Here is a 48,840-nt window from a genome sequence, read left to right on the forward strand (position 1 = left end):
CTAGAGGCCCTTGATCAGCTCGTCGGCGGCGGCGTACGGGTCGAGCCCGCCCGCGGCCACCCGGGCGGCGAGGTCGCTCAGCGCCGTACCGTCGCGCAGCGAGCCCAGCCGCGCCCGCAGCGTGCCGAGCGCGATCGCCTCGACCTCCGCCGCGGCCCGCGCCTCGCGCCGGGCCTGCAGCCGGCCGTCGGACTCCAGCCAGGCGCGGTGCTTCTCGATGGCCGCGACCACCTCGTCCAGGCCCTCGCCCCGGACCGCCACCGCCCGCACGACCTGCGGCCGCCACTCGCCGGGGCCGCGCTCGCCCAGCGAGAGCATGCCCTGGATGTCGCGGTAGGTGGCGTCCGCGCCGGGCCGGTCCGCCTTGTTGACCACGAAGACGTCGGCGATCTCCAGGATGCCGGCCTTGACCGCCTGGATCGCGTCGCCCATCCCGGGCGCGAGCAGCACCAGGGTGGTGTCCGCCAGCGAGGCGATCTCCACCTCGGCCTGCCCGACGCCGACGGTCTCCACCAGCACGACGTCGCAGCCCGCGCCCTCCAGCACGCGCACCGCCTGGGGCGTGGCCGCGGCCAGCCCGCCGAGCTGCCCGCGGCTGGACATCGAGCGGATGTAGACCCCGGGGTCGGTGGTGTGGTCCTGCATCCGGATCCGGTCGCCGAGGATGGCCCCGCCGGTGAACGGGCTGGACGGGTCCACCGCCAGCACGCCGACCCGGTGCCCGGCCGCCCGCAGCGCGCGGACCAGCTCGTTGGTGGTGGTCGACTTGCCCACCCCGGGCGAGCCGGTCAGGCCGACCACCTGGGCCCGGCCCGCGTACGGGGCCAGCGCGGCCGCCACCTCGGGCAGCCGCGGATCGCCGTTCTCCACGAGGCTGATCAGGCGGGCGACCGAGCGGGCGTCCCCCTCGCGGGCGCGGGCCACCAGCGTGGGCACGTCTCTGATCACCCTGCCATGGTGCCCCACGATCAGGCGGCGGGCACCGTGAGGAGCAGCGCGTCGCCCTGGCCGCCGCCACCGCACAGGGCGGCCGCGCCCAGCCCGCCGCCGCGCCGCTTCAGCTCCATGGCCAGGGTCAGCACCAGCCGGGCCCCGGACATGCCGATCGGGTGGCCCAGCGCGATGGCGCCGCCGTTGACGTTGACGATCTCCTCGTTGACCTTGAGCTCGCGCATCGAGTGGAGCACGACCTGGGCGAACGCCTCGTTCATCTCGATCAGGTCGAGGTCGGCGACGGTCCGGCCGGCCTTGCCGAGCGCGTGCCGGATGGCGTTCGCGGGCTGGGCCTGCAGGGAGCTGTCGGGGCCGGCCACGTTGCCGTGCGCGCCGATCTCGGCCAGCCAGGTCAGGCCCAGCTCCTCGGCCTTGGCCCGGCTCATCACCAGGACCGCGGCGGCGCCGTCGGAGATCGGCGAGGCGCTGCCGGCGGTGATCGTGCCGTCCTTGGCGAACGCCGGCCGCAGGGCGGCCAGGGACTCGGCCGTCGCGTCGGGGCGGACGCCCTCGTCGGTGTCGATCAGCTTGTCGACGCCGCGCAGGCCGGCCTTGACCGGCACGATCTCCTCGGCGAAGCGGCCCTCGCGCTGGGCGGCGGCCGCCCGCTGGTGGCTGAGCGCGGCGAAGGCGTCCTGCTCGGCGCGGGTGATGCCGAGATCGGCGCCGCTGCGCTCGGTGGACTCGCCCATCGAGATGCCGTCCCAGGGGTCCATCAGGCCGTCGAAGGCGGTGTGGTCGCGGACCAGGATGTCGCCGTACTTCTTGCCCTGGCGCTGGCCCAGCAGCAGGTGCGGGGCGTTGGTCATCGACTCCATGCCGCCGGCCACCACGATGTCGAACTCGCCGGCCCGGATGAGCTGGTCGGCCAGGGCGATCGCGTCGAGGCCGGACAGGCACACCTTGTTGACCGTCACCGCCGGCGTGGTCATCGGGATGCCCGCGGCCACGGCGGCCTGCCGGGCGGTGATCTGGCCGGCGCCGGCCTGCAGCACCTGACCCATGATCACGTACTGCACCTGGTCCGGCGCCACGCCGCCGCGCTCGAGGGCGGCCGCGATGGCGTATCCGCCCAGCGCGGTGGCCGGGAGGTTCTTGAGGTTGCCGAGGAGGCGGCCCATGGGCGTACGGGCGCCGCTGACGATCACCGAGCTGGTCACGGGAGCTTCGCTTTCTACAGGCCTGAACGATGGTTAAGCACAGCCTAGTACACTCTCCAGCATGGATTCTCTGCCCACCGTCGGCCTGCTGCGAGTCGATCACGTCGGGATCGCCGTGGCCGACCTGGACGAGGCGCTCGCCTTCTACGACCGGGCCTTCGGGATGCGGTGCGTGCACCAGGAGGTGAACGAGGAGCAGGGGGTCCGCGAGGCCATGCTGGCCGCCGGCGACGACGGCGCCGGCGCCCGCATCCAGTTGCTCGCGCCGCTGCGCCCCGACTCGGCGATCGCGAAGTTCCTCGATCGCAGCGGCCCCGGGCTCCAGCAGCTCGCCTACACGGTGGCCGACGTCGAGGCGGCCGCCGCCGCCCTGCGCGCCCGCGGGCTGCGGCTGCTCTACGACGAGCCGCGCCGCGGCACGGCCGGGTCCCGGATCAACTTCGTGCACCCCAAGGACGCCGGGGGCGTTCTGGTGGAGTTGGTGCAACCCGCCTGATTCGTCAGCCTTGCGGGTGAAACATCCTGACGACGCGGCGATGGCCTGGCAGGATCGTCGGCATCGAACGCCGGCGCCGGGCGCCCCTGTGAGACGATCTTCTGCTCCGAATGCCACAGCAGGTAGCGGCGCGGCAACGCTGCGCGGGCAAAGGGCGCGTCGATGCCACCCGAACGGCCGACCTCGCCCCTCGGCGGGCGGGACCGAGCTGATCTCAGGGCGGAATACCCGGCCCGTACGGTCTTGCGTGGCCCCCTGGGGGGTCTGCCAGTATGTCCCAATGCCCCAGCAGCAGGATGCCAATCTCGCGTTCTTCGAGACCGCAAATTCGCAGCACGACTTCACTGTTGTCCTGCGCGGATACGACCGCGGACAGGTGGACGCCCACCTCGGCCGGCTCATCGCCGCCCTGAACCAGTCGGAGCAGGCCCGCGGCGAGGCCGAACAGCGGATGAACGACGCGCAGCGCCGGCTGCGCCAGGCGGAACAGCGCCTCAACGCCCTCGAGCAGAAGCTGGCCGACAGCAACAAGCTGCTCGAGGAGAACAACCGGCCGACCCTCTCCGGGCTGGGCACCCGGGTCGAGCAGATCCTGCGGCTGGCCGAGGAACAGGCCAACGACCACCGCAACGAGGCCAAGCGGGAGTCCGAGGGCATCCTCTCCGCCGCGCGTCTCGAGGCTCGCGAGATCACCGACAAGGCCCGGGCCGAGGCCGCCGCGATGAAGGCGACCGCCGAGCGTGAGGCGGGGCAGCTCCGCACGCAGGCCGAGCGTGAGGCGGCGGAAAACCGGGTGCAGGCCCGGCGCGAGGCCGACACGCTGCGCTCGGACGCCGACCGCGAGACCAAGCAGCTGCGCACGGTCACCGCCCACGAGGTCGCCGAGCTCAAGTCGACCGTCGAGCGGGAGGTCGCCTCGCTGCGCGCCACCGCCGAGCGGGAGATCACCCAGCTGCGCGCGAAGGCGGCCCGCGAGGCCGAGGAGAAGCGCGCCGAGGCCACCAAGATGCTCACCGACGCCCGCGACAAGCGCGACAAGGACCTCCAGGCCCTCGCGCTGGAGACCGCCGAGCGCCGCGAGAAGAGCGAGCGCGAGGAGTCGCAGCGGCACGCCGCCCAGGTCAGCGCCACCCAGAAGATGGTGGCCGAGGCCGAGGAGCGGGCCCGCGCCGCCGAGGACCGGGCCAAGGAGATCGAGCAGCGCGCCGAGAGCCGCCGCGTCGAGTCCGAGCGCAGCGCGGTCGAGACCGTCGAGAAGGCCCGCGCCCTGGCGGAGAAGACCGTCACCGAGGCCCGCGCCGAGTCGCAGCGGCTGCTCAGCGAGGCGCGCACCGAGGCGGAGCTCACCACGCAGGCCGCCAAGCGCGAGGTCGAGGACCTCACCCGGCAGAAGGACGCCGTCACCAACCAGCTCGGCCAGATGCTCTCCGGCCTTTCCGGCCTGGTGCCGACGGTCGGTGCGGCGGCCAAGGCGGCCGAGACCGTCAAGCAGGCCGAGGCCAAGGCGGACGCCCCGGCGCAGCGACCGGCCGAGGCCGGCGAGGCGGGCAAGCCCGAGGTGGCCAAGACGAACTGAGTCGTTCGCCACTTGGTCCCCGGTTGCGCCACCCCGAGCGGTGCGCAACGGTTGAAAGGGCCGGGTCGGCTGTGCAAAGCGTCTGCGGGCCGTACCGGAGTCCTCCGGTACGGCCCGTTTGTTTCCGCCAGTAGCCTGAGTACCGACAAATCACTACCAGACACATAGTCCTGCCAGGCCGTGTGTATCCACACGTCACGGGACGATGCGTATGTGAGGATGGCAAGCATGTCGCACGGCGGGGAAATCTTCGGTCTCGGTGGGGACGTAGCCTCCGAGCCCAGCTTCGAGATCGCCATGCGGGGTTACGACAAGAAGCAGGTGCAGCGCTACGTCGCCCGGGCCGAGAACGAGATTGCCGCCCTGGCCGCGGAGCGCGAGCAGGCCTACTCGCAGCTGCAGGCGATGGCCGGGCAGATCGACCGGCTCCAGCAGGAGGCCGCCCAGGCCCGCCGCCAGCCCGGCCTGGCCGAGGTCTCGTTCCGGCACCTCGGCCCCAAGGTGGAGGAGATCCTCGCCAAGGCCGAGGAGGTCGCGGCCGACATCAAGAGCTCCGCGACCGACGACATCGCCGCCCGGCTCGCCGAGGCGGAGCGGATCCGCGCCGAGGCCGAGGCGCACGCCCACGACGGCATCCGGGACTTCGAGATCGCCCTGGCCGCCCGCCGGGCCGAGGAGGAGAAGGCCGACGTCGCCCGCCGCGCCGCGGCCGAGAAGGCCGTCGCCAGCACCCGCCAGGCCGCCGAGCAGCTGCGCGCCGAGGCCGAGTCGGCCCTCACCCGCGCCCGCGCCGAGGCCGAGCAGCTCACCCAGCGGGCCGCGCAGGAGGTGCAGCGCCAGCGCGCCGAGATCGACGGCTACGTCAAGTCCACCCGGGTCCAGGCCGACCAGGAGCTCAAGGCCCTGCGCGACAAGACCCAGCAGGACGTGGCCAAGCTGCGCGCGGACGCCGAGCGGGAACGCGCCGAGCTGAAGACCGCCACCGACCGTGAGCTGGCCCAGCGCCGCCAGGAGCTGACCCAGGAGCTCACCCAGATGCGCTCGGCCGTCGAGAAGCAGTGCGCCGACCTGCGCAGCGAGGCCGACAAGTACGCCGAGGAGGTGCTGCGGCGCTCCGACGAGCAGGCCACCGCGATCCGCAACGAGATCGCCGGTCAGCAGCAGAAGATCGTCGCGGCCGGCCGGGACCTGACGGCCGCGCAGGCCAAGGCGGCCGAGGCCGAGGCCAAGGCCGCCGAGGCCAACGAGCAGGCCCGGCAGGCTGAGCGGGAGGCCCAGCGGGCCCAGCAGCGCCTGGCCGAGGTCAAGAACGAGCTCGAGCGCGAGCTCGAGCACGTGGAGGAGGCCAAGCGCGCCGGCGAGGCCGCCGAGCGGCGGGCCACCGAGGTACGCCGCCAGGTGCAGAAGGAAGCCAAGCGCGTCGCCGAGCTGGCCGCCGCCGCCGTGCTCGCGGCCGCGGCCTCCCCGAACGACGAGGACGAGGACGACGAGCCGGCAGCGGCGCCCGGCGCGACCGCCCACGGCTCGGCCCCGGTCGTCACCGGGCAGGCCACGGTCGCCCCGCGGACCGCGTCCCCGGTCACGTCGGCCGGCCAGCACGCCGCGCCGGAGAAGCCGGCCGGACCGGCCGCCCAGCCCGCCACGGCGGAGAAGCCGGCCGGAGCAGCCGCCCAGCACGCGGCGCCGGAGAAGCCGGCGGGGGCCGAGAAGGCCACCCCCGACCAGACCGGCGCGGTGTCCGCCACCCCGGCCAAGGTCTCCGCCTCGGCCAAGGTGACGCCCCGCCCGGCCGGCAGCCGCGTCGGCGTCGACGCCGACTGACCGTCCGCACCGGCCCGGCGGGTGGCGGGCGCTTGGCGCCGGCCGATACATTCCCCGCCGGGAAGTCCGGTCGCCGCACCGGTCGCCGACCGCTGCCCGGGCGTCCCGATGGTCTTGTGTGGAGGTTCCGGTGACGGCCGACGAGTCCCGCCCGGCTGAGCCCGGCGCAGACCCACCGGTGGCCCCGCCGCCCCCGGAGGCCGGCCCGCCGGAGGCCGACGCGCCGCGCGAGGGCGACGACAGGTTCGGCCCGCCGGGCCCGCCGCTCAACCGCCGCAACCCGTTCATGATGGGCCTGCTCGGCGGCCTGGGCGTGCTGGTCGCGTACGGGATCTTCCTCGGCCTGCGCAACGCCGCGTCGATCCTGGTGCTCGTCTTCATCGCGCTGTTCCTGGCCATCGGCCTCAACCCGGCCGTCGACCGGCTGCGCGGCTGGGGCCTGCCCCGCGGCCTGGCCGTGACGGTCATCGCGCTGAGCGTGGTGCTGCTGCTCTGCGGTGGCCTGTTCGCGCTGGTGCCGCCCCTGGTCACGCAGACCGGCCAGCTCGTCGGCAACGTGCCGCACTACATCGAGAGCCTCCAGCGCAACGAGGCCGTCCGCGACCTGGTCCAGCGCTACGACATCCTCGACAAGGTGCAGGGCGCGCTGGACGCCGGCACGGTCACCAACGCCCTCGGCGGCGTGGTCGGCGGCGCGAAACTGCTCTTCGGCACGATCTTCAACGTGCTGACCGTGATCGTGCTGGTCATCTACTTCCTGGCCGCCTTCGAGCGGATCAAGGAGGCCGGCTACGCCTTCGTCCCCCGCTCGCGGCGGCAACGGGTGCGGCTGCTCACCGACGAGATCCTCGGCAAGGTCGGCGCGTACATGGTCGGCGCGATCGCGATCGCGGTGCTGGCCGGCGTCTGCACCTGGGTGTTCGCGATGGTGGTGGGGCTGGCCTACCCGTTCGCGCTGGCGGTCGTGGTCGCCGTCTGCGACCTCATCCCGCAGATCGGCGCCACCCTCGGCGCGATCATCGTGAGCCTGGTCGGCCTGGCCGACTCGCTGGGCGCCGGCATCGCCTGCATCGTCTTCTTCGTCGTCTACCAGCAGGTCGAGAACTACCTGATCTACCCGAACGTGATGCGCCGCTCGGTGAAGGTCAGCGACGTGGCGGCGGTGACGGCGGCGCTGCTGGGGGTGGGGCTGTTCGGGGTGATCGGCGCGCTGATCGCCATCCCGATGGTGGCGGCGATCCAGCTCGTCGTCCGGGAGGTGGTTTATCCGAGTATGGAGGAGAAGTAGGCTTTTTACGGTACGGGGACACTCGGATGGTTGCGTGACACTCCACCCGGCCGGAGTGCGGTGCCGGGCCGTTGCGGGAGCGCCGGGCTGAAGACGGCGCAAGACCCGAGCCAGCAGCGGATCATCGCCGGCTCCGGCTCATCTCTGGGTGGCCCGGCAGTGAGCTTCTCGTTCCGGGCGATCTCGTATTCGTGGGGCTGAGATAGCCCAACTCCTTCTGGATGCGGCGGGTGTCGTACCAGCCGTCGCTGTAGTTGATCAAGTTGCCGTCGCGGACGGCGGCCAGCCAGAACACGCCTTCACCACCGGATGCGGGTGGCGTCAGCGACCCGGAGCCGGTTCGGGCCGGCCGCGGTGAAGTGGCGGTCGACCAGATTCAGTTTCAGCGCCGGCGTGGGCCGCGGGTCCGGCCGCGTCGACCCGCTGCGCCAGCCGCGATGCAGGAACGCGCCCTGCCAGCCTTTGCTCACCCGCGTCGGCCTCGGCCGGCCGAATCCAGTTCCGCAGCGCTTCGTGACGCACGTTCAACGGAATATGGCACGTATGTCCCTGCCCACCCCCACGCTGCCCTCCGGTCGCCTTCGACTGCGGCCCTTCGACGACGCGGACGCCGACGCTCACTACGCGTTGCACAGCAGCGACTAGTTGCGCTACTGGGACGCGCCGCCGTGGAGCGAACGCGGGCGCGCCGAGCGATTCATCGCGGCTTGTCGGCAGCTGGCAGAGGACGGCACCGGGGCTCGGCTTGCCGTGGATCGGGTCTCCGACGGGGCATTCGTCGGCTGGTGCAGCCTGACCCGGTGGAATCCGGGCGACGGCGTCAGTCCTTCAGGGGCTTGGGCACCGGGACGTCCGCGAAGGCGGCCACCGTGCGGTCCGCGTACGCCGCGGTGTCGCCCGCCTCCATCGGCCCGTCCCAGGCGCGGGGCAGCGGGACCGGCACCTCCGGGGCGACCCGCCGCACGATCTCGTCCAGCACCTTCTCGGCGTCGCCGACCCACAGGTGCTTGGCCCCCGGGACGCCGACGACCTCGGCCTGCGGGATCGCCGCGAAGCGGGTGCGGGCCTCCGCGGGCCGCAGGTAGTCGTCGAACTCCGGCACCAGCGCGGTCAGCGGCTTCCCGCCGGCCGCCCAGGCGGCCAGGTGCTCGGCGTCCGAGAAGCGCAGCGGCGGGGACAGCAGGATCGCCCCCGCGACGGCCGGGTCGAGGCCGTGCATGAGGGTCAGGTCGGTGCCGAAGGACCAGCCCACCAGCCAGATGTTCGGCAGGTCGTGGAACTCCGCGTACTCGATCGCGGCCGCGACGTCGTAGCGCTCGTCGACGCCCGCGGAGAACTCGCCCTCGCTGGCGCCGCGCACGCTGGACGTGCCGCGGGTGTTGAAACGCAGCACCGCCACCCCGGCCAGGGCGGGCAGCCGCCAGGCCGCCTTGCGGAAGACGTGGCTGTCCATCATCCCGCCGTGGGTGGGCAGCGGGTGCAGGCAGACCAGCGTCGCGACCGGATCCCGGTCGAGCGGGCGGGCCAGCTCGCCCACCAGGGTGAGGCCGTCGGCGGTGTGCAGCTCGATGTCCTCGCGCCGGGCGGGCAGGACGGAGTTCGCGCGGATCTCGTTTGTCACGTCTTCATAGTCACCCATAGCGCGGGGCGCTGCGCGAGCGCTCCACCCCCGGGCCGCGCCGGTCCCGCGCGCGCCAGCAGCCGGTGTGCCAGTGCCGCCGGTCGCTCTCGTCGCCGCGTTCGTCGGCCGGCCAGGCGACGATGTGCGCCACGCCGGGACGGATCTCCTGCATGCAGCCGGGGCAGCGGTAGGTCTTGGTGGCCGCCCCGCCGAAGATCGACCGGACCGTCCACTCGCCGTCCTGGTACTGCTGGACGCCCTCGATGCCCTTGCGGGCGCGCTCGTCACCCAGCGGGGTGGGTGCGGCGTCGCGGCGGGGGCGATTACGGCGAGGACTCACGATAATCAAGCGTACGTGTGAGGTGCGGCACGCCGAATGCGACTTAGACTCGCGTTCATGACGGCTACCCGTACTCCCGGCATGCCCGTGGTCGAGGACGGATTCCTCGTCTCGACCAGCCCTGCGACCGGCGCCGAGGCGGGCCGCGTCCCGATCAGCGACGAGAAGGCGGTCCAGGCCGCCGTGGACCGCGCCCGCACCGCCGGCGCCTGGTGGGCCGGGCTGGGCTTCGACGCCCGTCGGACCCGGCTCCTGCAGTGGCGGGCGCTGCTCGCCCAGCGCATCGAGGAGCTCGCCGCGCTCACCCACGCCGAGACGGGCAAGCCGCCCGCCGACGCCATCGTCGAGGCCACCGCGGCCATCGAACACATTGACTGGGCCGCCCGCAACGCCAAGCGCGTGCTGGGCCCGCGCCGGATGCGGACCCGGCTGCTGGTCGCCGAGCACTCCGGCCACCTGGAGTACCAGCCGTACGGCGTGATCGGGGTGATCGGCCCGTGGAACTACCCGATCCTGACCCCGCTGGGCCCGATCAGCGGCGCGCTGGCCGCCGGGAACGCGGTCGTGCTCAAGCCCAGCGAGTACACCCCCGCGGTCGGCCAGTGGCTGGCCGACACGTTCGCCGAGATCGTGCCCGAGCAGCCCGTCCTGCAGGCCGTGCACGGCCTCGGCGACGTCGGCGCCGCCCTGTGCCGCGCCGGGGTCGGCAAGATCGCGTTCACCGGCTCGACCGCCACCGCGAAGAAGGTCATGGCCACCTGCGCGGAGACGCTCACCCCGGTGCTGCTGGAGGCCGGCGGCAAGGACGCCCTCATCGTCGACGCCGACGCGGACGTGGACGCCGCCGCCGAGGCCGCCGTCTGGGGTTCCATGACCAACGCCGGCCAGACCTGCATCGGCATCGAGCGGGTGTACGCGGTGGCGCCGGTCTACGACGCGTTCGTGGCGGCCGTGGTCGAGAAGGCCGGCAAGCTGCGCATCGGCGAGGAGATCGGCCCGATCACCATGCCCAGCCAGATCGACATCATCCGCCGGCACATCGACGACGCGCTCGCCGGCGGCGGCCGCGCCCTGCTCGGCGGGGCCGACGCGGTGCAGCCGCCGCACGTCTCGCCCACCGTGCTGGTCGACGTGCCGGAGGACTCGGCCGCGATCCGCGAGGAGACCTTCGGCCCCACGGTCACCATCACCAAGGTGGCCGACACGGACGAGGCGGTCACCCGGGCCAACGCGCTGCCGTACGGGCTGGGCGGGGCGGTCTTCGGCAAGGCGAACGGCATCCGGATCGCCCGGCGGCTGCACACCGGCATGGTCGCGGTGAACTCCACGCTGAGCTTCGTCGGGATGGCCACGCTGCCGTTCGGCGGGGTCGGCGACTCCGGCTTCGGGCGCATCCACGGCGAGGACGGGCTGCGCGAGTTCGGCCGGGCCAAGTCGATCACCGTACGCCGGGCCCCGTCGCTGCTGCCGGCGATGACCTTCGAGCGCACCCCGGCCCAGGTGCAGCGGATCGTGAAGGCCGTCAAGCTGCTGTACGGCCGCCGCCCGTGACCACCTTTGCTAGCGTCACCCGGTGGATCAATCCGCGATCGAGGTCCGCGACCTGTCGGTGAGCTACGGCTCCACCCCCGTGCTGGTCGGCGTCCGGCTCAGCGTGCCGGTCGGCGCCGGCGTCTGCGTGACCGGCGAGAACGGCATCGGCAAGTCGACGCTGCTGCGCTGCATCACCAGCCTGCAGCGCGCCGACGCCGGTGAGATCGAGGTGTTCGGCGGCCCGCCCGGCTCCACCCCGGAGTTCTGGCGGGCCGTCGTGACCACCGTGGAGCCGCCGACCTGGTATCCCGGGCTGACCGCGCGCGAGCACGCCGAGCTGGTCTGCCGCGCGCACGGCCTGGACCCGGCCGCGGCCGGGGTCGACGAGGCGCTGGAGCGCTTCGGCATCGCCGGGCACGCCGACGCCATCCCGCCGTCGCTGTCGTCGGGGCAGAAGCAGCGGCTGACCCTGGCGCTGGCCCTGCTGCGGCCGAGCCGCCTGCTCATCCTCGACGAGCCCGAGCAGCGCCTCGACCCGGAGGGCCGGGCCATGGTGGCCGGCCTGCTGGGCGACTACCTCGCCGACGGCGGCACGGTGCTGATGGCCAGCCACGACGACGCGTTCGCGGCCGCGGCCGGCACCGGCACGGTGAGCATGGCGGAGCTGCACGCCGCCGACGCGCAGTGACCGCCCCGGTCACCGTCGGCGAGCTGCGCCGCTGGGTGCGCCGCACGCAGTCGACCCACCGGGAGCGCGGCGAGCGGCTCGGCAACGTCTACTTCGCCGTGTTGTTCGTGCTGATCGTCGGGGGCATGGTGCACCGGCAGATCGCGGCGGTGGTGTGGCCCGCCGGGCCGAACGCCTCCGAGCTGGCCGGCGACTCCCTGCTGGTGGTCCTGGCCGGCGGGCTCTACCTGGCCCTGCGCCGCCTCGGCCCGCTCGCGCTGAGCCGGCCCGCGGCGTCCTGGCTGCTCACTGCCCCGGTCAGCCGGCGCCGGCTGCTGCTGCCGTCGCTGTGGGTGGCGCTGACCGGCGCCGCCGTCGCCGGCGCCGTGGGCGGGCTGGCCGTCCTGGGCCACGTCGCGGCCCGGCCGGTGTCCGGCGCCGACGGCCTGCTGCCGCTGGTCGGCGCGTTGCTCGGCGGCGTGCTGCTGCTGGTCGCGCTGGGCGCGCAGGCCGGGCGCCGGTGGGCGGCGTGGTCCGACCACGCGGCGTACCTGCTGGTGGGGGTGGGGCTGGCCGGGCTGGTGGCCGACTCGGCCGTGGGCGCGCCCCGGGCGGACGCCGGGTGGCCGGCGGCGCCGGTGGTCACCGCGCTGGCCGGTGCGCTCGCGGTGGTCGTGACCGTGCTCCTGCTGCTGGCGGTACGGCGGCTCGCCACGACCCCGAACGAGCGGATCCTCGAGGCGGCCAAGACGGCCGGCACGCTCTTCGACTCGGCGTACGGCCTGGAACCGTCGTTCGTCACCGAGATGGTGGAGCGGCGCTACTGGGCCCACCGCAAGCTGCGGTCCCGGCGGTTGTGGCGCCGCGTGCCGGTGCTGGTCGCGCAGGATCTGCTGCTGCTGCGGCGCCGCCCGCGCCGGGTGCTGTGGGTGGTCGGCTCCACCGCCCTGCCCGCGCTGCTGGCCAACGCCCCGGGCTGGCTGGTCGGCCTGGCCGTGCTGCTCGGCGGGCTGACGGCCGGCGGGGTGACCGCCGGGACCATCCGCATCGACGCCGGCAACCCGGTCCTGCTGCGCCTGCTCGGCCTCAGCTCGCGGCAGGCGATCGGCCAGCGGCTCTGGGTGCCCGGCGTGCTCAGCGGCCTGTGGTACGCCGCCGCGCTGACCGTGCTGACGCTGATCGGCGACGGGCCGGCCGGGCCGTGGTGGGCGCTGGGGCTGGCCCTGGGCCCGGTCGGCGCGGCGGCCACGATGCGCCGGGCCCGGGTGGGCTTCGTCGACAACGGACTGATGCCGCTGGACACGCCGATGGGCTCCGTCTCGACCGGCCCGCTGCTCAACGCCGTCGCCGGGCTCGACGTGCTGCTGCTCGGGCTGCCGACGGTCGTGCAGCTCACCCAGGGCGGCCCGCTGAGCTGGACCGGGGTGGCGGTGCAGGCGGCGGTGGCGGTGATCGGCGCGCGGGCGTACCTGAACGCGACCACCGAGGCCGACCGGGTGGAGCTGAGCGGGCGCTAGAAGAGGGTCAGCTCGTTGCGTTCCATGCCGCGCAGCTTGTCGTAGTCGACCACCACGCAGCGGATGCCGCGGTCGGTGGCGAGCACCCGGGCCTGCGGCTTGATCTCCTGCGCGGCGAAGACGCCCTGCACGGGCGCGAGCAGTGGATCCCGGTTCATCAGCTCGAGGTAGCGGGTCAGCTGCTCCACGCCGTCGATCTCACCGCGACGCTTGACCTCGACCGCCACCGCGCCGCCGGCCGCGTCCCGGCAGAGCAGGTCGACCGGGCCGATCGCGGTCATGTACTCCCGGCGGACCAGGCTCCAGCCCTCGCCGAAGGTCGCCGGGTGGGCCGCCAGCAGCTCCTGCAGGTGCGCCTCGACGCCGTCCTTGACCAGGCCCGGGTCGACGCCCAGCTCGTACGAGGTGTCCTGGAAGATCTCCTCCAGGGTGATCCGCAGCTCCTCGCCGGCCTTGTTGACGACCTTCCACACCCCGGGCGCCTCCTGCAGCTTGCAGGGCGGGCTCATCCAGTTCAGCGGCTTGTAGGCGCGGTCGTCGGCGTGGATGGACACCGAGCCGTCGGCCTTGACCATCAGCAGGCGGGTCGCGGGTGGCAGGTGGGCGGAGAGACGGCCGACGTAGTCCACGGAACATCTCGCAATGACCAGGCGCACCCGACGAGGGTAGCCTCCGGGTCCGGCGGGGCGAGCGTGGCGGTGCCATGCTGAGGACGTGCTCGAAGCGCTCACCGGTACCGGCCTGGCGGCATCCGCCGGTCTGAATGCCTACATCCCCCTGCTCACCATGGGTCTGCTGGCCCGATACACCGACACCATCGACCTGCCGGGCGGCTGGCAGTGGCTGTCCAACGGCTGGGTCATCGCCATCCTGGCGGTGCTGCTCGCCGTCGAGGTGGTGGCCGACAAGATCCCGGTCGTGGACCACGTGAACGACGTCGTGCAGACGGTGGTGCGGCCCACCGCGGGCGGGCTCGCGTTCGGGGCGGGCTCGTCGTCCGAGACGGTCACCGTGTCCGACCCGGGCGCGTTCTTCGGCTCCCACCAGTGGGTGCCGGTGGCCGCGGGCGTCGTCATCGCCCTCTGCGTGCACGGGGTGAAGGCCGCCTCCCGGCCGGTGGTGAACGCCACCACGGCCGGGGTCGGCGCGCCGGTGGCCAGCACCGCCGAGGACTTCGGCAGCGTCGTGCTCTCCCTGCTGGCGATCCTGTTGCCGGTGCTGGTCCTGCTCGGACTCGTGCTGCTGGTGCTCGGCGGCTGGTGGGTGATGAGGCGACGCCGGCAGCGCAAGCGGGAACGGCGGGCGCCAGAGGGTGTCGGGACCCAGCGTCTGTTTGGTTGACTGCTGCGGTGCCCGCGATCGCCGTACCCGCCTTCGCCCTGACCTGGTGGCTCGGTTGCTATCTGGTGGGGCGCGATCCCACCCGGGCGGTGCTGTGGCGCGCGGGCGGGGCGCTGGTCGCGTACGCGGTGGCGGTGGCCGCCTGGACGCTGGCTCCGGGCTCCGCGGCGGCGCAGGTGCTGCTCTGCGTGCCGGCCCTGTGCTGGGCCGGGGTGGTCGTGGGTCTGCTGCCGCCCGGCGCGCCGGAGCACGCGCAGGTCAACCGCGGCTGGCCGGCCGCCGCGCTGGTCTTCCTGCTGCTGGCCGCCGCGCTGCCGGACGTGGGCAAGCTGGTCGCCCTGGCGCCGCTGGCCGGCGGCATGGTGCTGCTGCTGCGCTACCGCGAACGGGTACGCCCCACCGCGCTGCCGTCCGCGCTGGCCGCCGCGGCCCTGCTCTACGCGCTGGGCCTGGTCGTGGTGCTGGGCCCGATGGACCTCGGCCCGCCGGTGCTGGTGCTCGCCGCGCTCGGGCTGGACCTGCTGCTGATGGGCTACCTGGTGGCGGTGGCCGACGCGCTCGACTCGGGGGAACGGCTGCTGCCCGATCTGCGCCGGTCCCTGCTGGCCGGGGTGCTCGCGACCCTGGTGTGCGGGGGTCCGGCCGCGCTGACCATGCTGGCCGTCCCCGGCCGGTCGGCGGTCGTCGTGCTGCAGTTCGTGCTGGTGGCGGCGGTGCTGAGCGCGGTGGGCCTGGCCGCGCCGTTGCGCGCCGGCCTGGACCGGCTGGCCTTCCTGGAGGACGACCGGCTGCGGCACAGCCGTACCGTCCTCCACCTCGCCGCCGAGGCCCTGCCCCGGCGGCGCGAGCGGCACCGGATGCCCGCGCTGGACGCCGACGAGTTCCGCCGGCTGACCCGCCGCGCGCTCGAGGACTTCGGCGACGTGGGCCGGCTGCTCCGCAACCCGCTGATCGACCTGCCCGCCGTGGACCGCCGGCTCGCCGCGCGCGGTCCCGCGGTGGCCGACCAGCCGCTGGCCCGGGCGGCCGAGCTGCGGGCGGTGCTGGGCGAGCACGTGGCCCGGCTCAAGCCGGCCGGGGCGTTCGGCACCACGGAGGAGTGGCGGTATTTCAACGCGCTGCACTACTGCAGCGTCCGGGGGCTGCGGCCGTACAGGCGTGGCCCGCAGCCCGAGGGCCTGGACCGCGACGCCCGGCGGGCGGTCGACTGGTTCCGCCGGTACGTGCCCCGGCGTTCGCTGCACCGGTGGCAGGCCGAGGGCGCCGCGCTGGTGGCCGCGCAGCTCTGGCGGGAGCTGGTGAGCACCGATCCGCGCTGGCTGACCGGGGCGGGAGCGGCGCCGCGGCGGCAACCCGTGCGGTGACGGTTCGACAGCGACACGCGCCACATCAGGGCAGGAAGCCCCCCAAAATGGTTAAAATCCCCCAACGTGGATTCCGGGGGGTGCAGTGGGTAGCCACCGCAACGCACTGGTCGCCGTCGTCCGGCAGGAGCTGGCCGAAGCGCGCGGCACCGCCCGGGCCGTGCTGGCCGCCGCCGAGTCGGCCCGCAACGAGGCCCAGCGCCGCAAGCAGCTGATCCGCGAGGCGTACTCGACCTGCCTGGCCCAGCTGGCCGAGGCGCGGGAGACGGCCCGGGCGGACATCCTGCGCCGGACCCGGACCGAGGCCGGCACGCTGACCCGCAACGTCGAGTCGCTGGCCGCGCTGTACGCCTCCGGCGCGGCCGGCACGGCCTGGCGCTACTGGACTCCCACCGAGCCCGGCCGGGTCACCCGTCCCGGGCTGCTGCGGATCGGCACCATCGGCTACGACCCCGGCGACGGCGAACGCCGCCTGCCCGCGCTGGTCCCGCTGCTCGACCACGCCCACGTCCACCTGGCCGGCGACCGGGCCGCCGCGGACGGGGTCATCGCCGGCCTGCTGCTGCGCGCCCTCGGCACCACCCGGCCCGGCGACGTCCGGCTCACCGTCTACGACCCCGAGCAGCTCGGCGGGACGCTGGCCGCCTTCGCCCCGCTGGGCCACGCCGGCCTGCTCTCCTTCGTCGGCCCGGGCGGGCTGGGCCCGGTCCTCGACGACCTGGTGGAACAGATCTGCCGGGTCAACGAGACCGTCCTGGCCGGCGAGTACGCGTCCCTGGCCGAGCTCACCGAGGCGACCGCCGGCCCGCGCCGGGAGCCGTGGCGGATCATCGTGCTGCTCGCGGACGCCGACCTGCCGGCCGGCCAGCGGGCCCAGCTCGACCGGATCGCCCGTACCGGGGTGGCCTGCGGCGTCCACCTGCTGGTCCGGGGCCTGGACCTGGCGCCGCACCCGACCGTGGAGCGCATCGAGGTGCACCCCGGGACCGCGACCTGCGACTCCATCGGCGACCTGACGGTCCGGCTCGACGCGCCGCCGCCGGCCGACCGGATCGCCGGCTTCTGCCGGGCGACGGCCGAACGGCTGCGCCAGGGCCCGCCGCCCGCCCGCTTCGCCGACCTCGAGCCGGAGAAGCTCTGGCTCGAGTCGTCCGCGCACGGCCTGAGCGCGCCCATCGGCGACAGCCCCGACGGGTCGCTGAGCTGGGTGCCGCTCGGCGACGACCCACCGCACGCGCTGATCGGCGGTCCGTCCGGCTCCGGCAAGACGAACCTGATCTACGCCTGGATCGGCTCGCTGGCCGCCCGCTACGACCCCGGCGAGCTGGCCTTCTACCTGCTCGATTTCAAGGAGGGGGTGTCGTTCGCCCGGTTCGCGCCGGGCCCGCGCGACCCGAGCTGGCTGCCGCAGGTGCGCCTGGCCGGCATCAACGTCAACGGCGACCGGGAGTTCGGCCTGGCCATGCTGCGCCATCTCGGCGAGGAGCTGCGGGCCCGGGCCCAGGCGGCCAAGCGGTACGAGGCCTCGAAGCTGGCCGAGCTGCGCGCCGAGGACCCGGCCGGGCACTGGCCCCGGATCGTCGCGGTCATCGACGAGTTCCAGGTGCTGCTGGCCGGGCGGGACGCGCTGGCCGACGAGGCGGTGACCCTGCTGGAGGATCTCGCCCGGCGCGGCCGCTCGCAGGGCATCCACCTCGTGCTGGCCAGCCAGGACGTCTCCGGCATCGAGGCGCTGTGGGGCCGCTCCGGCCTGGTCGGACAGTTCACCCTGCGCATCGCCCTGCCCAAGGCCCGGCGGATCCTGGCCGACACCAACCTGGCCGCGGCGGTCATCCCCCGCTTCCACGCGGTGGTCAACGCCGATTCCGGCGCCGACGGGGCCAACCACATCGTGCGGCTGCCCGACGCGAGCGACCGCCAGGCGTGGCGCACGCTGCAGCGCAAGCTGTGGCACCGCCGGCCCGACACCTGCGGGCCGCCCCGGCTGTTCGACGGCGACGCCGTGCCCCGGTTGCCGCAGGCGTACCGGCCGTCCGGGCGGGTGCCGCAGGCCGGCGCCGACATCGGCTCGTCACCCGGCGCGGTGCTGGGCGAGCGCATCGACGTGGCCGCCCGGCCGGCCCGGCTGCGGCTCGGCCGGATGCCCGGGCGCAACCTGGCGGTGCTCGGCACCCGGACCGACGAGGCCTGCGACGTGCTCGCCGCCGCCGCGCTGTCGCTGGCCGCGCAGGGGCCGGCCCGGTTCAGCCTCGTCTGCCTCGACCCCGGCGCGGAACGCCCGGCGGCCCGGCTCGTCGCCGAGCTGCCCGACGCCGACTGGTACGGCCCCCACGACCTGGACCAGTTCTTCGCGAGCCTGGCGGCGGACGGCATCCCGCACTACGTCCTCGGCTACGCCCTGGACGCCGCCGGGGCCTCCTGGCGCGACCGCTGGCGCGCGCTGCTGACCGACGGGCCGGAGCAGCGCATCCACGTCCTCGGCTGGTGGCGGTCGGTGCCACGGCTGCGCGACGCCCTCGGCGGTCCGGGAGCCCGGCTGGACACCATCGGCGCGTGGGTGGCGCTGGACGTGCAGGGCCCGGAGCTCAGCCCGCTCTCGCCGCAGCCCGGCGGCCCGGCCTGGTATCCGCGGGCCCGGCGGGCACTGTTCTTCGACCGTTCGGTGCACCGCCATCCGGAAGTGATCATCCCTTACGAGGTGAACAGTGACCACTCGTGACCGCGACTACCAGCTCATGATGACCGCGCTCGCCGATGTCGCCCGGCGGCGGGACGCCGCGCTGGCCGACGCCGAGCAGGCGTACCAGACCAGCGCCGCGCAGGCCGCCGGGGAGCTCGCCCGGGCCGAGGGCGACGCGCTGTCCGCCGACCGCTGGGCGGGCGCGGCGGCGGCGCAGGTGCTCGACGTGGACCGGGAGGCGGCCCGGCTCTGGGACCAGCTGCGCCGGGCCCGCGGCATGCGCGTCCGGGCCCTCGGCGAGCTGCCCGAGCCGTTGTCCATCGAGGCGCTGCCCCGGACCGCGTTGGAGAGCGGCCCGGGCTCCGGCGGCGCGTTGCCGGCGCCGCGGCAGTCCGCGCGGACGCTGCTCTCCCGGGCCGCCGGGCGCATCGACGTGACCGTGCGCCCGCAGCTGCGCCACCCGCTGCCGCGCTGGGCGCTGCCCCTGCTGCCGCTGCTGGGCGCCCTGGTGGCCGGGCTCTGCGGCCTGATCGCGGCCGGGCTCGTGACCTTCGGCGGTACGGGCCTGCCGGGCGGCGCCGCGATCCGCGGGCTCGGCTGGCTGGCGTTCCTGCTGGCCCCGTCCGCGGGCGTGCCGGTGGCGGCGGCCCTGGCCCACCGCAAGCTGCACGCGCGTCTGGACATCGGCGGGATCGGGCTGACGCTCATCGGCGGGATGCTCGCGGCGACCGTACTGTCGGTCACCTTCGCCTCCTCGCGCTGACCCGCCGGGGCGACCTCGTATGGTCATGCACCATGAGCGATTCCGCGATCGAGGTCGATGGCCTGCGCAAGCTCTACGGTGACACCGTCGCCGTGGACGGCCTCGACCTGACCGTGCGGCGGGGCGAGATCTTCGCGCTGCTCGGCCCGAACGGCGCCGGCAAGACCACCACCGTGGAGATCCTGGAGGGCTACCGCAGGCGGGACGGCGGCCGGGTCAGCGTGCTGGGCATCGACCCCGCCGTGGTGCACGGCAAGCGGGGCACCAGCACGGATCCGACGGCTCGCCGCTGGCGGGAGCGGGTCGGGATCGTGTTGCAGGGCACCGGCGAGTTCGACGAGCTGACGGTCGGCGAGGTCGTCACCCACTTCGCCCGGTTCTACCCCGGCGCCGACGACCCGGCGCGGGTCATCGACCGGGTCGGGCTGAGCGCCAAGACCCGCGCCCGCACCCACACCCTGTCCGGCGGGCAGAAACGCCGGCTCGACGTCGCGCTGGGCATCGTCGGACGCCCCGAGCTGCTCTTCCTGGACGAGCCCACGACCGGCTTCGACCCGGAGGCGCGGCGCGAGTTCTGGGCGCTGATCCGCGACCTGGCCCGCGGCGGGACCACGGTCGTGCTGACCACGCACTACCTGCAGGAGGCGGAGGCGCTCGCCGACCGGGTCGGGGTCATCACGGCGGGCCGGCTCATCGCGGTCGACACGCCCCAGCGGCTCGGCGACCGGGATTCGGCGCTGGCCACCGTCTCCTGGCGTACCCCCGAAGGGTCCTGGGAGAGCGCGCAGAGCGCGACGCCGACGGCGCTGGTGGCCGAGCTGGCCGCGCGCTTCGGCGGCGAGGTCCCCGGCCTGACCGTCTCCCGGCCGACCCTGGAGGACATCTACCTCTCGATGATCACGACATGAGCGACTGCACCGGAGCGAAGCGGAGGACCAGGAGAGCATGTCCCATCGGAGCAGCGGCATGAGGCTGGGCCTGTGGCAGGGATTGCTGGAGATCAAGCAGTTCCTGCGCAGTCGCGAGCAGGTGATGTTCACGCTGGCCTTCCCGGCCATCCTGATCCTGGTCTTCGGCTCGATCTTCACCGGCGAGATCGGCAACGGCGTCAAGTTCACCCAGTACTTCGTCACCGGCATGATCGCCACCGGGCTGATGACCGCCGGCTTCCAGTCGTTGGCCATCCAGATCCCGCAGGAACGCGACCGGGGGGTGCTCAAGCGGCTGCTCGGCACGCCGATGCCGCGCTGGGTCTACTTCGCCGGCAAGGTGCTGATGGTGGCGTTCATCGCGGTGCTGGAGACCGTCATCCTGCTGACCGTGGCCACGCTGCTGTTCGGTCTGGACCTGCCGGACACCGGGGCGAAGTGGCTGACCTTCCTGTGGGTGTCGGCGCTGGGCATCACCGCCTGCACGCTGTGCGGGGTGGCGTTCTCGTCGCTGGCCCGTACCGGTCGCAGCGCGCCGGCCGTGGTCACCCCGGTCGCGCTGATCCTGCAGTTCATCTCCGGGGTCTTCTTCGTCTTCACCAGCCTGCCGGGCTGGATGCAGAACGTCGCGTCGATCTTCCCGCTGAAGTGGATGTGCCAGGGCCTGCGCGCGGTCTTCCTGCCGGAGTCGTTCGGCCCGCGCGAGCCCGGCGGCTCCTACGATCTGCCGAAGGTCGCCCTGGTGCTGGGGGTGTGGTGCCTGGTGGCCCTCGTCCTGTGCCTGACCACGTTCCGATGGACCACCAAGCGCGACGGCTGACCGGCCCGGCGGCCGGTCAGCAGGTGCAGAAGCCTCAGTAGGTGTAGAAGCCCTTGCCGGTCTTGCGGCCCAGGTCGCCCGCGGTGACCATGCGCTGCAGCAGCTCCGGCGGGAAGAACTTCTCGTCCGCGGTGTCGTGGTAGATGTTGGACGCCGCGTTCAGCATGACGTCCAGCCCGGTGAGGTCGACGGTGGCCAGCGGGCCCATGGCGTGCCCGAAGCCCAGCTTCATCACCGTGTCCAGGTCGGCGGCGGACACCACGCCGGTCTCGACCAGCTTGATCGCCTCGACCAGCAGGGCGGAGAACAGCCGGTTGGAGACGAAGCCGGCGACGTCCCGCTTCACCTCGACGCAGGTCTTGCCGACCTCCTCGGCGAAGTTGCGCGCGGTCGCCAGGGTCTCGTCCGAGGTCTGGTAGCCGCGGACCAGCTCGACCAGCTTCATCATCGGCACCGGCGAGAAGAAGTGGATGCCGACGACCGACTCCGGGCGGGCGGTGACCGCCGCGATCTGGGTGATCGGGATGGCGGAGGTGTTGGTGCCGAGCACGGCGCCGGGCTTGCAGATCTTGTCGAGCGCCCGGAAGACGTCGTGCTTGGCCTCCAGCTTCTCGAAGATCGCCTCGACCACCACGTCCGCGTCGGCCATCGCCTCCAGCTCCGTGGTCGTGGTGATCCGTCCGACCGCCGCCTCCGCGTCCTCCGCGGAGATCTTGCCCTTGGTGGCGAAGCGGCCGAGGGACTCCCGGATCGCCGCCACACCCCGGCTCAGCGAGGCCTCGTCCAGGTCCCGCATCGTGACCTGCCAGCCGGCCTGGGCCGCCACCTGGGCGATGCCCGAACCCATCAGACCGGAGCCGATGACCGCGAGTCGACCCGCCATGTGTGCTCTCCTTCTCCACGTTGAGGTAACGCCGACAGCCTAGCCGCCGTGCTTAACGAACGCTCAGGGCCTCGATCGGGGCAAATCCGAGGAAAACTCCCGTTGGCGATGCCAGACTGTGCCCATGCCACCAAGCGACGGCTGGTACCTCATCGGGCCGTTCATCGCCGTCGCCCTCGTCGGATTCCTCGGCGCCGTCTTCTGGCGCATGGGCCTGCAGTGGACCCGGACCCGGGAGGACCCGCTCCGCGAGCTGTACGCCGGCCTGGCCATCTTCGGCGAGACCGACGACTACGGCCTGCTCTGCCCGGCCGCGGCCACCGACGACCCGGACATCGCCGAGGAGATCCGCACCCTGCTGGCCGCCGCGGGCATCCGCTCGACCTCGGCCCTCCGCCCGGACGGGCGGCTGCTGGTGCTGGTCTTCGGCGAAGAGGTGGACGAGGCCCGGCGGCTGGTGGGCGGCTCGCCGGCCCTCTGAGGCTAGAAGTCGAACGTCGGCTCGGCGACCACCGCGCGCTCCACGTCCACGCCCAGGTTGGCCAGGTCGGCCACGAAGTCCGGATAGCCCCGGTCGATGTGGTGCACCTCGCCGACCTCGGTGACGCCGTCCGCGCACAGCCCGGCGATGACCAGCCCGGCCCCGGCGCGGATGTCCGTGGCCCGCACCGGCGCGCCGGAGAGCCGCTCGCGGCCGTTCACCACCGCGTGATGGCCGTCGGTGCGGATGTCCGCGCCCAGCCGGACCATCTCGTTCACGAACATGAACCGGCCGTCGAAGATGTTCTCCGTGATCAGCGACGAGCCGGCGCTGACCGCGGCCAGCCCGATCGCCATCGGCAGCAGGTCGGTGGCGAAGCCCGGGTACGGCAGCGTCACGATGTCGATCGCCTTGGGACGGTCCTCCATGCGGACCCGGAAGAGGTTGTCGCCCGGCTCGACCACCGCGCCGGCCGAGACCAGCTTGTCCAGCGCGATCTCCAGGTAGGCCGGCTGGACGCCGTGCACGGTGACGTCGCCGCGGGTCATCGCCGCGCCGAAGGCCCAGGTGCCGCCGACGATCCGGTCGCCCACCGTGGTGTGCCGCACCGGCTTGAGGGCCTCGACCCCCTCGACGGTCAGCGTCGACGTGCCGGCGCCGGTGATCTGCGCGCCCATCGCGGTCAGCATGTCGCAGATGTCGACGATCTCCGGCTCGCGGGCGGCGTTGTCGATCTCCGTGACGCCCTTGGCCAGGACGGCGGCCATCAGCAGGTTCTCGGTGGCGCCGACGCTCGGGAAGTCCAGCCAGATCTTGCCGCCGCGCAGCCCGCCGGGGGCCGAGGCGATGACGAAGCCGTGCTCGCCGGAGATCTCGGCGCCCATCCGGGCCAGCCCGGCCACGTGCATGTCGAGCCCGCGCGAGCCGATCGCGTCGCCACCCGGGTGGGCCACCCGGACGTAGCCGCGGCGGGCCAGCAGCGGGCCCAGCACGCAGATCGAGGCGCGCAGCCGGCGGACCAGGTCGTAGTCGGTCTCGCTGCCCGGCTCGGCGGGCACGTCGATGGTCGCCTCGCCGCCGGCCAGCGACACCTCACAGCCCAGCCGGCGCAGCACCTCGGCCATGATCGCCACGTCGGTGATGCGGGGGACGTTGGCCACCACGCTGCGGCCCTCGGCGAGCAGCGCGACGGCCATGAGCTTGAGCGCGGAGTTCTTCGCGCCGCCCACCGAGACATCACCGGACAGGCGGGCGCCGCCCTTGACTCTGATCACATCCACGCGGGCCATCGTATGGGTCGCGCTCACCGGCATCCGTAGGGTGGGGGGCATGGCCGTGCATCTCACCCGCATTTACACCCGCACCGGCGACGCCGGTTCGACCCGCCTGGGCAACAACGAGGTGGCCGCGAAGACCGATCCCCGGGTCGTGGCCTACGCCGACGCCGACGAGTGCAACGCGGCGATCGGGGTGGCGCTCGCGATGGGCGCGCTGGCCCCGGACGTCAAGAGCGTCCTGACCGCGGTGCAGAACGACCTGTTCGACGTGGGCGCCGACCTGTGCAACCCGCTGGCCGAGGACCCGCCGTACCCGCCGCTGCGGATCACTGAGGCGTACGTGACCCGGCTCGAGGGCTGGTGCGACGAGTACAACGAACAGCTGCCCGAGCTCGACTCCTTCGTGCTGCCGGGCGGGACGCCGGGGGCGGCGCTGCTGCACGTGGCCCGGACGGTCGCGCGGCGCGCGGAACGCTCGGCGTGGGCGCTGTACGAGCTCGAGCCGGACCGGACGTCGCTGCTGCCGGCGAAGTACCTGAACCGGCTCTCCGACCTGCTGTTCATCCTGGGCCGCACGGCCAACCCCGGTGGCGACGTGAAGTGGGTGCCGGGCGGGGTGTCCTGAGCCCTAACCGGCGAACGACGACCGCAACGCCGCCTGGCCCTGCGCCGTGCCGATGCTCTCCCGCCGCTCGGGGTGCTCGGCGTAGTACCGGATCGTATGGGCCAGGTACGCCGAGTCCACCTGCAGCCGTCCCGCGGGCAGCCGGACCGGCGCGGTGACCCCGACGGTCAGGCGGTAGAGGTCGAGGTGTTCCGGGTCGCGCCTGGCCGGGAGCGGCGGCCCGCCGGGCAGCAGGTCGTCCCAGGGCACGCGGGATCGGCTCAGGTAGCGCCGCAGGGTCACCGCCTCCCGGTCGAGGGTGAGCCGGGGCCGGTCGCTGACCACCAGCACCGCCACCAGCAGCACCACGGCACCCACCGCGACGACGCTGATCGGGAGCGCGCGGTCGAAGGTCGCGAACCGCATCCGGTCGCCGCCCGGCACCCGCTCGGTGACCAGTCCCGCACCGGCCAGCCAGCCCATCACCACCGCCCACGGCCCCGTCCAGCGCGGGGCTGGCGGCGCCGCGAAGCATGCCGGGCCGCCCGGGCCGCCGGGCTCGATCCGCCAGGTCGCCCCCCGCCGCCGGGCGCGCCGGGTCACCAGGAGGTAGCCGCCCAGGGGCAGGCCCACACTGGCCGCCAGGGTGACCACCCAGGCCGCCAGAGCCGGCGGCCAGGCGCCGATCCGCCAGGTCAGCGGGGTGACCCAGAAGGTGTCCAGCACCCGCAGCCCGAACGCCGCCAACGCGAACGGCAGCGCGACGAGCCGGGCGGCGGTGGTGGACACCGCCGGAGCATAGATCAGCGCTCGACCGGCCGAGGAGTGATGGTCGGACGGGGGGCCACGGAGCCGGGCTGCCCCGGCGGGCCCGCCTCCAGCCAGGAGAGGAAGCCGGTCACGGTGGACTCGGCCATGGCGATCTCGAGCTCGTTACGGCCCGTCGTGCAGAGCAGGATGACCCAGTGGCCGGGCATGGTCAGGCGTTCCGGGCCGGCCGGCAGGCGGCGGCACCCGACGGCGAGGGTGCGGCGGTTCAGCACCCGCTTGGGACGGACGCCGAAGCTGAACATGCGGTGGAAACGCAGCTCGTCGCCGACGAACTGGCCGATGCCCGAGGACCAGCCGCGGCCCGGCACCATCGTGCTGACCCGCACCTGGAGCCGGATGGTGCCGCCGCCGGCCATGAGCAGCCGGCGGCGGAGGAAGATCGCGAGAAGGACGACGAGCAGCGCGACGACGCAGATTCCGATGATCTCCAGAACCCGCATCGCCGGCGTCAGTGCGCGTCGGGGGTGGCGGCGGTGGCGCTCTCGGCGAGCACGGTCACGCCGTTCGCGTCGACCGAGAGGAAGCCGCCCGCCACGTCGTAGGTGAGCTGCTCGCCGCCGGCGAGCTTGACCCGCACCTGGGACGGCTCCTTGAGCAGGCCCAGCAGCGGGGAGTGGCCGGGCAGGACACCGAGTTCGCCCTCGGTGGTGCGGGCCACGACCATCTCGGCCTCGCCGGACCAGACCTTCTCCTCGACGGCGACGACCTGGACGTGCAGCTGCTTGGCCACGCTGTCTCCTTACGACTTTGTCGGGGTTTCCGCCGCGGGCCGGCTCCGCAAGCCCGCGGAGCCGATTGGGATGAAGTCTAAACGGCCGGGTGACCTGCCGGTGCCTGGGGTGGCGACCACCACTGCCGGGGCATCAGAGTTTCTGCAGGAAGTCGGGGTGGTCGATGAGGAACGACGAGATCGTGTCGTTCTGCACGGCGGCGAAGAAGTCCTCGGCGCTCGGGTCGAGCGCCTCGCCGAGATACCGGCCGTTGGTGATCAGGCTCTTGCCGGGCAGCTTGACCAGGGTCATGTCGTCGGAGCGCAGGCTCTTGAGGGCCAGGCCCCAGTCCACGACCGAGTGGCCGTTGCCGTCGAAGATCAGCGCGTCGCCGGCGGCCTTGAGCACCTTGTCGAGCTTGACCGGGTTGGTCACCACGTTCTTGCTCAGCGCCTGCTCGGCCATCGCCTTGATGAACTGCTGCTGGTGCCGCTGCCGGTCGTAGTCGCTGCGCGGGAGGCCGTAGCGCTGCCGGACGTAGTCCAGCGCCTGCCACCCCTCCAGGTGGTACGTGCCCTTCTTGTACTGCGCCTGCGGCCCGATGTACGGGTGCTCGCACTTGTTGTCGGCGCACTCCGGCCGCCGGTCGCGGGGCTTGCCGTTCGGCTTCAGGTGCTCCGACTTCACGTTCTGGTCGATGGTCATCGTGACGCCGCCCATCGCGTCGACGATGTCCTTGAAGCCGTTGAAGTTGATGATCGCGCCGGCGTCGAACTTCTTGATGCCGGTCAGCTTGCCGACCGTCTTGGCCAGCAGGTCGAAGCCCTGGGCCACGTCGTGCTTGCCGCCGCCGATCGAGCTGCCGTACGACATCGCGGCGTTGATCTTCGAGGTGCCGCCCTTGAAGCCGGTTTTCTCGAACGGCGGGATCTCGACCCGCAGGTCCCGCGGGATCGAGTAGAGGTACGCCTGCTTCAGCCCGCGGGGGATGTGCACGACGATGATCGAGTCGGACAGCGGCGCCGTGGTGTCGTTGCGCGGGTCGATGCCGACCAGCAGGATGTTCAGCGGGCCCTTGATGTCGCTGACCTGCTGCTTGGTGGCGCCGGAGGCGGCGTTGCCGAAGAGGTCCTTGGTCTGCACCGCGTTGGCGTAGCGCGCCACGAGCACCTGGCTCGTGACGAGCGCGCCGCCGCTGATGACCATCAGGGCGCAACCGAAGATCGCGCACAGCCGCGCCCACAGGGGCGCACGCCGGCCGTTCCTGGGTCTGCTGCTCTTCGCCACTCGTTCCCCAACCATGCCGGTCGATACCTGACGCGATCAACGGGCGTGATCGCGGGGCCGCGCCACAAGCAGTGCCAAGAGTATCCGAACAACAAAAGAAAACTTCGCGTCCGCGTACCCGCACACCGCGTGGTCAAACGGGCAAAACGGGCATTTGGACACGGATGGGCCGCGCCGGCAATCGCCGACGCGGCCCCAGGGAATCCGGAAGGATCAGCCCTTCATCAGCTCGTGTGCGTTCTTCTCGAGGTCCTCGAGGCCACCGCACATGAAGAAGGCCTGCTCGGGGTAGTTGTCGTACTCACCCTCGCTGATCTTCTTGAACGCCTCGATGGTCTCCTTGAGCGGGACCGTCGAGCCGGGAACGCCGGTGAACTGCTCGGCGGCGTACGTGTTCTGGGACAGGAAGCGCTCGATGCGGCGGGCCCGCTGCACCGTGACCTTGTCCTCCTCGGAGAGCTCGTCCATGCCGAGGATGGCGATGATGTCCTGCAGGTCCTTGTACTTCTGCAGGATCCGCTGCACCTCGCGGGCGACCGCGTAGTGCTCGGCCCCGACGAACTCGGGCGCCAGGATCCGCGAGCTGGAGGCCAGCGGGTCCACGGCGGGGTAGATGCCCTTGTCGGAGATCGACCGCTCGAGGTTGGTGGTCGCGTCCAGGTGGGCGAAGGTGGTCGCCGGCGCCGGGTCGGTGTAGTCGTCGGCGGGCACGTAGATCGCCTGCAGCGAGGTGATCGCCTTGCCCCGGACCGACGTGATCCGCTCCTGCAGCTCGCCCATCTCGTCGGCCAGCGTGGGCTGGTAACCCACGGCGGACGGCATGCGGCCGAGCAGCGTCGACACCTCGGAACCGGCCTGGGTGAACCGGAAGATGTTGTCGATGAAGAGCAGCACCTCCTGGTTCTGGACGTCCCGGAAGTACTCCGCCATGGTCAGCGCGGTCAGGGCGACCCGCAGGCGGGTGCCCGGCGGCTCGTCCATCTGGCCGAAGACGAGCGCGGTCTTGTCCAGCACGCCGCCCTCTTCCATCTCCAGGATGAGGTCGTTGCCCTCGCGGGTGCGCTCGCCGACGCCGGCGAACACCGAGGTGCCGCCGAAGTTACGGGCCACGCGGATGATCATCTCCTGGATGAGCACCGTCTTGCCCACGCCCGCGCCGCCGAACAGGCCGATCTTGCCACCGCGCACGTACGGCGCCAGCAGGTCGAGCACCTTGATGCCGGTCTCCAGCATCTCGGTCTTGGGCTCGAGGTCGGCGAACGCCGGCGGCTTGCGGTGGATGCTCCACCGCTCCTGGATGTCCAGGCTGGCCGGGTCGGCGTTGAGCACCTCGCCGAGGGCGTTGAACACGTGGCCCTTGGTCACGTCGCCGACCGGCACCGAGATGCCCGAGCCGGTGTCGCGCACCTCGGAGCCGCGGACCAGGCCGTCGGTCGGCTGCATCGAGATGGCCCGGACGATGTTGTCGCCCAGGTGCTGCGCGACCTCGAGGGTCAGCGTCTTGGTGCCCTCGGAGAGGGTCACGTCGACGTGCAGCGCGTTGTAGATCTCGGGCATCGCGTCGCGGGGGAACTCGGCGTCGACGACCGGGCCGATGACCCGGACTACGCGACCAACACCGGCCTGCGTCTTGGTGGGCTCAGCTAGAGCAGTCATCATCCATCACTTCCCGCCGCGGCCAGCGCGTTGGCGCCGCCGACGATCTCACTGATTTCCTGGGTGATCGCAGCCTGCCGCGCGGAGTTCATCTCGCGCGTGTACCGCTTGAGCAGGTCGTCCGCGTTGTCCGACGCGCTCTTCATCGCCCGGCGCCGGGACGCCGACTCGCTGGCCGCCGAGTCCAGCAACGCCGCGTAGATCCGCGTGTTGAGGTACTTCGGCAGCAGCGCGTTCAGCAGCTCCTCGGCCTCCGGCTCGAACTCGTAGGCCGGACGCAGCCCGGGCTCGCGCTCGCGCTCCTCGACCTGCATCGGCGCCAGGAAGCGCGCCTCCGCGGCCTGGGTCATGAGCGACTTGAACCGCGTGCTGACGATGTGCAGCTCGTCGACGCCCTGGATGCTGTCCGGGCCGTAGTGGCCGTTCTCGTCGTCCGCGCCCGCGACGAACGCCTCGAGCAGCGCGTCGCCGATGGCGCGGGCGTCGGAGAACGACGGCCGCTCGGAGAAGCCCGTCCAGCTCGTCTCGATCGGACGGTTGCGGAAGCGGTAGTACCCGACGCCCTTGCGGCCGACGACGTACAGCGCCACTTCCTTGCCGTCTGCCCGCAGGCGGGCCATGAGCTGCTCCGCGGTGCGGATCGCGTTGGCGTTGTAGGCGCCGGCCAGGCCTCGGTCGCTGGTGATCAGCAGGACACCCGCCCGCCGCACCCGCTCACGCGGCTGCAGCAGCGGGTTGTCGACCGACGCGTTGGACGCCAGCGCCGTGAGCACCTCGGTGATCGCCTCCGCGTACGGCTTGGAGGCGGTCACCCGCTCCTGCGCCTTGGCGATGCGGCTGGTGGCCACCAGCTCCTGCGCCTTGGCGATCTTCTTCGTGGACTTGACGGTGCGGATGCGCCGTCGAAGTGCCTGTACCTGACCGGCCATGGCTTAACGCTCGTCCGAGTCCGACGCGGAACGGACCTCGCGGGTCACCGTCTCGCGGGTCTCGCTGCCCTCGGCGAGGGGCTCGGCCGGCGCCTCGTTGAGGCTGATGCCGGTCTCGCCCTGCTTGAACAGCACCTTGAACTCGTCGACACCGCTCTGCAGGATCTCGACCTGCTCGTCGGTGAGCTGACCGGTCGACTCGATCGCCGTGAAGGTCTCGCTGCGGTTCCGCTTGATCCAGTCGAGCAGCTCAGCCTCGAAGCGCTTGACGTCGCCGACCGGGATGTCGTCGAGCTGGCCCGTGGTGCCGGCCCAGATGACGACGGTCTGCTCGGCCACCGACAGCGGCGAGTACTGCGGCTGCTTGAGCAGCTCGACCAGCCGGACGCCCTTCTCGAGCTGGGCCCGCGACGCCTTGTCCAGGTCCGAGGCGAAGGCCGAGAAGGCCTCCAGCTCGCGGTACTGGGCCAGGTCGAGGCGGAGCCGGCCGGAGACCCGGCGCATGCCCTTGACCTGCGCCGAACCGCCCACGCGGGACACCGAGGTGCCGACGTTGATGGCCGGGCGCACACCCGAGGCGAACAGGTCCGACTCGAGGAAGATCTGGCCGTCGGTGATCGAGATGACGTTGGTCGGGATGTAGGCCGAGATGTCGTTGGCCTTGGTCTCGATCAGCGGCAGACCGGTCATCGAGCCGCCACCGAGCTCGTCGGAGAGCTTGGCGCAGCGCTCGAGCAGGCGGCTGTGCAGGTAGAAGACGTCGCCCGGGTACGCCTCGCGGCCCGGCGGGCGGCGCAGCAGCAGCGACACCGCGCGGTACGCCTCGGCCTGCTTGGTCAGGTCGTCGAAGACGATCAGGACGTGCTTGCCGTTGTACATCCAGTGCTGCCCGATGGACGAGCCGGTGTACGGGGCGATGTACTTGAAGCCGGCCGGGTCGGACGCCGGCGACGCGACGATCGTCGTGTACTGCAGCGCGCCCTGGGCCTCGAGCGTGCCCCGGATGCTGGCGATCGTCGTGGCCTTCTGGCCGATGGCGACGTAGATGCAGCGGACCTGCTTGTCCGGGTCCCCGGACTCCCAGTTGGCCCGCTGGTTGATGATCGTGTCGAGCGCGACCGTGGTCTTGCCGGTCTTGCGGTCGCCGATGATCAGCTGACGCTGGCCGCGGCCGATCGGCGTCATGGCGTCGATCGCCTTGATGCCGGTCTGCAGCGGCTGCTTCACCGGCTGGCGCGACATGACGTTCGGGGCCTGCAGCTCCAGCTCGCGGAAGCCCTCGTTCTCGATGGGCCCGCGGTCGTCGATGGGCTCGCCCAGCGCGTTCACGACGCGGCCCAGGTAGGCGTCGCCGACCGGGACCGAGAGGACGCGGCCGGTCCGCTTGACCTGCTGGCCCTCCTCGATGTGGGTGTAGTCACCCAGCACCACGGCGCCGATCTCGCGGACGTCGAGGTTCAGGGCGACACCCAGCGTGCCGTCCTGGAATTCGAGCAGTTCGTTCGCCATCGTCGAGGGCAGGCCCTCGACGTGCGCGATGCCGTCGCCCGCATCGGAGACGATGCCGACCTCCTCACGGGAGACCTCGGGCGAATAGGACGAGACGTAGCGCTCTAGCGCCCCCCGGATCTCGTCCGAGGAGATGGTCAGCTCGGCCATCCTCTGCCTTCTCTAGTCGGCTCGGGGCGTCGCCGCCGCCGAGGGCGTGCTCGGGACGTCGCCGCCACCGAGGGGAAAAACTATTTAGCGAACGCCTGCCGGGCTTCGTTGAGTCGCCGCAGGATCGTGCCGTCGTAGAGGTCGGAGCCGACACGGACGCTGACGCCGCCGATGATGCTCGGATCCACATCGACCTTCAGCGAAACCTGCCGACCGTAGATGTCGGACAACTTGGCGGCGAGCCGCTGCTCCTCGGCGTCGTCGAGGAGCTTGGCGACCGTCACGTAGGCCACCTCGCGGTCCCGCTTCGCGGCGGTCAGCTCGACCAGCCGGCTCAGCGAGGTCTCGAAGCCACGCCCGCCCAGGCCCTCGATCGCCACCTCGATGAGCCGCCCCGTGCCCAGCCGGACCTTGCCTTTCAGCAGGTCCCGAACCAGTTTAACCCGGCGGTCGATCGATGCGCCGGGATCACTGAGCGTGACCGCCAGCTCGGGGTCGCCCGACACGACCTGCCCGAAGCGGAACAGCTCGTCCTCCACCTCGGCCAGCTCGTCGGCCTTCTCGGTGGCCGCCAGCACGGTGTCGACGCCGAGGCGCTCCACCGCGTCGAGCAGCTCGGCGGGCCGGCTGAAGCGCCCGGCCGCCAGGCTGGCCACCGCTTCCACGGCGGTCGCGCCCAGCTTGCCGGCGACCAGCGAGCGGAACAGCTCCGCCCGGTCGGCGCCGCTGCGGGACGGGTCGGTCAGGGCCCGGCGCAGCCGCGGCTGGCCGCGCAGCAGCCGCGCCACCGACAGGATCTCGTCGGCAGTCGTGGCCAGCTGCGCGGCGGTGGCCGTCCGCGTGTCCGCGGTCAACTTCTCCACGGCGGCCGCGTACGACTCCCGGTTGACGGTCGCCATCAGCGCCGCCCGGTGCCCGTGCCGGCGCCCAGGTCGGAGATGAACCGGTCCACCGTGCCCCGGCTGCGCGCCTCGTCGGCGAGCGACTCCCCGACGATCCGGCTGGCCAGGTCGACGGCGAGCGTGCCCACCTCGGTACGCAGTTCGCGCACGATGCTCTCGCGCTGGGCGGCGAGCTGGTCGCGCCCGGCCGCGATGATGCGGTCGGACTCCTCCCGGGCTTTGGCCAGGACGTCCTGACGGATGCCCTCGGCGTCGGCGCGGGCCTCGTCACGGATGCGCGCGGCCTCCGTACGAGCCTCCGACAGCTGCGCGCGGTACTGCTCGAGCAGCTCGTTGGCCTCGGCCTGGGCGGCTTCGGCACGCTTGAGGCCGCCCTCGATCGCGTCGACCCGGGCCGCGAACGTCTTCTCCATCATCGGGAAGACGAACTTCATCAGCACGAAGCAGAGCAGCGCGAACGCGACCGTACCGACCACGATCTCTTCCCACGCGGGAATGATCGGGTTGTGTTCAGTTGTCTCGCCGCCCTCGGCGGCCAGATACGCAAGCATGGAAGCTCCGTTCCGCAGGGGGAGAACTAGCCGACGTTCGGAGCCAGGTTCTGCCAGATGAAGCCGAACGCGATGCCCAGCAGGGCCAGCGCCTCGATGACGGCGAAGCCGATCCAGACGTACGGCAGGGTCAGTCGCGAGGACTCCGGCTGGCGGGCCGTCGACTGGATGTAGGCGGAGAAGACCAGACCGACACCGATGCCAGGACCGATGGCGGCGAGGCCGTAACCGATGGCGGCGGTGCTACCCACAACTTCGGCGAGAATCATTGCTCAGTTCCTCCTGGTATCTCGCGTGACTGTCACGCGGGACGACAACGGGGTGGTACTCGAACAGCTCAGTGCTCGTCGGCGAGCGCGCCCTGGACGTAGCTCGCGGTCAGCACCGTGAACACGTAGGCCTGCAGGACGATCACCAGGAACTCGAGGAAGGTCAGCGCGATCGTCATGATCCACGAAACGATCGAGAACGGCGTGAACCACACGTTGGCGCTGACCATCGCGAAGCCGCCGAGCGTGAACACCAGCAGCAGCATGTGGCCGGCGAACATGTTGGCGAAGAGTCGGACCGCCAGCGAGAACGGGCGGACCATGAAGTTCGAGAAGAACTCGATCGGGATCAGCAGCGGCAGGATGAACCACGGCGCCGGGGGGATGAGGGCGGCCTTCAGGTACTTGAACAGGCCGCCGTGGTGCCGGACGCCGACGTAGATGAACATCACGTAACTGATGACCGCGAGGAGCGCCGGGAACGCGATGTGCGAGTTCGGCGAGATCTGGATCAGCGGCACGATGCTGAAGAAGTTGTTCAGCAGGATGAAACAGAACAGCGTCGTGAGGTACGGCGCGAACGCGACACCTCGCGGCCCGATCATCTCGACGGCGATGTTGTTGCGCACGAATCCGTAGAGGCTCTCGGCGAGCCACTGCTTCTTCGTGGGCACCAGCTGCGGCTTCCGGTAGGACACCAGGAAGAAGATGATGATGACGGCAACGGACACCCAGATCAGCAGCGTGATCTTGGTGAACCAGTACGAGTCGTGAGCGCCCCACGGCAGGATGCTGGGCAGGTAGAAGTCCTCGACGCTGGGCGGGAACTCCGCTGCGAGGACCGTCGACTGACCGATCACCGTAGCCCTTTCCTGTCAGGCGCCGAGACGGCGCACGATGAGGTAGACACCGCCGGCGATACCAACGACGGCGCCGATTCCGGCGAAGATGCCCTTGGTGCCGGCGTAGTGGTCGACCAACCAGCCGATCCCGCCCCAGACCAACATGCCCCCGAGGAGGTAACTGACCGCCGTCATGCCCATGCCCGTGTCGGGCGGGTTTTGACCGTCGTCGCCGTGGGGTTTGCTGGGAGGTTCTTGACCGGTCATGACGGCCCGAACGATATCAGCAGGAAACACGAAGCTAAGCGGGACCCCCCGCACAACCGCAGTTGTCCAGGCGTCAGGGGTCTCGCAACTCGGCAACACGGTACTCCCCCGCCGCCAGAACCGGACAACTTTGTCGCAGGCCCGTCACCGGATCGTGGACCGGGTCCGGCGAAAGCGGCACTGACCAGTCGAAACGCCGGTGCTGAAGATCACTTGGCGAGGCTGGTGCGGGCCACCCACCAGATCTGCACCGCGGTCCAGCCGAGCACCCCCGCGACGATCCCCCAGCCCAGCGCCAGCCGGCCCGGCCACTCCGAGGAGATCACGAAGGCCATGATCACGCCGAGCAGCGTGTACTTGACGATGTAGGTGCCCAGCCCCAGCGGCATCAGCAGGGCCGGGCGCACCGTGTCGGCCCAGGCGAACACCAGCGTCGACATGGTGAAGCTGACCGTCACGATGCCCACGCCGGCCGCGGCGCCCACCGCGGCGGGGACGCCACCGGCGAAGAAGCCGACCGACGCCGCGCAGATCATCAGCGCGACCGAGAAGGCGGTCAGGAACGGCAGGTGCTCCACCCGCCAGCGCGGGTCCGCCGGCAGCGGCGGCAGGTCGGGCAGCGGTCGGTCGTCGTCCCAGTCGTCCCGGACCGGGCCCGGCCGGGCCGGCACCACGCGGTCGGCGGAGTCGTTCACGCGGGCACTCCTTCCTGGGCGTACGCCGGGAAGGCGCGGACCAGCTCGGCCACCTCGTCGGCGACCGCGCGCAGCTGCGACGCACCGCCGACCGAGGCCGGATCGGCGCGCACGGCCGCGGCGATCAGCCCGGCGATCTGGCGCATCTCCCCCTCGCGCATCCCCTGCGTCGTCACGCTGGGCGTGCCGACGCGGATGCCCGAGGCCGTCATGGGCTTCTCCGGGTCGTACGGGATGGCGTTCTTGTTCAGGGTGATCCGCACCCGGTCGCAGCGCGCCTCGGCGTCGCGGCCGCTGACCCCCACGTCGCGCAGGTCGACCAGGGCCAGGTGGGTGTCCGTCCCGCCGGACACCGGGCGCATGCCCTCGGCGGCCAGCCCGGCGGCCAGCGCCTGGCTGTTGCGGACCACCTGGCTCGCGTAGGTCCGGAAGCCGGGCAGCGCCGCCTCCCGCAGGGCGACCGCCTTCGCGGCGACGACATGCATCAGCGGCCCGCCCTGGGTGAACGGGAAGACGGCCTTGTCGATGCGCGCGGCGAGCTCCTCACGACACAGGATCATGCCGCCCCGCGGCCCGCGCAGCACCTTGTGGGTGGTGCAGGTGACCACATCGGCATGCGCTACGGGCGACGGCACGGCCCGGCCGGCGACCAGCCCGATGAAGTGCGCCGCGTCCACCATGAGGTAGGCGCCCACCTCGTCGGCGATGTCGCGGAAGGCCTTGAAGTCGATCAACCGCGGGTACGCCGTCGCGCCGCACACGATCAGCTTGGGCCGGTGCGCCTGGGCCAGGTCGCGGACCTCGTCGTAGTCGATCAGCTCGGTGTCGCGGCGCACGGTGTAGCCCACCGGGTGGAACCACTTGCCGGAGAAGTTGACCCGGCTGCCGTGGGTGAGGTGGCCGCCGTGCGGCAGGCCCATCGCCAGCACCGTGTCCCCCGGCTGGATCAGCGCCGCGTACGCCGCCATGTTCGCCGCCGAGCCGGAGTGCGGCTGGACGTTGACGTGCTCGGCGCCGAACAGCTCCCGGGCCCGGTCGACGGCCAGCTCCTCGGCCCGGTCCACCTCGGCGCAGCCGCCGTAGTAGCGCCGCCCGGGGTAGCCCTCCGCGTACTTGTTGGTCAGCGTCGAGCCGAGCGCCGCCAGCACCGCCGGCGACGTGAAGTTCTCGCTCGCGATGAGCTGGAGGCCGCCGCGCTGGCGGGCGAGCTCGCCGAGGACCACCTCGGCGATCTCCGGATCCTCGTGCTCGAGCGCGTCGAAGTCCGGGCCCCAGAACGTCTGCATGGCGCGCTCCCTCAGGTCGGCGACGCTGCCGGAATCGAGCATATGGCTTGCCCGCCCCTGTCTGCGGGCACAGTGTTGGTATGCGTTGTCTCGTCACGGGCGCCACCGGCTACATCGGCGGGCGCCTGGCCCCCCGCCTGCTCGAGGCCGGCCACGCCGTCCGCTGCCTCTCGCGCAGCGCGGGCCGGCTCCGGGATGTGCCCTGGGCCGGACAGGTCGAGGTGGTTGAGGGCGACTTGTCCGATCCGGCCACGCTGCCGGCCGCGTTCGCGGGCGTCGACGTCGCGTACTTCCTCGTGCACTCGCTCGGGCAGCACGACTTCGAGCGCATCGACCGGGAGGCGGCCCGCAACTTCGCCACCGCGGCCAGGGCCGCGGGGGTGACCCGGATCGTCTACCTCGGCGGTCCGGAGCCGCCCGCCGACGAGCACCCCTCGGCCCACCTGCGCTCCCGCGCCGAGGTGGCCCGGATCCTGCTGGACAGCGGGGTGCCCACGGCCGTGCTGCGGGCGCCGGTGATCATCGGCTCCGGCTCGGCGTCCTTCGAGATGCTGCGCTACCTGACCGAGCGGCTGCCGGTCATGGTCACGCCCCGCTGGGTGAAGAACCGCATCCAGCCGATCGCGGTCCGCGACGTGCTGCGCTACCTGATCGGCGCGGCCACCCTGCCGGCCGAGGTCAACCGCGGTTTCGACATCGGCGGCACGGACGTGCTGACCTACCTGGAGATGATGCGCCGCTACGCCCGGGTGGCGGGCCTGCACCGGCGCGTCATCCTGCCGCTGCGCCCGCTGAGCCCGTGGCTGTCCGCGCACTGGGTCGGCGCGGTCACGCCGGTGCCCAACGCCATCGCCCGCCCGCTGGTCGGCAGCCTCATCCACGAGGCCTTCGCGCACGAGCACGACATCGCGCGGTACATCCCCGACGGCGGCCTGCTGGGCTTCGACGAGGCGGTCGCCCTGGCCCTCGGCAAGGTGCGCGACGCCAACGTCGAGACCCGGTGGTCCAACGCGGTCGGCGGCGACGCGGCCGCCGAGCCGCTGCTCAGCGACCCGGACTGGTCCGGCGGCAACATCTACGTCGACGAGCGCACCCGCGAGGTCGCCGCGCCCCCGCGGGCGCTGTGGCGGGTGATCGAGGGCGTCGGCGGCGAGAACGGCTGGTACTCCTTCCCGCTCGCCTGGTCGGTGCGCGGCTGGCTGGACCGGCTCGTCGGCGGCGTCGGCCTGCGCCGCGGCCGGCGCGACCGCGACCACCTGCTGGTCGGCGAGGCGCTGGACTGGTGGCGGGTGGAGGAGATCGAGCCCGGCCGGCTGCTGCGGCTGCGCGCGGAGATGCGGGTGCCGGGCCGGGCCTGGCTGGAGATGTCGGCCGAACCGGGGCCGGACGGCACCAGCGTCTACCGGCAGCGGGCCATCTTCGTGCCGCGCGGGCTGGCCGGGCACGCGTACTGGGCCGGCGTGCTGCCGTTCCACGGTGTGATCTTCAGCGGCATGGCGCGCAACATCGCCAACCGGGCGACCCGTTAACGGGCGGCGCGGCCCAGCCGGTCGCGGACGGCCAGCCAGTCCTCGGTGTCCGGCGGCGCCTGCACGACGATGGTGCCGGCCCCGGCGTCGTCCAGCCGGTGCAGGGCCGCGTACAGGTCGGCGGCGTACTCCCGCGGGTCGGCGCTGAGCACCTCGGCCGCGTCGAAGTCGCCGGCCGCCTCGTAGCTCAGCACCGCCACCGGGGCGGCCAGGCCGGCCCGGTCCACCGCCGCGACGTCGTCGACGAGCAGCACCGTGGCCTTGGGCGCGTAGTGGCGGCGGCTCATCCCCGGCGACGGCCGGGCCGTGCCGTCGGCCACCGCGCCGGGCAGCGCGATCGCGCCGGTGACCTCGCGCAGCGCGCGCAGGGCCAGCGCGCCCGGGCGCAGCAGCGTCGGGGTGGGCGTGGTCAGGTCCAGCACCGTCGACTCGATGCCCCACGAGGCCGGGCCGCCGTCCAGCACCAGCGGCACGTCCGGCAGGCTGCGCGCGACGTGGGCCGCGGTGGTCGGCGAGATGCCCTCCGAGCGGTTCGCGCTGGGCGCCGCCAGCGGCAACTCCGACGCCTCCAGCAGGCGCAGCGCGACCTCGTGGGCGGGCACCCGGACGGCGATCGTGGTGGCCGGCGCCCCCACCTGCGGCAGGTGCCGCGCGCGGGCGACGACCAGCGTCAACGGGCCCGGCCAGAACTGCGCGGCCAGCTCGTTCGCGACGTCCGGCCACTCCTCGGCCAGCGCGCGCGCCGCCGCCACCCCGGGCACGTGCACGATCAGCGGGTTCCAGGACGGGCGATGCTTCAGGCGGTAGACCTCCGCCACCGCCGCCGCGGAGAAGGCGTGCGCGCCCAGGCCGTACACGGTCTCGGTGGGGAACGCGACCACCGCGTCGCGCCGCAGCAGCTCCACCGCCCGGCGCAGGCCGGCGGCGTCCGGTTCGACGATCGTCACGCGGGCCTCGGCGCTCCCGGCAGCAGCGCGTCCACGAGGGCGTACAGCGCCTCGTCGATGTCGTCGGCGATGCGCTGGAAGGTCTGGTCTCCGCGGCCCCACGGATCGTCGAGGTCGTCGCCGGGCTGCGGCTCGGTCTCGCCGCGCAGCCGGTCGAGGGCGGCCACCAGGGCAGCGGCCCGGGCGGCGAAGGTCTCCGGGTCGACGCCGGCCGGCGGCAACGCCTTGAGCTCCACGTCGCGCAGCAGCCGGCCCAGGTGCCCGAGGACGAACGTCCGCGCGGCCGCGCCGGGCACGAGGGCGTGCACGTAGTCGCTCTGGTCGGCGGTCGCGGTCAGGATCAGGTCGGCCTCGTCGAGCTGGGCGATGGTCAGCTTGCGGGCCGTGAAGCCGTCCGGGCTGCCGCCGCGCAGCGTGATCTGCCGGGCCGCGGGCGGATTCATCTCCTCGCCCTCGTGCCAGCCGCCGGTGCCCGCGCTCACACTGCGCAGCAGGTCACCGAGGTCGGCGTCGGGATCGGCCTTGGCGAGCCGCTGGGACGCGGCCAGCACCAGCAGCCGCTCGGCCATCGGCGAGCGGCAGATGTTGCCCATGCACACGTGCAGCACTGTGAACGGCATCGTCAGGACTCCACGGCCAGGATGTCCGGGACGACGTCGCGCAGCTTCTCGTACGGGATCGCGCCGTTGCGCAGCACCCGCGGCCCGTCGCCGGTGACGTCGACGATCGTGCTCGGCGCCGGGTCCAGGGCCGCGCCCGCCTCCAGATAGATCCGGACGGCGTACTCCAGCTGGTCGCGGGCCTCCTCGGCGGTGGCCGGCGCGGGCTGACCGATCTTGTTGGCCGTGGTGACCGCCATCGGGCCGACCTCGCGCAGCACCTCCAGGGCCACCGGGTGCAGCGGCATCCGGACCGCGACCACACCGCCGGTGTCGCCGAGATCCCACTGCAGGCTGGGCGAGTGCTCGACGATGATGGTCAGCGCGCCCGGCCAGAACGCGTCGGCCAGCTCGCGGGCCGCCTTCGGCAGCGAATAGACCAGGCCGTCCAGGGTGTGCCGGGAGCCGACCAGCACCGGCGGAGGCACCCGCCGGTCGCTGCCGCGGGCGTTCTGCAGGGCATTGACGGCGTGCGCGGTGAACGCGTCCGCGCCGACGCCGTACACGGTGTCGGTGGGCAGCACGACGAGCTCACCGCTCTTGACCGCCTCGACGGCGGCGGCGACACCGCGATCGCGCTCGGCCACGGCCCGACAGTCGTAGAGCATCACAACTTGCAGTGTGCCATGGTGCGCCCGGAGTGCCCTACACGCGGCGGGCGGTCGCGTAGCGCGGGCGACCGGTCAGGTCCTCGTGGGCGACGACGTCGGTGAAGCGACCGTCCGCGCGCAGCAACTCCGGTACGGCCGCCGCGTGCCCGTCGTCGTGCTCGATGCCGGCGACGCCGCCCGGCCGCAGCAGCGCGGCGGCCAGGGCGATCACCGGCCGGATCACGGCCAGGCCGTCGGCGCCGCCGAAGACCGCCTCCGCCGGGTCGTGCTCGGCGACCTCCGGCGGCACGGCGGTGCCGTCGGGCACGTACGGCGGGTTGCAGAGCAGCACGTCCACCCGGCCGCGGCAGTCGGACAGCAGCTCCGGATCGGTGACGTCCCCCGCGACGACCCGCACCGCCGGGAACGCCTGCGCGTTGCGCCTCAGGTACGTCAGCGCCGCCGGCGAGCGCTCCACCGCGAACACCCGGCCCGGCGCGGCCTCGTCGGCGACGGACAGGGCGATGGCTCCCGTACCGCTGCACAGGTCGACCACGGTGGCGCCCGGCGCCGTCCGCTCGATCCCCCAGCCGGCCAGCAGCTCGGTCTCCGGCCGCGGCACGAACACGCCGTCGCCCACCACCAGCTCGAGATGGCGGAAGGCGGCCGTGCCCAGCAGATGCTGCAACGGCACCCGCCGGGCCCGCTGCTCGACCAGCGCGCCCAAGCGCCGCGCCTCGTCGCCCCGCACGGTGTCGAGCAGCAGCAGCCGGCCCCGGCCCACCCCCAGCACGTGCGCGGCGAGCAGCTCGGCATCGACGCGCGGCGAGGAAACCCCCGCCTCGGCCAGCCGCGCGGTGGCCGTGGCCAGCACCGGCGCCAAGCGCGTCCGTTCCGTCCCCTCCGAGGGGTGTTCGTGCGTCGGCGTCACGGCATAATCATGGAACGTCGTCTCTCGACGGTGACCGGCCGGGTCACTTGTCGATGAACGGCGCCGGCAGGAGGGGCCTGGATGGCCGTGGCGGCACCATGACGTGGCTGGATCAGCTTCCCGATTCCGTCGACGAGCTGCGCAGCGCCGGCCAGCTCCAGCAGGTGGGCCGGTCGGCGGAGGCGCTGGCGATCCTCGACAAGGTGCTCGCCACCACGACCGACCCCATGACCCGGGCGTACGCGCTGGTCCAGCGGTTCGGCGCGCTGATCAACCTGGGCCGGGTGGCGGAGTTCGCCACCGCGATGACGCTGGCCGCCAACGCCGTCCGGGAGACCTCCGACCCGTACCTGCGCGGGCAGATGCACGCGTTCGCGGCCCTCGGCGCCCACCTGCAGAGCGCCCTCGACCGCGGCGTCACCCACCTCGTGCAGGCGTCCCGGGCGCTGGCCGCGGTGCCCGACGGCGACAGCGAGACGGCGTGGGGCTGGCACGACCTCGCCATGGCGTACAGCTACCTCGGCTTCCACGGCCACGCGCTCACCGCCATCGAGCAGGCCCGGCAGGTCGGCGCCGCGGCCGGCATGCCCAGCGAGGTCTTCGCCGCGCCCGGCATCCGGCTGCGCAACGCGGTCTCGCTGGACCACCAGGGCGACACCGACGGCTGCCTGCGGGTGCTGCGCGACATCGACGCCGAGCTGACCCGCTACGTCGCCACCGGCGCCGACGTGCGGCTGCGCCCCAGCAGCCGGCCCGTCTACGGCTACGCGCTGGCCCGCCGGGCGGCGCTGGGCGAGCCCACCGGCACCGACGTGGCGGCGCTGCTGACCAGCGGCGGCGACAGCGTCCGCTCCCGCGACCTGCGACACCTGGGCACCGTCTGCCTGGACATCGCGGCGGACAAGGCCGGCGAGGCGCTGCGCAAGCTCGACGCCGTACCGGTGTCCCAGGAGATCCTCGGCCCGGCCGAGCCGGCCCGGCTGCGCAGCATCTGCCACGCCTCGGCCGGCGACCACGCGGCCGCCCACGCGGCCGACCGGCACGCCTTCCGCCTGGCCGCGCAGCGCATCGACCGGCTGCGCGACGGCTACCTGGACGGCGTCGCGGCCCGCCTGGACGCCCAGGAGACCCACCGCGACGTGGACCGCTACGGCGACGAGACCCTCACCGACCCGCTCACCGGCCTGCCCAACCGCCGCCAGCTCGAACGCTACGTCGCGGCGATGCTGGCCCGCGGCGAGCGCGCGGCGATCGGCGTCTGCGACCTGATCGGCTTCACCGCGGTCAACGCCCGGCACGGCCGGCACTGCGGCGACCTGGTGCTGCAGCGCATCGCCGGGGTGCTCAACCGGGTCATGCGCCGCGGCGACTTCGTGGCCCGCTTCGCCGGCGACGAATTCGTGGTGGTGCTGCCGGGGGCGGGGCCGACCCAGGCGGCGGAGGTCTCGCGGCGGATCAGCGCGGCCGCCGCCGGCGAGAACTGGCAGGTCCTGGTCCCGGGCACGCCGATCGGCCTGGCCGCGGGCTGGTCCGAAGTGGGCACGAACGGCCGGACGCTCAGCGCCGCCCTGGCCGCCGCGGCCTCGCACCGTACCCCCGCGTAACGCCCGCCGGCCTTAGTCTCGCCCTATGGCCGTCATCGAGCTGGGGCTCGTCCACTCCGGCGGCGGCGAAGAGGCCGACGACCCGCCCCGGCGCCCGCCGGGACGGCGGGACCTGCGGCGCGTGCTCGTGGCCGCGGTGACCGCCCTGTGCGTGCTCACCGTCACCGGCTCGGCGCGGCCCGACCCGCGCGGGCTGCCACAGCTCTGGAGCATCGCCTACGAGCAGGGCACGGGCGCCTTCATGCTGAACGGCGACAGCGTCTACGTGCTGACCCAGCCGGGCGCCGACCAGCTCGCCGCGTACGACCTGCGGACCGGCGCGAAGCGCTGGTCCCGCCCCTCGCCGGACGAGGCGAGCTGGCTCAGCGAGATCGCGGCCGGCGCCCTGCTGCTGCCGGCCGGGATGGCGACGGCGGAATACCAGGAGGCGGACGGCTCGACGGTCACCCGCGACCTCAGCCGGGACACGGCCGCGGTCGACGCCGCCACCGGCCGGCAGCTCTGGCGGCAGGCCGGCGAACTGATCACCGTCGCCGGCGACCGGGCCCTGCTCGGCGAATGGAACGCCGACGGCGACGAGATCACCACCTTCCGCGTGGTGCGGGTACGCGACGGCGGCACGGTCTGGTCCCGCCCGGGCCGCGACGTCGACTCCTGGGTCATCGACACCGCCGTCGGCGCGACCCGCGACCGGCTGGTCACTCTCACCGCCGGCGGCCGGGCCGAGGTGGTGGACCTGGCCGACGGCTCGCTGCTGACCACCGGGAACCTGCCCGACGTCCCGCAACCGCGGCAGCAGGACGACTACACCGCCATGACCCTGGACGGGCGGCAGCTCTACCTGGACCGCAGCCGGGACGGGCGGATGACCGTCACCGCCTTCGACACCGAGACGCTGCGCCAGCTGTGGCAGACGGCGCGAGCGGCGCCCGGCGGCATCTACGGCTGCGGCCCGGTCGTCTGTGTCACCGGACCCGACGGGACCGAGGGCCGCGACCGCCGGACCGGCCGGCCGCGCTGGCGGATCCCCGGCGCCGCCAACGCCTTTCCGCTGCGCAACGGCCTGCTGCTGGTCGACGACGACGAGACCGGCGCCCGGCACCGCCTGGTCGACAGCGCGACCGGCCGGCAGATCGCCGACCTGGGCACCGCCGCGCCGGTGTGGGACTTCCGGCTCGACGGCACGCCGTACGTGCTGGCGCACCCCCGGACCCCGGGCGACCTCATGCTGATCAGCCGGGTGGATCAGCGGACCGGCGAGACGCTGCTGCGCGGCACGATCCCGGCGGTGCAGGACTTCGGCTGCCAGAGCAAGGACGCCCTGGTCGTGTGCGCCACCCGGGACAGCCGGCTGACCGTCACGGACGTCGGCTGATCTCCGTCTCGCCGGCCAGCCGGGCGGCCCGGTCGGCCTCGGCCAGCGCGTCGAGCACCGGATCCAGCTCGCCGCCGAGCACCAGATCCAGGTTGTACGCGGTGTAGCCGATCCGGTGGTCGCTGATCCGGTTCTGCGGGAAGTTGTACGTCCGGATCCGCTCCGAGCGGTCCACCGTGCGCACCTGGAGCTTGCGCGCGTCGGAGGCGGCCGCGTCGGCCTGCTCCTGCGCCATGGCCAGCAGCCGGGACCGCAGGATGCGCATCGCCGACTCGCGGTTCTGCAGCTGACTCTTCTCGTTCTGACAGCTCACCACGGTGCCGGTGGGCAGGTGCGTGATCCGTACGGCCGAGTCGGTGGTGTTGACCGACTGGCCGCCGGGCCCGGACGAGCGGAACACGTCGACCCGGATGTCGCCCGGCTCGATGTGCACGTCGACGTCCTCGGCCTCGGGCAGCACGAGCACCCCGGCGGCGCTGGTGTGGATGCGCCCCTGCGACTCGGTGACGGGCACCCGCTGCACGCGGTGCACGCCGCCCTCCCACTTGAGCCGGGACCAGACCCCGTGGCCGCCCTCGGGCACACCCCTGGTCTTCACCGCCACCGAGACGTCCTTGACCCCGCCCAGGTCGGAGTCCTGGGCGTCGATGACCTCGACGACCCAGCCGTGCTTCTCGGCGTACCGGGTGTACATCCGCAGCAGGTCGCCGGCGAACAGCGCCGACTCCTGGCCGCCCTCGCCGGCCTTGATCTCGACGATGACGTCCTTGGCGTCGTGCGGATCGCGCGGGATCAGCATCTCGCCGAGCTTCTCCTCCAGCGGCGCCAGCGCGGCCGCGACCACCTCGACCTCGCCGGCGAACGACGGGTCCTCGGCGGCCAGCTCCCTGGCGGCGGCCAGGTCGGCGCGGGCCGCCTCGAGCTCGACGTGGGCGGTGTAGAGCGGCGCCAGCTCGGCGAACCGGCGCCCGACGCGGCGCACCAGGGCCTGGTCGGAGTGGATGGAGGGGTCCTCCATCTGCTTCTCCAGGTCCGCGTACTCGGCAAGCAGCGTGGTCAGCCGGTCGGTGCTCATGGGGTGCCGCCTTCTTCGGTCGTCTGGCCGGGGAAACACGAACGGCGCCCGACCCCGGGAACCGGGGTGGGCGCCGTCGAGGCAGCTACTTCTTCTTGGCCGCGTTGACCTTCGCGTACTTCGCCTGGAACTTGGCGACCCGGCCCGCGGTGTCCAGCACGCGCTGCTTGCCCGTGTAGAACGGGTGGCAGGCGCTGCAGGTCTCGACGCGGATCTCGGCGCCCTTGGCGGTGCTGCGGGTCGTGAACGTGCTACCGCAGGAGCAGATGACCTCGGTCGAGGTGTACTCCGGGTGGATTCCGCTCTTCATGGTGTCTCGGTCCCTCTCGATGATGTGGTCGCCGGGTCGCCGTCAGCACCGAACCGCCCCGCTAGGGCGGACGACTCGAGCGTGAACCGGAACCATTGCTGGCCGATGGACCAGTCTGCCATGCCACCTGCCCCGATCAGAAATCAGGAGGCACTGCTTGGTCCATGGTCGATAACGTGAGCGGCCCCCGTCGCATTCCCGCGGCGGCTGCGCACGGAGGGAAAGTGTCATGACGCTGCTCGCGGACGTCCTCGACCCGGCCGAACTGGCCACGGCGGTCGAAAACGGGCACGTGCGGGTCCAGCGTCACCCGGCGCGGCCGTACGAGATCTACAACTACACCGAGGCCTGCCAGTACGCCGGCGCCTGGACCCCCGTCACCCTGGCCTGCCGGGGCCTGATCGTCTCCGGTGACACCGTGCTGGCCCGCCCGTTCGGCAAGTTCTTCAACCACTCGGAGAGCCACGCGCCGCAGCTGCGCCTGGACGCGCCGGTGGCCGTGACGGACAAGGCGGACGGCAGCCTCGGGATCATCTACCGGGACGGGGACGAGCTGGCCGTCGCCACCCGCGGCTCGTTCGCGTCGGAGCAGGCCCGGCACGCCACCGCGGTGCTGCGCACCCGCTACGCCGGCTTCGTGCCGCCCGCCGGGCTGACCGTGCTGGTCGAGATCGTCTACCCGGGGAACCGGATCGTGCTCGACTACGGCGACCTGGACGACCTGATCCTGCTCGGCGCGGTCGACATCGCGACCGGGCGCACCTTCGGGCCGGCCGCGGTGCCGGACTGGCCGGGCCCGGTGGTCGACTCGTTCGGGTACGCGACGCTGGCCGAGGCGCTGGCCGCGCCGCCGCGGGACGGGCGGGAGGGGCTGGTGGTGCACCTCACCGACTCCGACGAGCGGATGAAGATCAAGTACGCCGAGTACGTGCGGCTGCACCGGCTGGTGACGGGGCTGTCCGCCCGTACCGTGTGGGAGGTGCTGGTCTCCGGCGGCGACCTGGACGCGCTGACGGAACCGCTGCCCGACGAGTTCCACGCGTGGGTCACGGCCGTGGCCACCGAGCTGACCGAGGCGGTGGCGACCCTGGCGAAGGCGGTCGAGGCGGAGTTCGCGGCGATCGTCGCGGAGCTGCCGGACGGCTGGGGACGGCGCGAATTCGCGGGCCGGGCCGTGCGCAGCGAGCACCGGGGCGCGCTGTTCCTGCGTCTCGACGGCAAGGACTACCGTCCCGGGCTGTGGCAGCTCGTCCGCCCGGCCGGCGACGTCACCCCCGGCGGCAACCAGGTGAGTGAGGAATGACCAGACTGCTGATCACCCGCGGGCTGCCCGCCTCGGGCAAGACCACCTTCGCGCGCAAGCTCCAGCCGCAGGTCGTCCGGGTGAACCGGGACGACCTGCGGCGGATGCTGCACGGGCAGCGGCTGTTCACCCAGTGGGCCGAGAGCCAGGTGACGCACGCCCAGCGGGCCGCCGTGGAGGCGCTGCTGCGCGCGCACGCCGACGTGATCGTCGACGACACCAACCTGCGGGCCAAGACGGTACGGGAGTGGGCCGAGCTGGCCGCGCGCTTCCAGGCGTCGTTCGAGGTGCACGACTTCACCGACGTGCCGCTGGAGGAGTGCCTGCGCCGCGACGCCGACCGGGCCGAGGACGAACGGGTCGGCGAGGCCGGCATCCGCCGCATGCACGAGCGCTACCTGGCCGGCCGGAACCTGCCGCTGCCCGTCCCGTACGTGGAGCGGGGCGGCCCGGGCGTGGTGTACGACCCGGATCCCGAACTGCCGCCGGTGGTGCTCGTCGACATCGACGGCACGGTGGCGCTGATGAACGGCCGCAGCCCGTACGACTGGGACCGGGTCGGCTCGGACACGCCGAACCCGGCGGTCATCGCGGCGGTACGGGCCATGCACGCGGCCGGACACGCCATCGTCTTCTGCTCGGGACGCGACGCGGTGTGCCGGGCCGAGACCGAGGCCTGGCTGGATCTTTACGTGGACGTGCCGTACGAGGCACTGTTCATGCGGCCGGAGGGCGACTCGCGCAAGGACGCGATCGTCAAGCGGGAGATCTTCGACCGGGAGATCCGCGACCGGTGGCGGGTGGTCGGGGTGTTCGACGACCGCCAGCAGGTGGTACGCATGTGGCGCGCCCTGGGGCTGACCGTGTTCCAGGTGGCGGAGGGGGACTTCTGATGGCCGGGCAGGACGGGAAGTACCCGCGAACTTTCCACCTGCCCGACTCCCCCGGCGCCGGCGCGGACGACAAGATCCAGCACGATCTGTCCTGGCTGGACGGCGAGCTGGTGGTCACGGAGAAACTCGACGGCGGCAACCTCACCTTCACCCGCGACGCGATGTACGCCCGCTCGGTCGACTCCGGCACCCAACCGTGGGACCGGCCGGCCAAGGCGCTCTGGGCGATGACGGCGTACCGGATCCCCGACGACTGGCGGGTGTGCGGCGAGTCGATGTGGGCCCGGCGCAGCATCGCCTACACCGACCTGCCCGGCGTCTTCATCGTCTTCGGCATCTGGGACGAGACCGGCACCCTGCTCGGCTGGGACGACACAGTGGACTGGGCGCAACGGCTGGAGCTGCCGGTGGTTCCGGTCCTGTACCGCGGTGGCAGCCTCACGGAGGCCCGGGGGGCGTGGGCGAGGTGCCGCGATCCCGAGAGCTCCGAGGGTTTCGTGGTACGCAGCGCGGGGCGCATCCCGGCGGCGGAGTTCTCCCATCGGGTGCTGAAGTGGGTTCGCGAGGACCACGTCCGGACGGATGCGGCGTGGCGCCACCGGGATGACTTTCCGCTTAACGAGTTCGCGTGAGCGGGTGGCGGTGTGGGGTCGGGGGACCGGCTCTGTCGGCGATGTTGTGGAGCCGTCGGCCGCCCGGGGGTGCTCCGAGATCCGTGGCGTTTTCGGGGCCTGTTGGGTGGATCTTGTGGAGGCGGGGTGCGTTCGGCGGGGTGAGCGTCACAAGATCCGGGCTTGTGGCGGCGGCGCGAGCCGATCTTGGGGAGGTGCGGCTCGTTGAGTGGGGTCGCCGCTTCAAGATCCAAGCTCGACCAGATCTTGTGACGTGGTGGCACGTTGAGCGGGCCGGTCGCTACAAGATCCGCGGACCGCTCATGTGAAGCCGGGGCGGGTTGGCCAGGGTCGGCGCCACAAGATCCGAGCTTCCGGCGGCGGCACGAGCCGATCTTGGGGAGGTGCAGCTCGTCGAGCAGGGCCGCCGCCCCAAGATCCAAGCTCGAGGGCAGCGCAGCCAGATCTTGTGGCGTGGTGGCACGTTGAGCGGGCCGGGCGCCACAAGATTCACGCGCAGGCGACAGCACGGCCCGCCCTTGTGAAGCCGTAGCGCGTTGGACAGGGGTCGGTGTCACAGAGTTCGCGCACAGGCGACAACACGGCTCGATCTTGTGGAATGGTGGCGCATCCAGCGGGGTGGACGCCACAAGATCTGCACTCAACGGGCCAGCAGGAGCCGATCTTGTGAAGATGCGACCCCTCGACCACGGCAGCCGCCCCAAGATCCCGAACTCAAGGAACCACACGGCCCGATCTTGTGAAGTGGTGACGCGTGGGGCAGGCGACAGCACGGCACGCGCTTGTGAAGCCGTGGCGCCGCTGGAAAGGGTCGGTGCCAGAACCCGCGCGCAGGCGACAACACGGCTCGATCTTGTGAAGTATCGGCGCATTCAACGGGGCTGACGCCACAAGATCCGCACACGACCGACAGCACAACTCGACCTTGTGGAGCGGTCGCACCCTCAGCACGGA

The 48,840-nt window shown here is 72.7% G+C and carries 49 protein-coding genes; 21 read left to right on the forward strand and 28 right to left on the reverse strand.

Going from position 1 to position 48,840, the window contains the following annotated elements; genetic code table 11:
* Together meaB and Ani05nite_RS34320 are read right to left on the reverse strand one after the other, a co-directional pair.
* On the reverse strand, window positions 1-948 hold the full coding sequence (gene meaB, locus Ani05nite_RS34315) for a methylmalonyl Co-A mutase-associated GTPase MeaB (protein WP_203775339.1): 948 nt from the start codon (window positions 946-948) through the stop codon (window positions 1-3).
* A 20-nt stretch (window positions 949-968) separates the two neighbouring features.
* Window positions 969-2,153 (reverse strand): acetyl-CoA C-acetyltransferase, encoded by a 1,185-nt coding sequence (locus Ani05nite_RS34320; RefSeq protein WP_203775341.1) that lies wholly within the window; start codon window positions 2,151-2,153, stop codon window positions 969-971.
* A 61-nt stretch (window positions 2,154-2,214) separates the two neighbouring features.
* On the opposite strand from Ani05nite_RS34320, the gene mce reads away from it, so the two are divergent.
* From mce to Ani05nite_RS34340, 4 genes are all read left to right on the forward strand, one after another.
* Window positions 2,215-2,649, forward strand: a complete 435-nt coding sequence (gene mce / locus Ani05nite_RS34325) for a methylmalonyl-CoA epimerase (RefSeq protein WP_203775343.1) — start codon at window positions 2,215-2,217, stop codon at window positions 2,647-2,649.
* Window positions 2,650-2,929: 280 nt separating this feature from the next.
* Window positions 2,930-4,225 carry a DivIVA domain-containing protein gene (locus tag Ani05nite_RS34330; protein ID WP_203775345.1) on the forward strand — a complete coding sequence of 432 codons (1,296 nt, stop codon included), beginning with the start codon at window positions 2,930-2,932 and terminating at the stop codon, window positions 4,223-4,225.
* 219 nt (window positions 4,226-4,444) lie between these two features.
* On the forward strand, window positions 4,445-6,046 hold the full coding sequence (locus tag Ani05nite_RS34335) for a coiled-coil domain-containing protein (RefSeq protein ID WP_239130939.1): 1,602 nt from the start codon (window positions 4,445-4,447) through the stop codon (window positions 6,044-6,046).
* Window positions 6,047-6,164: 118 nt separating this feature from the next.
* On the forward strand, window positions 6,165-7,334 hold the full coding sequence (locus tag Ani05nite_RS34340; RefSeq protein ID WP_377882196.1) for an AI-2E family transporter: 1,170 nt from the start codon (window positions 6,165-6,167) through the stop codon (window positions 7,332-7,334).
* A 299-nt stretch (window positions 7,335-7,633) separates the two neighbouring features.
* Here Ani05nite_RS34340 and Ani05nite_RS34345 read toward each other — a convergent pair whose 3' ends face one another.
* The 3 genes from Ani05nite_RS34345 to Ani05nite_RS34355 form a co-directional block, all read right to left on the reverse strand.
* Complete coding sequence (locus Ani05nite_RS34345) at window positions 7,634-7,804, reverse strand: hypothetical protein (RefSeq protein WP_203775347.1); 171 nt, start codon at window positions 7,802-7,804, stop codon at window positions 7,634-7,636.
* A gap of 350 nt (window positions 7,805-8,154) precedes the next feature.
* The gene (locus Ani05nite_RS34350) at window positions 8,155-8,955 is read right to left on the reverse strand and encodes an alpha/beta hydrolase (protein WP_203775349.1); all 801 of its coding nucleotides are present in this window, start codon (window positions 8,953-8,955) and stop codon (window positions 8,155-8,157) included.
* 10 nt (window positions 8,956-8,965) lie between these two features.
* Window positions 8,966-9,295: an Rv1322 family protein gene (locus tag Ani05nite_RS34355; RefSeq protein ID WP_203775351.1), complete on the reverse strand. Its 330-nt coding sequence runs from the start codon at window positions 9,293-9,295 to the stop codon at window positions 8,966-8,968.
* Between the two features lie 57 nt (window positions 9,296-9,352).
* Between Ani05nite_RS34355 and Ani05nite_RS34360 the strand changes: the two genes are divergently transcribed.
* The 3 genes from Ani05nite_RS34360 to Ani05nite_RS34370 are packed head-to-tail and all read left to right on the forward strand — an operon-like array spanning window position 9,353 to window position 13,012.
* Window positions 9,353-10,846 carry an aldehyde dehydrogenase family protein gene (locus tag Ani05nite_RS34360; protein WP_203775353.1) on the forward strand — a complete coding sequence of 498 codons (1,494 nt, stop codon included), beginning with the start codon at window positions 9,353-9,355 and terminating at the stop codon, window positions 10,844-10,846.
* 22 nt (window positions 10,847-10,868) lie between these two features.
* Entirely contained in the window at window positions 10,869-11,516 is a 648-nt protein-coding gene (locus Ani05nite_RS34365; protein WP_203775355.1) for an ABC transporter ATP-binding protein, read from the forward strand.
* The gene (locus tag Ani05nite_RS34370) at window positions 11,513-13,012 is read left to right on the forward strand and encodes a DUF6297 family protein (protein WP_203775357.1); all 1,500 of its coding nucleotides are present in this window, start codon (window positions 11,513-11,515) and stop codon (window positions 13,010-13,012) included. Before Ani05nite_RS34365 ends, Ani05nite_RS34370 begins: the two co-directional genes overlap by 4 nt.
* Here the strand turns inward: Ani05nite_RS34370 and nucS are convergent.
* A complete protein-coding gene (nucS, locus tag Ani05nite_RS34375; RefSeq protein ID WP_203775359.1) occupies window positions 13,009-13,668 on the reverse strand; it encodes an endonuclease NucS in 660 nt (219 codons plus the stop codon). The two genes, Ani05nite_RS34370 and nucS, sit on opposite strands and share 4 nt — an antisense overlap.
* A gap of 58 nt (window positions 13,669-13,726) precedes the next feature.
* Here nucS and Ani05nite_RS34380 point away from each other — a divergent pair, with 58 nt between their 5' ends.
* From Ani05nite_RS34380 to Ani05nite_RS34405, 6 genes are all read left to right on the forward strand, one after another.
* A complete protein-coding gene (locus Ani05nite_RS34380) occupies window positions 13,727-14,353 on the forward strand; it encodes a DUF4126 domain-containing protein (protein WP_203775361.1) in 627 nt (208 codons plus the stop codon).
* The gene (locus Ani05nite_RS34385) at window positions 14,350-15,717 is read left to right on the forward strand and encodes a hypothetical protein (RefSeq protein WP_239130933.1); all 1,368 of its coding nucleotides are present in this window, start codon (window positions 14,350-14,352) and stop codon (window positions 15,715-15,717) included. The genes Ani05nite_RS34380 and Ani05nite_RS34385 overlap by 4 nt, the downstream gene beginning before the upstream one ends.
* An 85-nt stretch (window positions 15,718-15,802) precedes the next feature.
* Complete coding sequence (locus tag Ani05nite_RS34390; protein WP_203775363.1) at window positions 15,803-18,436, forward strand: FtsK/SpoIIIE domain-containing protein; 2,634 nt, start codon at window positions 15,803-15,805, stop codon at window positions 18,434-18,436.
* Window positions 18,423-19,160 (forward strand): hypothetical protein, encoded by a 738-nt coding sequence (locus Ani05nite_RS34395; RefSeq protein WP_203775364.1) that lies wholly within the window; start codon window positions 18,423-18,425, stop codon window positions 19,158-19,160. The genes Ani05nite_RS34390 and Ani05nite_RS34395 overlap by 14 nt, the downstream gene beginning before the upstream one ends.
* 32 nt (window positions 19,161-19,192) lie before the next feature.
* On the forward strand, window positions 19,193-20,068 hold the full coding sequence (locus Ani05nite_RS34400; protein WP_203775365.1) for an ABC transporter ATP-binding protein: 876 nt from the start codon (window positions 19,193-19,195) through the stop codon (window positions 20,066-20,068).
* Window positions 20,069-20,126: 58 nt separating this feature from the next.
* Window positions 20,127-20,909: an ABC transporter permease gene (locus Ani05nite_RS34405; RefSeq protein ID WP_239130934.1), complete on the forward strand. Its 783-nt coding sequence runs from the start codon at window positions 20,127-20,129 to the stop codon at window positions 20,907-20,909.
* Window positions 20,910-20,943: 34 nt separating this feature from the next.
* Here Ani05nite_RS34405 and Ani05nite_RS34410 read toward each other — a convergent pair whose 3' ends face one another.
* A complete protein-coding gene (locus Ani05nite_RS34410; RefSeq protein ID WP_203775367.1) occupies window positions 20,944-21,792 on the reverse strand; it encodes a 3-hydroxyacyl-CoA dehydrogenase family protein in 849 nt (282 codons plus the stop codon).
* 124 nt (window positions 21,793-21,916) lie between these two features.
* Between Ani05nite_RS34410 and Ani05nite_RS34415 the strand changes: the two genes are divergently transcribed.
* Window positions 21,917-22,273 (forward strand): hypothetical protein, encoded by a 357-nt coding sequence (locus Ani05nite_RS34415; RefSeq protein ID WP_203775368.1) that lies wholly within the window; start codon window positions 21,917-21,919, stop codon window positions 22,271-22,273.
* A 2-nt stretch (window positions 22,274-22,275) separates the two neighbouring features.
* Here Ani05nite_RS34415 and murA read toward each other — a convergent pair whose 3' ends face one another.
* Window positions 22,276-23,562: a UDP-N-acetylglucosamine 1-carboxyvinyltransferase gene (gene murA / locus Ani05nite_RS34420; protein WP_203775419.1), complete on the reverse strand. Its 1,287-nt coding sequence runs from the start codon at window positions 23,560-23,562 to the stop codon at window positions 22,276-22,278.
* A gap of 40 nt (window positions 23,563-23,602) precedes the next feature.
* Here murA and Ani05nite_RS34425 point away from each other — a divergent pair, with 40 nt between their 5' ends.
* Window positions 23,603-24,175 (forward strand): cob(I)yrinic acid a,c-diamide adenosyltransferase, encoded by a 573-nt coding sequence (locus tag Ani05nite_RS34425; protein WP_203775369.1) that lies wholly within the window; start codon window positions 23,603-23,605, stop codon window positions 24,173-24,175.
* 3 nt (window positions 24,176-24,178) lie between these two features.
* On the opposite strand, the gene Ani05nite_RS34430 is transcribed toward Ani05nite_RS34425, so the two are convergent.
* The 14 genes from Ani05nite_RS34430 to glyA form a co-directional block, all read right to left on the reverse strand.
* Window positions 24,179-24,943, reverse strand: a complete 765-nt coding sequence (locus tag Ani05nite_RS34430) for a hypothetical protein (protein WP_203775371.1) — start codon at window positions 24,941-24,943, stop codon at window positions 24,179-24,181.
* 14 nt (window positions 24,944-24,957) lie between these two features.
* Window positions 24,958-25,425: a DUF2550 domain-containing protein gene (locus Ani05nite_RS34435; RefSeq protein WP_203775373.1), complete on the reverse strand. Its 468-nt coding sequence runs from the start codon at window positions 25,423-25,425 to the stop codon at window positions 24,958-24,960.
* Window positions 25,426-25,433: 8 nt separating this feature from the next.
* Complete coding sequence (locus Ani05nite_RS34440; RefSeq protein WP_203775375.1) at window positions 25,434-25,715, reverse strand: F0F1 ATP synthase subunit epsilon; 282 nt, start codon at window positions 25,713-25,715, stop codon at window positions 25,434-25,436.
* Window positions 25,716-25,848: 133 nt separating this feature from the next.
* On the reverse strand, window positions 25,849-26,997 hold the full coding sequence (locus tag Ani05nite_RS34445; protein ID WP_203775377.1) for an LCP family protein: 1,149 nt from the start codon (window positions 26,995-26,997) through the stop codon (window positions 25,849-25,851).
* Window positions 26,998-27,195: 198 nt separating this feature from the next.
* A complete protein-coding gene (atpD, locus tag Ani05nite_RS34450) occupies window positions 27,196-28,638 on the reverse strand; it encodes a F0F1 ATP synthase subunit beta (protein ID WP_377882205.1) in 1,443 nt (480 codons plus the stop codon).
* The gene (locus Ani05nite_RS34455) at window positions 28,638-29,567 is read right to left on the reverse strand and encodes a F0F1 ATP synthase subunit gamma (protein ID WP_203775381.1); all 930 of its coding nucleotides are present in this window, start codon (window positions 29,565-29,567) and stop codon (window positions 28,638-28,640) included. Before Ani05nite_RS34455 ends, atpD begins: the two co-directional genes overlap by 1 nt.
* 3 nt (window positions 29,568-29,570) lie before the next feature.
* Window positions 29,571-31,226 carry a F0F1 ATP synthase subunit alpha gene (atpA, locus tag Ani05nite_RS34460; RefSeq protein WP_203775383.1) on the reverse strand — a complete coding sequence of 552 codons (1,656 nt, stop codon included), beginning with the start codon at window positions 31,224-31,226 and terminating at the stop codon, window positions 29,571-29,573.
* An 80-nt stretch (window positions 31,227-31,306) separates the two neighbouring features.
* Window positions 31,307-32,128, reverse strand: coding sequence for a F0F1 ATP synthase subunit delta (locus tag Ani05nite_RS34465; protein WP_203775421.1), 822 nt, complete (start codon window positions 32,126-32,128; stop codon window positions 31,307-31,309).
* Complete coding sequence (locus Ani05nite_RS34470) at window positions 32,125-32,679, reverse strand: F0F1 ATP synthase subunit B (protein ID WP_203775385.1); 555 nt, start codon at window positions 32,677-32,679, stop codon at window positions 32,125-32,127. The genes Ani05nite_RS34465 and Ani05nite_RS34470 overlap by 4 nt, the downstream gene beginning before the upstream one ends.
* A 26-nt stretch (window positions 32,680-32,705) precedes the next feature.
* Entirely contained in the window at window positions 32,706-32,948 is a 243-nt protein-coding gene (locus Ani05nite_RS34475; protein WP_203775387.1) for an ATP synthase F0 subunit C, read from the reverse strand.
* 68 nt (window positions 32,949-33,016) lie between these two features.
* Window positions 33,017-33,808 (reverse strand): F0F1 ATP synthase subunit A, encoded by a 792-nt coding sequence (gene atpB, locus Ani05nite_RS34480; RefSeq protein WP_203775389.1) that lies wholly within the window; start codon window positions 33,806-33,808, stop codon window positions 33,017-33,019.
* 15 nt (window positions 33,809-33,823) lie between these two features.
* Window positions 33,824-34,057 carry an AtpZ/AtpI family protein gene (locus Ani05nite_RS34485; RefSeq protein WP_203775391.1) on the reverse strand — a complete coding sequence of 78 codons (234 nt, stop codon included), beginning with the start codon at window positions 34,055-34,057 and terminating at the stop codon, window positions 33,824-33,826.
* Window positions 34,058-34,266: 209 nt separating this feature from the next.
* Window positions 34,267-34,752 carry a hypothetical protein gene (locus Ani05nite_RS34490; RefSeq protein WP_239130935.1) on the reverse strand — a complete coding sequence of 162 codons (486 nt, stop codon included), beginning with the start codon at window positions 34,750-34,752 and terminating at the stop codon, window positions 34,267-34,269.
* A complete protein-coding gene (glyA, locus tag Ani05nite_RS34495; RefSeq protein ID WP_203775393.1) occupies window positions 34,749-36,038 on the reverse strand; it encodes a serine hydroxymethyltransferase in 1,290 nt (429 codons plus the stop codon). The genes Ani05nite_RS34490 and glyA overlap by 4 nt, the downstream gene beginning before the upstream one ends.
* An 80-nt stretch (window positions 36,039-36,118) precedes the next feature.
* Here glyA and Ani05nite_RS34500 point away from each other — a divergent pair, with 80 nt between their 5' ends.
* Window positions 36,119-37,567, forward strand: coding sequence for an SDR family oxidoreductase (locus tag Ani05nite_RS34500; RefSeq protein WP_203775395.1), 1,449 nt, complete (start codon window positions 36,119-36,121; stop codon window positions 37,565-37,567).
* Here Ani05nite_RS34500 and Ani05nite_RS34505 read toward each other — a convergent pair.
* Genes Ani05nite_RS34505 through prmC form a run of 4 tightly spaced genes read right to left on the reverse strand, consistent with a single transcriptional unit; the run spans window position 37,564 to window position 40,694 of the window.
* Entirely contained in the window at window positions 37,564-38,514 is a 951-nt protein-coding gene (locus Ani05nite_RS34505; RefSeq protein WP_203775397.1) for an L-threonylcarbamoyladenylate synthase, read from the reverse strand. The genes Ani05nite_RS34500 and Ani05nite_RS34505 overlap by 4 nt on opposite strands.
* A complete protein-coding gene (locus tag Ani05nite_RS34510; protein ID WP_203775398.1) occupies window positions 38,511-39,134 on the reverse strand; it encodes an arsenate reductase/protein-tyrosine-phosphatase family protein in 624 nt (207 codons plus the stop codon). The genes Ani05nite_RS34505 and Ani05nite_RS34510 overlap by 4 nt, the downstream gene beginning before the upstream one ends.
* 2 nt (window positions 39,135-39,136) lie before the next feature.
* The gene (locus tag Ani05nite_RS34515; protein ID WP_203775399.1) at window positions 39,137-39,781 is read right to left on the reverse strand and encodes an L-threonylcarbamoyladenylate synthase; all 645 of its coding nucleotides are present in this window, start codon (window positions 39,779-39,781) and stop codon (window positions 39,137-39,139) included.
* Between the two features lie 37 nt (window positions 39,782-39,818).
* Complete coding sequence (prmC, locus tag Ani05nite_RS34520) at window positions 39,819-40,694, reverse strand: peptide chain release factor N(5)-glutamine methyltransferase (RefSeq protein ID WP_203775400.1); 876 nt, start codon at window positions 40,692-40,694, stop codon at window positions 39,819-39,821.
* 98 nt (window positions 40,695-40,792) lie between these two features.
* Between prmC and Ani05nite_RS34525 the strand changes: the two genes are divergently transcribed.
* Window positions 40,793-42,298 carry a GGDEF domain-containing protein gene (locus tag Ani05nite_RS34525; protein WP_203775401.1) on the forward strand — a complete coding sequence of 502 codons (1,506 nt, stop codon included), beginning with the start codon at window positions 40,793-40,795 and terminating at the stop codon, window positions 42,296-42,298.
* Window positions 42,299-42,323: 25 nt separating this feature from the next.
* Window positions 42,324-43,673, forward strand: coding sequence for an outer membrane protein assembly factor BamB family protein (locus Ani05nite_RS34530; RefSeq protein WP_203775402.1), 1,350 nt, complete (start codon window positions 42,324-42,326; stop codon window positions 43,671-43,673).
* On the opposite strand, the gene prfA is transcribed toward Ani05nite_RS34530, so the two are convergent.
* Both prfA and rpmE read right to left on the reverse strand, forming a co-directional pair.
* Window positions 43,657-44,748 carry a peptide chain release factor 1 gene (prfA, locus tag Ani05nite_RS34535; protein WP_203775403.1) on the reverse strand — a complete coding sequence of 364 codons (1,092 nt, stop codon included), beginning with the start codon at window positions 44,746-44,748 and terminating at the stop codon, window positions 43,657-43,659. The genes Ani05nite_RS34530 and prfA overlap by 17 nt on opposite strands.
* A gap of 85 nt (window positions 44,749-44,833) precedes the next feature.
* Window positions 44,834-45,058, reverse strand: a complete 225-nt coding sequence (gene rpmE, locus Ani05nite_RS34540) for a 50S ribosomal protein L31 (protein WP_203775405.1) — start codon at window positions 45,056-45,058, stop codon at window positions 44,834-44,836.
* A 229-nt stretch (window positions 45,059-45,287) separates the two neighbouring features.
* Here rpmE and Ani05nite_RS34545 point away from each other — a divergent pair, with 229 nt between their 5' ends.
* From Ani05nite_RS34545 to Ani05nite_RS34555, 3 genes are read left to right on the forward strand one after another with little or no spacing between them, the layout of a single operon-like run.
* Complete coding sequence (locus tag Ani05nite_RS34545; RefSeq protein ID WP_203775407.1) at window positions 45,288-46,361, forward strand: RNA ligase; 1,074 nt, start codon at window positions 45,288-45,290, stop codon at window positions 46,359-46,361.
* On the forward strand, window positions 46,358-47,254 hold the full coding sequence (locus tag Ani05nite_RS34550) for a phosphatase domain-containing protein (protein ID WP_203775409.1): 897 nt from the start codon (window positions 46,358-46,360) through the stop codon (window positions 47,252-47,254). The genes Ani05nite_RS34545 and Ani05nite_RS34550 overlap by 4 nt, the downstream gene beginning before the upstream one ends.
* Window positions 47,254-47,886 (forward strand): RNA ligase family protein, encoded by a 633-nt coding sequence (locus tag Ani05nite_RS34555; RefSeq protein WP_203775411.1) that lies wholly within the window; start codon window positions 47,254-47,256, stop codon window positions 47,884-47,886. The genes Ani05nite_RS34550 and Ani05nite_RS34555 overlap by 1 nt, the downstream gene beginning before the upstream one ends.
* The last annotated feature ends 954 nt before the right edge of the window (window positions 47,887-48,840 follow it).

The organism is Actinoplanes nipponensis, assembly GCF_016862275.1.
In the GTDB taxonomy this organism is placed as follows: Bacteria; Actinomycetota; Actinomycetes; order Mycobacteriales; family Micromonosporaceae; genus Actinoplanes; species Actinoplanes nipponensis.

Coding starts and splice junctions, on each gene's coding strand:
- Ani05nite_RS34470 (WP_203775385.1), bottom strand. CDS start 32,679: ATGCTTGCGTATCTGGCCGCCGAGGGCGGCGAGACAACTGAACACAAC.
- rpmE (WP_203775405.1), bottom strand. CDS start 45,058: ATGAAGAGCGGAATCCACCCGGAGTACACCTCGACCGAGGTCATCTGC.
- Ani05nite_RS34530 (WP_203775402.1), top strand. CDS start 42,324: ATGGCCGTCATCGAGCTGGGGCTCGTCCACTCCGGCGGCGGCGAAGAG.
- atpA (WP_203775383.1), bottom strand. CDS start 31,226: ATGGCCGAGCTGACCATCTCCTCGGACGAGATCCGGGGGGCGCTAGAG.
- Ani05nite_RS34500 (WP_203775395.1), top strand. CDS start 36,119: ATGCGTTGTCTCGTCACGGGCGCCACCGGCTACATCGGCGGGCGCCTG.
- Ani05nite_RS34405 (WP_239130934.1), top strand. CDS start 20,127: ATGAGGCTGGGCCTGTGGCAGGGATTGCTGGAGATCAAGCAGTTCCTG.
- Ani05nite_RS34435 (WP_203775373.1), bottom strand. CDS start 25,425: ATGCGGGTTCTGGAGATCATCGGAATCTGCGTCGTCGCGCTGCTCGTC.
- atpD (WP_377882205.1), bottom strand. CDS start 28,638: ATGACTGCTCTAGCTGAGCCCACCAAGACGCAGGCCGGTGTTGGTCGC.
- Ani05nite_RS34475 (WP_203775387.1), bottom strand. CDS start 32,948: ATGATTCTCGCCGAAGTTGTGGGTAGCACCGCCGCCATCGGTTACGGC.
- Ani05nite_RS34510 (WP_203775398.1), bottom strand. CDS start 39,134: ATGCCGTTCACAGTGCTGCACGTGTGCATGGGCAACATCTGCCGCTCG.
- Ani05nite_RS34360 (WP_203775353.1), top strand. CDS start 9,353: ATGACGGCTACCCGTACTCCCGGCATGCCCGTGGTCGAGGACGGATTC.
- Ani05nite_RS34515 (WP_203775399.1), bottom strand. CDS start 39,781: ATGCTCTACGACTGTCGGGCCGTGGCCGAGCGCGATCGCGGTGTCGCC.
- Ani05nite_RS34425 (WP_203775369.1), top strand. CDS start 23,603: ATGGCCGTGCATCTCACCCGCATTTACACCCGCACCGGCGACGCCGGT.
- murA (WP_203775419.1), bottom strand. CDS start 23,562: ATGGCCCGCGTGGATGTGATCAGAGTCAAGGGCGGCGCCCGCCTGTCC.
- Ani05nite_RS34550 (WP_203775409.1), top strand. CDS start 46,358: ATGACCAGACTGCTGATCACCCGCGGGCTGCCCGCCTCGGGCAAGACC.
- Ani05nite_RS34545 (WP_203775407.1), top strand. CDS start 45,288: ATGACGCTGCTCGCGGACGTCCTCGACCCGGCCGAACTGGCCACGGCG.
- Ani05nite_RS34400 (WP_203775365.1), top strand. CDS start 19,193: ATGAGCGATTCCGCGATCGAGGTCGATGGCCTGCGCAAGCTCTACGGT.
- mce (WP_203775343.1), top strand. CDS start 2,215: ATGGATTCTCTGCCCACCGTCGGCCTGCTGCGAGTCGATCACGTCGGG.
- Ani05nite_RS34485 (WP_203775391.1), bottom strand. CDS start 34,057: ATGACCGGTCAAGAACCTCCCAGCAAACCCCACGGCGACGACGGTCAA.
- Ani05nite_RS34445 (WP_203775377.1), bottom strand. CDS start 26,997: ATGGTTGGGGAACGAGTGGCGAAGAGCAGCAGACCCAGGAACGGCCGG.
- Ani05nite_RS34555 (WP_203775411.1), top strand. CDS start 47,254: ATGGCCGGGCAGGACGGGAAGTACCCGCGAACTTTCCACCTGCCCGAC.
- Ani05nite_RS34455 (WP_203775381.1), bottom strand. CDS start 29,567: ATGGCCGGTCAGGTACAGGCACTTCGACGGCGCATCCGCACCGTCAAG.
- Ani05nite_RS34330 (WP_203775345.1), top strand. CDS start 2,930: ATGCCCCAGCAGCAGGATGCCAATCTCGCGTTCTTCGAGACCGCAAAT.
- prfA (WP_203775403.1), bottom strand. CDS start 44,748: ATGAGCACCGACCGGCTGACCACGCTGCTTGCCGAGTACGCGGACCTG.
- Ani05nite_RS34415 (WP_203775368.1), top strand. CDS start 21,917: ATGCCACCAAGCGACGGCTGGTACCTCATCGGGCCGTTCATCGCCGTC.
- glyA (WP_203775393.1), bottom strand. CDS start 36,038: ATGCAGACGTTCTGGGGCCCGGACTTCGACGCGCTCGAGCACGAGGAT.
- Ani05nite_RS34335 (WP_239130939.1), top strand. CDS start 4,445: ATGGCAAGCATGTCGCACGGCGGGGAAATCTTCGGTCTCGGTGGGGAC.
- Ani05nite_RS34410 (WP_203775367.1), bottom strand. CDS start 21,792: ATGGCGGGTCGACTCGCGGTCATCGGCTCCGGTCTGATGGGTTCGGGC.
- Ani05nite_RS34525 (WP_203775401.1), top strand. CDS start 40,793: ATGACGTGGCTGGATCAGCTTCCCGATTCCGTCGACGAGCTGCGCAGC.